This is a genomic window from Bifidobacterium pseudolongum subsp. pseudolongum DSM 20099 (genome assembly GCF_000771225.1).
Lineage (GTDB): Bacteria > Actinomycetota > Actinomycetes > Actinomycetales > Bifidobacteriaceae > Bifidobacterium > Bifidobacterium pseudolongum.
This window is the reverse complement of the sequence record NZ_JDTZ01000002.1, coordinates 346,029-403,699: the sequence shown is the minus strand read 5'-3', so window position 1 is coordinate 403,699 and position 57,671 is coordinate 346,029. Positions and strand designations below refer to the sequence as shown.

Below are 57,671 nucleotides of genomic sequence, written 5' to 3'. Positions count from 1 at the left end.
GGACCGCAAGAACAACCGTCGTGGCCAGCGTGGCGAAGGCCGCCGTGGCGAGCGTCGCAACCGTCGTGAGGAAAACCGCGGCGATGAGATGCTCGACCGTGTGGTGACCATCAACCGCGTGTCCAAGACCCACAAGGGCGGCCGTACGTTCAGCTTCGCGGCTCTCGTCGTGGTCGGTGACGGCAACGGCACCGTCGGCGTGGGCTATGGCAAGTCCCGTGAGGTCCCGGCGGCAATCGCCAAGGGCCAGCTGGACGCCAAGAAGCACCTGTTCAACGTTCCGCGCATCCGCGGCACCGTGACCCACCCGGTCATCGGCCACGACCACGCAGGCACCGTCCTGCTGCGCCCGGCCGCTCCCGGCACCGGCGTCATCGCCGGCGGTGCGGTCCGCGCCGTCATGGAATGCGCTGGCATTACCGACGTCCTGACCAAGTCGATGGGCTCCGCGACCGCCGTCAACGTGGTTCGCGCCACCGTCGATGCGCTCAAGCAGCTCGAGGACCCTGAGGAGATCGCGGCTCGCCGTGGCCTCTCCGTCCAGGAAGTCACCCCGGACGCCCTGCTGCGCGCACGCGCCGCAGGAATCGCCGAGGCCCGCAAGGCTCGCGAAGAGGCTCAGGCCAAGGCCGCCGCAAAGGATGGTGAGTGATGGCTAATCTGAAGATTACGCTTGTGCACGGCATGTGCCGTACCAATCAGAAGCAGCGCGCTACCGCGCAGTCGCTTGGCCTTCGCAAGATCGGCCAGACGGTTGAGCGTGAAGACAATTCAACGACCCGCGGCATGATCAATGTCGTGCGTCATCTGGTCAAGGTCGAGGAGGCTGAGTGATCATGGCAGAAGAAGAGACCACGATCCTGCAGATGCATGATCTCCGCCCGGCACCTGGCGCCAAGAAGGCCCGCACCCGCGTTGGCCGTGGTGAAGGTTCCAAGGGCAAGACCTCGGGCCGCGGCGACAAGGGCACCAAGAAGCGCTACCAGGTCCGCCCGGGCTTCGAAGGCGGTCAGCTCCCGCTGTACATGCGCCTTCCGAAGCTCCGTGGCTTCCGTAGCCCCTTCAAGAAGGAATACCAGGTCGTCAACATCGCGACCCTCGCCGAGCTGTTCCCGCAGGGCGGCGAAATCTCGGTCGCTGATCTGGTGGCCAAGGGCGCTGTGCGCGCCAACCGCCCGGTCAAGGTCCTCGGCGAAGGCGAGACCACCGTTGCGTTCACCCTCAAGGGTGTGAAGGCTTCGGCGTCCGCCAAGACGAAGATCGAAGCGGCCGGCGGCTCCATCAGCGAAGACTGATATGCAGTGAGGGCCGGAACACCGGCAGCTTGACCCCAAGCCGCCGTCGGCCCAACCAGACCCCCTCCGCCATGCAGTGTGGAGGGGGTCTTTTTTTTTATAGTTCCGCATCGATCGACTCACACCTCTGTGATGACTCGCGGAGAATGTGCGGAAATTCTATAGATTTCCATGCAACGGTGCGCATGGTAGATACGATGGGCTAAACTCAACGGTTAGAGTGTGTTTGTTATCCGTGTAATGCATGCGAATCAGTTAATTATGGGAGGGAACCCAAGGTGAGGACACTTATCCAGGCCTTTCGGACCAAGGAACTGAGGAACAAAATCCTCTTCGTCCTTGGCATGATCATCATTTACCGAATCGGCTCGTACATTCCGGCGCCAGGCGTCGACGAAACCGTCGTCAACAACTGCGTGACACAGATGAGCGGCAACTCCGAGAACTTCATCGGTCTGGTGAACCTGTTCTCCGGTGGCGCCATGCTGCAGCTGTCGATCTTCGCACTCGGTGTGATGCCGTACATCACCGCATCCATCGTGATCCAGCTGCTGCGTGTGGTGATTCCGCGCTTCGAGGCCCTGCACAAGGAAGGCCAGTCTGGCGAGGCGAAGCTCACCCAGTACACGCGTTACCTGACCATCGGCCTGGCCTTACTGCAGTCGTCCACGATCGTCGTGACCGCCAAGTCGGGCGCGCTGTTCAACTACCAGTGCTCGGGCATCATCCCGAACGACGACGTGTGGACCCTGATCGTCATGGTCCTCGTCATGACCGGCGGCACCGGCCTGATCATGTGGATGGCCGAGCTCATCACCGAAAAGGGCATTGGCCAGGGCATGTCAATCCTCATCTTCCTCTCCATCTGCTCCGGCTTCCTGCCGCAGCTATGGAACATCGGCTGGGGCACCAACGGCACCGACGGCAACTGGGCCAAGTTCGGCATCGTCACCGGCGTGCTGCTTGCGATCATGATCTTCGTCAACTATGTGGAACTCTCCCAGCGCCGTATCCCGGTGCAGTACACGCGCCGCATGATCGGCCGCAAGATGTACGGCGGATCCTCCACCTATCTGCCACTCAAGATCAATATGAGCGGCGTCATCCCGCCGATTTTCGCCTCGTCGATCCTGGCGATCCCCACGCTGATCTCGCAGTTCGGCAATGCCGAATCCGGCTGGGTGCAGTGGATCAACACGAATCTGGCCAATACCACCTCCGTGTGGTACATCTGCCTGTACGCCCTCATGATCGTGTTCTTCACGTTCTTCTACACCGAGATCACGTTCAACACCGATGAGACGGCGGACAACATGAAGCAGTATGGCGGTTTCATTCCCGGCATCCGCGCCGGCAACGCCACTGCCCGCTACCTGAAGTACGTCATCAACCGCTTGAACACCGTCGGCGCGGTCTACCTGCTCTTTGTGGCGCTGCTGCCGACTGTGCTCATCATGGCGCTCAACCTGAACGCGAATCTGCCGTTCGGTGGCACCACCATCCTGATCATCGCCGGCGTCGGCCTCGACACGCTGCGCCAGGCGAAGGCTCAAACCGAGCAGTACCAGTACGCTGGCTTCCTGTTCGACAACACGAGCCATATCGAAGGCAAGTGAGTATACCGTGGCCGGTGGTGCAAACCACCGGCCACGTATGCATATTCACCCAGCACCGGGCATCCGCGCCGGTATTGACCAAGTATGAAAGGACGATTCATGCGACTGCTGATCATGGGCCCCCAAGGTGTGGGCAAGGGTACGCAGGCTGCTCTGCTGAGCACGCACTACGACATTCCGGCCATCTCGACCGGCGACATCTTCCGCTTCAACATCAAGAACAAGACCCCGCTCGGCCTTGAGGCGCTCTCGTACACCGACAAGGGCGAACTCGTGCCCGACGAGCTGACGAACTCCATCGTCAAGGACCGCCTTGCGCAGGACGACGCCGCCAACGGCTGGATCCTCGATGGCTACCCGCGCAACGCTTCGCAGGTCGAGGCGCTCGACGCGATGCTCGAAGAGCTCGGTCAGCATCTCGACGCCGTGGTGGCGCTCGAAGCGAGCCGCGACGTGCTGCTCGAGCGCATGGAGAAGCGCGCCAAGGAGCAGGGCCGCTCCGACGACACGCCGGAAGTGATCGCCAAGCGTCTGGAGACCTATGAGAAGGAGACCGCCCCGCTGCTGGACATCTACAAGCAGCGCGGACTGCTCATCAGCGTGAACGGCGTGGGAGAGATCGACGAGATCAGCAACGCGATCATCGCCAAGCTCGACGCCAACGTGCAGGCGCGCTGACCTGCGCGACGGCAGCCTTTCCTCATTGTTGGGCCGGCGCGATCCCACAGGGCGCGCCGGCCCAACACATAAGGAATAGGGGTGCGCGCGGAGCGGTTATGCGTGGCGGGTGCGTATTACGACACGCCGAGTTTTGTTTGGCAGTGATTTCGTGTATTCTTGCAATTTGGTGTGTCTTCGGACACAGCAGTAATACAACCGAGGAACGGAACCAGAACCTATGGCAAAAGACGGTGTGATTGAAGTCGAAGGACGAGTAGTCGAGGCATTGCCAAACGCAATGTTCCGAGTCGAACTTGAGAACAAGCATATCGTGCTTGCCACCATTTCCGGCAAAATGCGCAAGAACTACATCCGTATCTTGCCGCAGGACCGCGTGGTGCTCGAGATGAGCCCGTACGATCTCAACCGTGGTCGTATTACGTACCGATACAAGTAAGGTACAACCAAAGTAAGGAACAACCATGAAGGTTAGCCCAAGTGTGAAGAGGATCTGCGAAAACTGCCGCGTGATCCGTCGCCACGGCCGCGTCATGGTGATTTGCACCAACCCGCGTCACAAGCAGCGTCAGGGCTGAGCAGATACCAGCGGCACAACAATCCAGGCACTAAGTCACAACCCCGCATGGGGCTGAACCCCGGGAACACAGGCCCGGGCCGGGAAACCGGGAGACTCGGTGCAAGACCTGTGTGAAACAGAAGGAATCGCAATGGCACGTCTTGCCGGAGTCGACATCCCCAATGACAAGCGCATCGAGATCGCGCTCACCTACATCTTCGGTGTAGGCCGCACTCGTGCGAAGGAAACCCTTGAAGCCACCGGCATCAACCCGGACACCCGCGTCAAGGACCTGACGGATGAGCAGCTCATCACGCTGCGTGATTACCTCGAGTCCAACTACAAGATCGAGGGCGACCTGCGTCGTGAGATCGACGCGGACATCCGTCGTAAGATTCAGATCAACTGCTACCAGGGCATGCGTCACCGTAAGGGACTCCCAGTGCGCGGACAGCGCACCAAGACCAACGCGCGTACCCGCAAGGGACCGAAGCGTACGGTCGCTGGAAAGAAGAAGGCCACCAAGTAATAGGTGAGTCCTCAGCTGCGGCCACGGCGACCACCATCGCCGCAGCAACAAACAAGAGTTCGTTACAAGGAAACGAGGGTCAATGGCAGCTCAAAAGCAGGCCGCGCGCAAGACTCGTCGCCGCGATCGCAAGTCGATCCCGGTCGGTCAGGCGCACATCAAGTCAACGTTTAACAACACCATCATTTCGATCACCGATCCTTCGGGCGCAGTCGTGTCCTGGGCTTCCGGTGGCGACGTCGGTTTCAAGGGCTCCCGCAAGTCCACGCCGTACGCTGCAGGCATGGCAGCTGAATCCGCGGCCCGCAAGGCCATGGAACACGGCGTCAAGAAGGTTGACGTCTTCGTCAAGGGCCCGGGTTCCGGCCGTGAGACCGCCATCCGTTCCCTGCAGTCCGCGGGCCTCGAAGTCGGTTCCATCACCGATGTGACCCCACAAGCGTTCAACGGCGTTCGTCCCCCGAAGCGTCGTCGCGTCTGAGCACTAGACAATCCCATCCATCCAAAGCCGCTTGAGACCGGTGAGTGCACCACCGGCCGAAGCTGAAAGGATAACCACAGTGCTTATCGCACAGCGTCCGACACTTACCGAGGAATCCCTGAACCCTCAGCGTTCCCGTTTCATCATCGAGCCTCTCGAACCTGGGTTCGGCTATACGCTTGGCAATTCGCTGCGCCGCACCCTCCTGAGCTCGATTCCGGGAGCGGCTGTGACTTCGGTGCGTATCTCCGGCGCCCTGCATGAGTTCACCACTCTGCCGGGTGTGGAAGAAGACGTCACTGAAATTCTGCTGAACATCAAGGGCATCGTGCTCACCAGCGAATACGATGAGCCGGTTGTCATGTATCTGCGCAAGAGCGGCAAGGGTGAGGCCACCGCGGGGGACATCACCCCGCCGGCCGGCGTGACCATCGCCAACCCGCAGATGCATATCGCAACGCTCGCCGATGACGGCGAACTCGAGATCGAGTTCACCGTTGAGCGCGGCCGCGGTTATGTGCCTGCCCAGATGAACAAGCAGGATGGCGATGAAATCGGCCGCATCCCGGTCGATTCCATCTATTCCCCAGTGCTCAAGGTGAGCTACAAGGTCGAAGCCACGCGCGTGGAACAGCGCACCGACTTCGATCGGCTCATCCTGGACGTGGAGACCAAGCCCGCCATCTCCCCGCGTGATGCCATGGCGTCCGCAGGATCGACGCTTGTCGAGCTCTTCGGCCTGTGCCGCGAGCTCAACACCCAGGCAGAGGGCGTCGAAGTCGGCCCGGCACCAGTTGTCGAAGAGGCCGATCCGGAGATGTCCGTTCCGATCGAGGACCTCAACCTCACGCAGCGCAGCTACAACTGCCTCAAGCGCGAGGGCATCCACACGGTCGGCGAGCTGGTCAACCACACGGAGCAGGATCTGCTCGACATCCGTAATTTCGGCATGAAGTCCATCGATGAGGTCAAAGAGAAGCTGCAGTCCCTCGGGCTTGCGCTCAAGGCCTCGCCGCTCGGCTTCGACGCCACCAATCTCGAAGGCGGCACGTTCTTCTCGCCAGAAGACGAGTAAACCACCTTCGACACAACCGCTTCGACGGTCTCGGATGTTCGGGCTCATGCCCACCTGAGCCGGCGGGGCAATCAAGGAGAAACCAATGCCAACACCTAAGAAAGGCCCACGTCTGGCTTCCAGCCCGGCACATGAGCGCCTGATGCTCGCGAATATGGCCACGAGCCTGTTCATGCACGGCCGCATCACCACTACGCTGCCGAAGGCCAAGCGCCTTCGCCCGCTGGCCGAGCGCCTGATCACCTTCGCCAAGCGCGGTGACCTGCACTCCCGCCGCCGCGTGATGCGCGTGATTCGCAACAAGTCCGTGGTGCACAAGCTGTTCACGCAGATCGCAGAGCAGATGGAGCAGCGCGAAGGCGGCTACACCCGCATCGTCAAGATCGCTCCGCGCAAGGGCGATTCGGCGCCTGCGGCGATCATCGAGCTCGTCACCGAGCCGGTGAGCCCCAAGAAGGCCGTCGTCAAGGAAGCAGAGGCAGCCACCAAGGTTGCCGCAGACCAGGCTCCGGTCGAGGCTGAAGCCAACGAAGCCGAACAGGCTGAGTGAGTCTGACCACAGACTGCGCAGGGCTGGAATCCGCAAGGGTTCCAGCCCTGTTCGTTTCTCCGCCGTGCGCCGCAGTAGCGCGCCGTTGCTAGACTCGTGCACCATGGTTCGTCTGCGTATAGATCTGGGTTACGACGGGTTCTCATTCAACGGCTGGGCCGCTCAGCCTGGCAAACGCACGGTGCAGGGGGAAGTCGAAGCCGCGTTGGAGCGCGTGCTATGCGGCATGCGGCCGGACGGTGCCGCGCAAGCGGACGGGCGCACGCCACTGCCTCATCTTGTGGTGGCCGGCCGTACCGATGCGGGCGTGCACGCCGCGCATCAGGTGTGCCATGTCGACGTGACCGAGGCGCAGCTCGCGCGCTGTGTCGGCCACATGCGCACCGAGCCGGTACGGGCGCTCGAATTGCGGCTGCAGCGCATGATGCCCGGCGATATCGCGATCCACCGCGTCTCCGTCGCGCCGGCAGGCTTTGACGCGCGCTTCTCCGCGCTCGAGCGCACGTACGTCTACCGCATCTGCGACGACCCCAGCGCATGGGACCCGCGCCAGCAGAGCTATGTGTGGCTCACTGACCAGCGGCTCGACGAATCCGCGATGAACGAGGCCGCCGCGTGCACGATCGGACTGCACGATTTCGGCTCGTTCGCCATTGCCAATCCCGGTGGCACCACAATCCGCGACGTCAAAACCGCGTATTGGAGCCGTGTGCCCACGCGCCCGCTCATCGCTGACCCGCGCGGGGAGCGCTACCGTACGCCGGCGATGGAATCCGGACTGCTCTGTTTTACGATCGTGGCCGACGCGTTCGCGCGCAACATGGTGCGTTCGCTCGTCAACGGCTGTGTACAGGTGGGACTCGGCAAGCGCACCGTCGGCTGGTTTGCCGATAAGATTGCCACGCCATTGCGCGAAGGCTCGACCGGACCGATCGCGCCGGAAGGCCTCACGCTCGAGCACATAGAGTACCCGGCAGAGGGTGAACTCGCTTCGCGCGCCGAGAAAATACGTGCACGCCGGACGCTTCCTGATCAGCCTGCCGTATGAGCCGGTGGATGGCTTGTGGCGCCTGTGCACATTCCCGGTGGATTGTGGACGGGCGGGTGAATCATTCCACATATCCACATGTGTGTATGTGGATGTGTGGTGATTGAGCCGTGGCACATGCTCCGCCCTGTATTGACCAATATCACACGTGCGATGCCAGATAAACCGGTCATATAGGCCGATGAACGGCAGGGGAGTCCGGAAAACAAAAAGGGTTTTTGGCACGAACCAAAAACCCTAGGGGCGGATGAGGCGAGATTCGAACTCGCGGAGGGGGTTGCCCTCACACGCTTTCGAGGCGTGCTCCTTAGACCGCTCGGACACTCATCCTTTGCTGCAATCAAGCAACTTATTCATTATGCCACAAGCTGCACCCACGTCAAATCCATGGGCATGTCGCGTGTTGTAACCACACCCAAGCCAGCCGCTCATCACTCATCATCATCCGCGGCGAACACCGCATAGTCACTGCTCGGATACCCCAGATCGAACGCGGTATAGGCGTGCGTGGCGGCGAGCAGCGAAAGCTGCAACAGCCCCTGCTGTGCCTGCTGCACGGCGTTCGCGTCATCCGGCAGCTCCATCGTGCGCGTGGACTGCGCGATCGCCTGCATCTCCTCACGCGCGCATGACATCTCCACAACGGCCACGGTGTTGGCGCGCAATCCGTTCACCGGGTCGGTCACGTTGGCGCTGTGCGCGAGCAGCTCGTCGGTGCCGTACAGCTTCTGCCGCAGGTCGCGCGCGCCGTTGGACAACTGCATCATCTGCGAGGCCGCTTGCTTGTGGTTCTCGCTCATCGCGAGCAGTGTGCCGTCTTCGGCGAGCGGTGTGGTCCGCGCGTCGCGCGCCACACCGCTCACGAACCGCCCCGCAAGCACTTCGGTGGCGAATCCCGCGCGGTCGTCGGCGAGCGCGGCCTGTGCCAGTGCATCGCCGCCGACCGACACGCTGGCCACACTATCGAGCCGCGTGACGGTCAGTGGTTGGCTGTTCGCTCCCAGCATACGCGCGAGCTGTTGCGTGCGGTACTGCATCTGCGCGCTGCGCATCGTGCCTTCGGCAAAGCGCAGCGGGCACTGCACCGCCACGTCGAGCCAGTCGTGCTGCGCCTGCTTCGCCGCCACATACCGCATCGTGATCGGCGAGTCCGCGCTCGTGGCGCGCTCGGTGCCAGCCGAAGCCGCCTCGACCGCGGATTCGCACGGGCTGAGCCGCTGCTCCGACTCCGCGCGCCCCGCAAGCCGCGGCGCGGCGCAGCCGGCGAGCATGCACACCGCAAGCAGACAGCTCAGAGCGGCCGCGAGTCGCGAATGGTGGGCGCGGTGTGCATACAACAGATATGGGCGTGTCGGCATGAATCACTACAGTAGTTATGGACTGTGACCACAGGGGCAGAGCGCTCGTGTATATAACTCAAAATAGGAGGTCTACATCATGGAACTGGACCTGAACGGCATTTACCAGCTCGCTCGCGAGCAGGAAATCGATACCGCAACCGTGGACGAGGCGCTGTCTGAAGCATTGCGTCTCGCGTATCTGAAAACACCTCATGCAGCGAAGCACGCGCGCGTCGAACTGGACCCGCGTGCCGGCACATTCACCATCTGGGCGCAGGACGAGATCCCGCAGGAGCCCACTGAAGACGATCCGCACCCCGCGCCAAAGCTCGGCGAGGAGTATGACGACACCCCGAACGACTTCGGGCGTCTGGCCGCGGCGACCGCGCGCCAGGTGATCCAGCAGCTGTTCCGCAAGGCCGAGGACGACAAGATCTTCGGCGCGTTCTCGGGCCAGCGCGGCAAGCTGATCACTGGCGTGGTGCAGCAGGACGCGAAGGACACCGCGAACGTGCACGTGGCCGTGGGCGACGTGGAGGCGATCCTGCCGCGGCGCGAACAGGTGCCGGGGGAGCGTTACCGCCATGGTGAGCGCATCCGCGTGTACGTGGTGAACGTCTCGCGCGGCCTCAAGGGCCCGGAGATCATCGTGTCGCGCTCGCACCCGGAACTGGTGCGCCGCCTGTTCGAACGCGAGGTGCCGGAACTCGTTTCGGGCGCCGTTTCGATTATGGCGATCGCGCGCGAGGCCGGCGCCCGCACCAAGATCGCCGTGCGCGCCAACACGCCGGGCGTCAATCCGAAGGGCGCGCTGATCGGACCTGGTGGTTCGCGTGTGCGCGCGGTGATGGAGAACCTGGGCCCGGAGAAGATCGACATCGTCGATTGGTCGAACGACCCAGCCACGTTCGTCGCGGCCGCGCTCTCGCCGGCCGTCGTCTCGGGCGTGCAGGTGATCAGCGAGAAGAACCAGACCGCGATCGCGTTCATCCACGATGACCAGCTCTCGCTCGCCATCGGCAAGGAAGGGCAGAACGCGCGTCTGGCGGCCAAGCTGACCGGTTGGAAGATCGGCATCGAATCCGAAGAGACGTTCGCAAAGAAACAGGCCGCGCTCAAGGCGCAGCAGGAAGCTGCGCAGAGCGGCGAAAACAGCGGGAACTAGGCATATTTCTCGCGCCGCAATACTCCCGCCGTGTATCCACCGGCGGGAGTATGCTGAACACGAAATCTGTACGTCGGGCGCTCTTGGAATGCCCGAAAAACAGAGCGAGGTAGAACAACCATGGTCACACGATGAGATACAGCATGCTCGCCGTGAAAAGATAAGCAGCTGCGCTGGTATGTACGCGCGGCTGGGAAATAGGAGAAATTGAGTGCCGAAAGCACGCGTATATGAACTCGCCAAGGAACTTGGCGTAGACAGCAAGACCGTCCTTGAAAAGCTCAAGGACATGGGCGAATTCGTCAAATCGGCGTCTTCGACAGTGGAGACCCCGGTCGCCCGCCGACTCAAGGAAGCGTTCCCCAAGGCGAACGCCGACTCCGCGGCAGCACCCGCCGCCAAGAACAACACCCACGCAGCCAAGCCGCAGCCCAAGAAGCCTGTGGCCCCCGCAACTCCCGCATCAGAGACTTCGGCCAAACCAGCGGCCCCCAAGCCGTCCGGCGCACGCCCCACAACGGCCAAGCCGGGCCAGCGTCCCGGCCCTCGCCACAACGCCCAGTCCGAGGCGCCACGTGGCGGCCAGCGTTCCGCTTCGCCGCGCGCGAACGGCGGCCCGCGCCCTGGCCAGCAGAGCACGAACCGCAACGAGCGTTCGAACGCACGTCCCAACGCGCCGACGCCTGGCCCCCGCACGCCCCGCGGCGGCCAGGGCAACGGCCAGCAGGGCGGCGGCGCCAAGCCGGGCGCACCGCAGCAGCATGCGCCACGTCCGGGCAACAACCCGTTCAGCCGCAAGCAGGGCATGCATACCCCCACGCCGGGTGACATTCCGCGCCCGCACCCGATGGCACGCCCGACCGTGAACGACAGTCGTCGTGGCGGCCGTCCCGGTGCTCGTGGCGGCGCCCGCAACGGACGCCCCGGTCCGGGCACAGGAGCACGTCCGGGCCAGTGGGGCCAGCACCGCCAGAATCAGGGCGGTGGCAACAACGGGCGCCCCGGTGGCAACCGCTTTGGCGGTGGCGGCAACTTCCAGAACAACAACGGTCCGAGCAACGGCCCGTCGCGTGGCGGCGGCCGCGGCCGCGGTGGCGCGGCCGGCGCGTTCGGCCGTCAGGGCGGCAAGTCCTCGAAGGCACGTAAGAACCGCTTGGCGAAGCGCCATGAATACGAGGAGATGAAAGCACCCGTCATCGGTGGCGTGCGCATCCCCAAGGGCAATGGCCAGACGATCAAACTGCGCCAGGGCTCGTCGCTCGCGGACCTTGCCGAGAAGATCAACGTCAATCCGGCGGCCCTCGTGACCGTGCTGTTCCACTTGGGCGAGATGGCCACGGCCACGCAGTCGCTCGATGAGGCGACGTTCCAGATCCTGGGCGACGAGATCGGCTGGAACATCAAGGTCGTGTCCGCGGAAGAGGAAGACAAGGAGCTGCTCCAGCAGTTCGACATCGACCTTGAGTCCGAGGAACTGCAGGAGGACGAGGACCTCAAGCCGCGTCCGCCGGTCGTGACCGTGATGGGCCACGTGGACCACGGCAAGACCCGACTGCTCGACACAATCCGCCAGACGAACGTCATCGCACGCGAGGCCGGCGGCATCACGCAGCGCATCGGCGCCTACCAGGTGACTGTGGACATGGATGGCGAAGAGCGCAAGATCACGTTCCTCGACACCCCGGGCCACGAGGCGTTCACCGCCATGCGTGCCCGCGGCGCCGAGCTGACCGACATCGCGATCCTGATCGTGGCGGCCGACGACGGCGTGATGCCACAGACCGTCGAGGCGATCAACCACGCGCAGTCCGCACGTGTGCCGATCGTGGTGGCCGTGAACAAGATCGACGTCGAGGGTGCGAACCCCGACAAGGTGCGCGGCCAGCTCACCGAATTCGGCCTTGTGCCCGAGGAGTACGGTGGCAACACGATGTTCGTCGACATCTCGGCGAAGTACGGCACGAACGTCGACAAGCTGCTCGAAGCGGTGCTGCTCACGGCCGACGCGGAGCTCGACCTGCGCGCGAACCCCGACATGGACGCCCGTGGCGCCACGATTGAGGCGCGCCTCGACAAGGGCCGCGGCGCCGTGGCGAGCGTGCTCGTCCAGTCCGGCACCCTGCACATCGGCGATTCGATTGTGGCGGGCACGTCGTACGGCCGTGTGCGCGCGATGCTCGACGAGAACGGCAAGAACATGGAAGCGGCGCTGCCGTCGACCCCGGTGCAGGTGCTTGGCCTGACCTCGGTGCCGACCGCAGGCGACCTGTTCCTGGTGGCGCCGGACGACCGCACCGCACGCCAGATCGCCGAGAAGCGGCAGGCCACCGAGCGCGCCGCCCAGCTGGCGAAGCGCCGCAAGGTCGTTTCGCTCGAGAGCCTCAAGGAACAGTTCGCGAAGTCCGAGATCGACATGCTCAACATCGTGATCAAGGGCGATTCGTCCGGTTCTGTGGAAGCGCTCGAGGATTCGCTCATGAAGATCGAGGTCTCCGACGAGGTCGGCATCCAGGTCATCCACCGCGGCGTCGGCGCGATCACGCAGAACGACGTGAACCTCGCCTCCGTGGACAAGGCCGTGATCATCGGCTTCAACGTGCGTCCGAACCGTCAGGTCGCCGATCTGGCGGAGCGCGAAGGCGTGGAGATCAAGTACTACTCGGTCATCTACAAGGCGATCGAAGACATCGAGGCCTCGCTCAAGGGCATGCTCAAGCCGGAATTCGAAGAGGTCACCACCTCGCACTCCGAAATCCGCGAGATCTTCCGCTCGTCCAAGTTCGGCAACATCGCCGGCGTCATGGTGCTCGACGGCGAAGTCAAGCGCGGCACCAAGGCGCGCATTCTGCGCGACGGCGTGGCCACGGTCAACGACCTGGAGATCAGCTCGCTGCGCCGTTTCAAGGACGACGTCAAGTCGGTCTCGGAAGGCTACGAGGCGGGCATCAACCTGGGCACGTTCAACGACATCGAGATCGGCGACATCATCGAGACCTTCGAGATGCGCGAGATCGAACGCAAGTAACCGCCGCGCGCGGTGAACGCGCAAAAAGGCGGGGCGGATCATTCCTGATCCGCCCCGCCTTTTTGCGCGCGCCCGGTTTTGCAACAGGCTGACACCCGCGCCGCAGGTTTTCGACTACGCTTAGTGAGCAGTACCAGACTGGAACACACGACCATACGAAAAGGAACATCATGCAGGGAACGAATCCTCGCGCCGCGCGCATCGCGGCGCTGATCCAACGCGTCATCGCTTCGAACATGGAATCCACGCTGCACGACAAGCGGCTCAAGAACGTCACAATCACCGACGTGAAGGTGACGAACGACCTGCAGCTCGCCAAAGTGTATTGGACCACGATCTCGCGCACAGGCAACGACGAGGGCGAGCGCAAGCGCGCACAGACCGCACTCAACCAGGCGCGCGGGCGCCTGCGCACGATGGTCGGCGCCAAGGCCGGCCTGCGCCTGACCCCGCAGCTGCAGTTCATCTTCGACGAGGTGCCGGGCGAGGCGCACGAGATCGACGACATCATCGTGGCCGCACGGCGCCGCGATGAGGAGCTCGCCCGCATGCGCGCGAACGCGCAATACGCGGGCGATGCCGACCCCTACAAGCATGACGACGAGTCCGAAGACGAGCTTGAGGACCGGGAGCACGAAGACAAAGACGAGTACAACGAGTACGGCGGCGACGTGGTGACCGTGGAGGAGCTCGAGGACTTCGACGACGACGAGGACTCGGCCGATGGCAGCGACGACGACCCGGTGGACCCCGCCGGGTCCGACCCGCAGTCCACGGTCGACCGCGTGCAGGACTGACCCGCATGGCCGGTACAACAGCCGGGGAATCCGGCCTGCTGATCATCGACAAACCGCAGGGTGTAACGAGCCACGACCTTGTGGCCGCCGCGCGCGGCGCGTTGCACATGCGCAAGGTGGGCCACGCCGGCACGCTCGACCCGATGGCCACCGGCGTGCTCGTGGTAGGCTTCGGCAATGCGACGCGCCTGCTCAACATCATTGTGGAACACACGAAAACATACAGCGCCACCGTGCGCTTTGGGCAGCGCACCACAACCGACGACGCCGACGGCGAGGTCGTTCCCGGTGCCATTGCCGGGCCGCTGCCGGACCTTGACGCCGTGCGCGAGGCCGTGGCGCAATCGTTCACCGGGCGCATCGAACAGGTGCCGAACGCGTATTCGGCGATCAAAATCAACGGCCGGCGCGCCTACGATCTGGCGCGTGCAGGCGCCGAAGTGGAACTCAAGGCGCGCACGGTGACGGTCAGCCGCTTCGACGTGCTTGGCACGCGCGCCGCAACGGCGGCAGACGGCACGCCGGTGCTTGACATGGACGTGGAGGTGGAGTGTTCCGCCGGCACCTATATCCGCGCGTTGGCGCGCGATCTGGGTGAACTGTTCGGCTGCGGCGCACATCTGACGCGGCTGCGGCGCGAAGCGGTCGGCGCATTCCGTGCCGACGACCCGCGCGTGGTGCATGCGCATGTGGAATCGCGCACGTACACGAACCGCGAAGGCGAACAGGTGACGCGCAACCGTGCGGTGTTCGACGAAACGGGCCCCGCGCTGCTCAGCCATGCACTGCCGATGTTCGACGCGGTGCGCGGCGCGCTGCCCATCGTGGACGTGGGCGAAGGCGAGGCGCGCGCCCTGCGCTTCGGCCGCCGCATCGCATGCCCGGCGCATGTGGAACCCGGAGTGCCATGCGCTGCCGTCGTACCGGAAACGTGCGACGTGGTGGCGATCGTGGAACGCGCCAACGCGCGCGAACTGCAGCCGCTGACCGTGTTCCCGCGCCGGCCAGCGCACACTGACAACCTTGAGCAATTGGCATACACAGAGGTGAGATGAATTGAACATCATTCGTTTGCAGCCGGACATCACTGGCACCGTGGCATGGCCCACACTGAGCGCGTCGAAGAAATCGGTCGTCACGGTGGGCGTGTTCGACGGTGTGCACCGCGGGCACCAGGCGGTGATCGAGGAGACCGTGCGCATCGCGCAACGTGAGCGGTGTTTCTCGGTGGTGATCATGTTCGACCCGCGCCCCGCGTTCGTGCACGCGTACGCCGCGAAGAACGGCGGCATGGAGCCGCGGTCCGACGTGCAGGACACGCAGAAGATCACCGGCGTGGACGAGCGCCTGCGCATGATGAACGCGCTGCACGTGGATTATGTGCTCATCGTGCGCTACGACCTGGAGTTCGCGGCGAAGTCGTTCCGCTTCTTCCTGGGCCAGCTTGTGGGCAAACTGGGCATGCGCACGCTCGTGTTGGGCGAGGACGCACGCATGGGCGCCAATCTGGAAGGCACGGTGGAATCGATCGGCCGGCTCGCCGAAGGCACCGGCGTATTCGAACTCGTGGTGGTGCCCGACCACGGAGGCCATGTGTTCGTGCCGCAGCAGGCCGCGCCGCGCATGCCCGAAGGCCGCGGTGAGCCGGCCGACCCGCTTGAGGGCCTGAGCAAAACCGAACAGCGCGCGTTGACGAAGCGGTTGAATTCGAAGAAAGTGCGCGTACTGAGCTCCACGAACGTGCGGTGGCTGCTGGGGCAGGGGCGCGTCATGGCGGCCAATGACGTGCTCGGGTACACGCACGGCGTGGAAGGCACCGTGGTGCACGGCGAGGAACGCGGCCGCACAATCGGATTCCCCACAGCGAACGTGGAGACGCCAATCGACGGCTATCTGCCCGTCGACGGCGTGTACGCCGGCTGGCTCATCGATCTGGGACCGGCGGACGACTACGACGAGTCACAGCGCGCGTACAGCGAAGCGCCCGAAGCCGACGCCGAACCGGTCTCGCAACAGTACACGTCGGGCGGTGTGGAACACCGGCTCGCCGAATACTCGCCGTACCGTTGGCCGGCGGCGATCTCGATTGGACGCAAACCCACGTTCAACGAACAGAGCGGGCATGACGAGCGCGTGCTCGAAGCCTACGCGCTCACCGACGACTGGCTCGAGCTGTATGGGCACCGTGTGCGCTGCGAATTCGTGGGATTCCTGCGCCCGCAGATCAAATTCGATTCCGCGGATGACCTGGTGGCCGAACTCAAGCGCAACGCCGAAGAGGCGAAGGAGCTCACTTCGCGCGCTTCGTGAGTCGCATCGCCTCAAGCGCGTCTTTGAGCGACTGCACCTGTACGACCGCCAAACCGTCGACGTGCACCGGTGTGCGCAACGGCGGCACAATGGCCGTGGTGAACCCCAAACGGGCCGCCTCGCGCAAGCGGTATTCCAGCCGCGGCACCGGGCGCACCTGGCCGGTGAGCGAGATCTCGCCGATCGCGCACGTGGTCTTGGCGATTGGCACATGCGTCGCGGCACTCGCCAATGCCGCGCAGATCGCCAGATCGCACGCCGGCTCCTTGGCCACACCGCCGGCGATCGTGGAGATGTACAGGTCGTTCGTCAGCAGCGCAAGGCCCCCATGCCGGTACAGCACAGCCACGAGCATCGCGATGCGGTTCGTATCCACACCGTTGGCGGCGCGGCGCGGCGTGGGCAACACCGATTTGGTCACAAGCGCCTGTACTTCGACCGGCAGCGAACGGTGGCCGTCGAGTGTGAACGTGACGCACGTGCCTTCGACAGGCGCGTCGGTGGCCGAGAGGAACAGGCCCGCCGGGTCGGTCACCTCCTCGATGCCGATGCCACTCATGTCGAAACAGCCCACTTCGTCGGTGGGGCCGAAGCGGTTCTTCACCGCGCGCAACATGCGCAACGCGGTCTGCGCATCGCCTTCGAACTGGCACACCACATCCACCAGATGCTCAAGCGTGCGTGGGCCGGCAATCGATCCGTCCTTGGTCACATGGCCCACAAGCAGCACCGGCACGTCGAGCGATTTGGCCGTGTCGATGAGCGCGCTCGCCACCTCGCGCACCTGTGTGGAGCCACCGGAAATGCCATCCACGTCCTGCGAGACGATCGTCTGCGCCGAATCGACAATCGCCAGCGCCGGCTTGTGCTGCTCGATCAGGCCGAGCGCGGTCGCCAGATCGGTCGTGGAGGCGAGCAGCAGATTCTCTTCGACCGCGCCGATGCGCGAGGCGCGCAACCGCACCTGCGCCTGCGACTCCTCACCGGAAATATAGAGCGCGGTATTGCGCTGCGCGGCGCCACTGCTCGCCTTGGCGACGTTGCCCGCCGTCTCGAGCAGCAGCGTCGATTTGCCGATGCCCGGCTCGCCGGCGATCAACACGACCGATCCGGGCACAATACCGCCGCCGAGCACACGGTCAAATTCGCCGAAGCCGGTGGGGATGCGTGTCACCGACGCCGTGCCGATCTGCGTGATTGGCTGCGCGGCGCTCGAAACGACGGCGCTCGCCGTGGTACGCGCGGTGCGGCCCGGAGCGGCCGTGCGCGTGGTGGCCGGATTCGGCTTTGCCTCACGGAACTCCTCAATCGTGCCCCATTGGCCGCATTCGGGGCAGCGGCCGTACCACTTCGACCCGGTCCAGCCGCATTCGGTGCACACGTAGCTCACATTGCTCTTTGCCATATTCGAAACGTAGCGCCTGCCCGCGTCATGCGCAAGAGGCGTCAGGCGGCTGTGCCAAGATGATGGCTATGGCAAAGACTTCGGGAACCCCTGCACGGCGCACGGCTGCACGGCCCACGGCGAAGACCACGGCGCAGCCGGCACCGCAGACGTCGGGGACCGCGCGTAGGGCGCGTGCGGTCGTGTGCGCCGCCGCGATCATTGTGGTGCTTGCGCTCGTCAGCGCGTTCGGGTGGCCCGGCTGGGCGGTGCGCACGCCGCCCGAGCCGGTCGAAGTGCCCGCGGCGGTCGCTTCGGCCACGCCGACGATCGCGGCGCAGCCATTGCCGACCGACGCGTCCGAACTCGTCAAGATCCTGCCGGAGCATGTGTCGAATTATGTGCGTGGCGCGGTTGAATCGAGCGATGAATGGCGGTCGGCGGCGCCGGTCGAAGCATATGCGGTCACGTACGGCAACGGCGACCAGTCCAAAGACGTGCGCGTGATGATGGGGCAGTGGGCAGACGCCGAAGAGGCCGAAACACAGTACGCGAAACTCGCCAAGGCACTGGACGGCAAGCAGCTGGCCGCGGGCAACATCAAGGTCTCGGGGCAGAACACCGGCAGTTATGTGGTGGTGGCCGGCAAGGGCTCGGACGGCAATGCCACAGCGTTGTGGCGCAATGACACCGTGGTGTTCCGCGCCACCGGGCCGCAGGCAAGCGTGGAGACGGTCTACAAGCTGTTCCCGGTCTAGTCGGGCGCAGTCGAAGCGCAAAGTCGGCTCAGCCGTGTAGAGTGTGTCAAGTTGCAAACTTTTCGAGTATATGGAACGGAGGCTTGAGATGGGCTCGGTCATCAAGAAGCGCCGCAAGCGGATGAGCAAGAAGAAGCACCGCAAACTGCTGCGTAAGACTCGCCACCAGCGCAAGTAGTCTTTACCAGCTGATGTAAGCGTATATGGCAGGAGGCCCCCAATGATTTGGGGGCCTCCTGCGTTGGCGGCGTTCAGTGCCTGAACCGGGTCACTTGTTCGGGTTGGTCAGCACGCGCGGGCCGTCCGGGCTGCCCACGATCACTTCGTTGACCATGTTGAGGAACAGGCCGTGCTCCACAACGCCCACGATGTTGATGAGGTCCTGGGCCAGCGCCTGCGGGTCGTCGATGCGCTCCAGATGCAGGTCGATCACGTAGTTGTTCTCGTCGGTGCGCACCGGTTCGCCTTCGGCGTCGAGGCGGAGCACCGGCTTGTAGCCGCGCTCGTCGAGACGCTTGAACACGTGCGACCAGCCGAACGGGATCACTTCGACCGGCAGCGGGAATTTGCCGATGACGTCCACGACCTTGGACTCGTCCACAATCCACACGATCTTGTTGGAATTGACGGCCACGATCTTCTCCCACAGGAGGGCCGCGCCGCCGCCCTTGATGCCGTTGAAGTTGGCATCCACTTCGTCGGCGCCGTCAATCGTGAGGTCGATGTGGTCCACGTCGTCGATGTTCACGATCTTGATGCCGTAGCCTTCGGCCTGCTCCTGCGTGCGGCGGGAAGTGGTCACGCCGGTGAAGTCGAGGCCCTCCTCCTGCACGCGGCGGCCGAGCTCGTCCACGAGGAACCGCACGGTCGAACCGGTGCCCAGACCCGCGATCATGCCGTCGGTGATGAGCTTCGCGGCTTCGATGCCGGCTTCCTTCTTCATCGCATCCTGCTGTGCCTTCTCCATAACGCTCCTTTATGCGAATCATGGCGCGGAACCGCCCCGCGCACTGCCTCCCATACTAACCGAGTCAACAGAACGCGCCGCCCTCCGTGTTTCACGGGCGGTTCCATACACGGATGAATCCCCGCGCACACCAGTCGTTCTGTTTCATTGGATGTGTTGAGACCGTTCTTGACGAAAGGGCAGATGAACGCGCGCTTCATTCGACATGCTGAGGCAATTGTCTCGGAATGTCGAATGAAGCACGCGTTCATGGAGCATCTCTGCGCGAATGGGCTCACAAAGTCGAATGAAGCCGGGTGATGCCGCTGGATGCCGGTCCGGTTGCTACGACTGGTAGACGAGGAACGGTGCGTCGTCGAGCGTCAACGTGCCGTCGCCATCGACGAGACCGTCGACCTCGATATAGCCGCGCACACGCCGCGGGCGGCCGTCGAAATGCGGGCTCGATTCGGGTGGGGGAGTGAAGCGCACCGCGCCGCCCACGTGCAGTCCGCTGTGCCGCAGCGCCGGTTGCGCGGCCACCGCGGTCTGTGTGGGCGCGGTGTCGCGTACAGGTGCGGTATTGTGTGCGGGTTCACCGGAAGCGGATTTCGCGTGCGCGGCTTCGCCGGGCCCGGATGCGCGCACGTCCGTATCATGCGGTTCCGCAGCGGCAGGCACGATGTTCTCCGCGCCCTCGGCCGACTCTTCCGGAGCGCCTCCCATGCACCGGCCGGCCACGTACTTGGCGCGGTCGAGCTCGCCGTCGAGCAGCAGTTGCGCGTCCATCGGCACGTCGGTGCCGCGCGCGTACGGCGAATCGAGCAGCGACTGCCAGCCTTCGCGCGGCAGGTAGCCGTCGCGCACGCCCGACCTGCAGTCCTCGGCGTACGTGCGCGCGAGCTCGTCGACTTTCTCGTTGCCGGCGTTGCCCGCATGCCCCTTGACCCACTGGAAGCGCACCGAGCCTTCGCGCGCGCGCAGTTCCGCATCGATCGCCTTGATCACGTCCGCGTTCTTCACCGGCTCTTTCTTCGAGTTCTTCCAGCCGTTCTTCTTCCACCCGTGCACCCACTTGGTGGAGCAGTTGATCGCGTACTGCGAGTCGGTTTCGATGATGAGCGGCTCGCTGCCGGGGTGCGCGCGCAACGCCATCAGCACCGCGCACAGTTCGCCGATCTGGTTCGTGCCGTTCGTCGCGCCGCCGGCGTCGCAATCGCCCGTATGCGCGTGCTCGCCTTGGCTCGAGTGGTCGGCCCATGCCCAGCCCATCGGCCCGTTGGGATTGCCGAGGGCGGATCCGTCAGTGGAAACAGTGATCGTCATATGTTCCACTGTACGTGCAGGCACTGCCCGTGGCGCAAAAAGCACCGCCCGCAAGAAGCTGCCGGTGGGAAAACCGGGCTCTTGCGGGCGGTGCCTGCAGATGTGGATTATGCCGGACGCGTCACTCGCCGAGGGCGTTGTCCACGACCTGCGTGGCTTCGTCAAGCACGGAGTCGAGCGTCTCGGGGGAGACGAACGACTCGGCGTAGACCTTGTAGATGTTCTCGGTGCCGGACGGGCGGGCCGCGAACCAGTTGTCCTCGGTCACGACCTTGATGCCGCCGATCGGCGCATCGTTGCCCGGCGCCTTGGTCAGGATCGCGGTGATATCTTCGCCGCCGAGCGTGGTGGCGGTCACATCGTCGGCGTTGAGGTTCGCGAACTTCTGCTTCTGCTCAAGGGTGGTGGGCGTGTCGATGCGGCTGTACCAGCTTTCACCGAAGCGCTCCACCTGCTCCTGGTGCAGCTGCGCCGGGTTCTTGCCGGTCTTGCCGGTGATCTCGGCGGCGAGCAGGTCGGGGATCAGGCCGTCCTTGTCGGTCGTCCACACGCGGCCGTTGAAGCGCAGGAAGCTCATGCCGGAGCTTTCCTCGCCACCGAACGCGACCTCACCGGTGAACAGCGGGTCGACGAACCACTTGAAGCCGACCGGCACCTCGACGACGTGCGCGTCAATCGCCGCGGCCACGCGGTCGATGAGCGAGGAGGAGACGAGCGTCTTGCCCACGCCTGCACCTGCCGGCCAGTCGGGGCGGTTGCCGCCGAACAGGTATTCGACGCACACGGCCAGGTAGTGGTTCGGGTTCATCACGCCCCAGTTCGGGCAGACGATGCCGTGGCGGTCGGCATCCGGGTCGGTGCCGCCCACCAGGTCGTACTTGTCCCATGCGCCGGCGTTGAGCTCGTCCACGAGGCCCTTCATCGCATACTGCGACGAGGGGTCCATGCGGATCTTGCCGTCATGGTCGATCGTCATGAAACGCCACGTCGGGTCGACTTCGGGGCGGATGACGCCGATGTTCAGGCCGTACTTCTCGTTGATGAGCGGCCAGTAGTTCACCGAGGCGCCGCCGAGCGGGTCGATGCCCAGACGCACGCCGGAGTTGCGGATCACGTCGAAGTCGATGACGTTCTTGAGGTCGTCCACATAGTGCTCGCGGAAGTCGAAGCGCTCCACGAGGTCGGACTTGATGGCCTGCTCGAACGGTACGCGCTTGACACTCTTGAAATCGCCGAGCAGTTCGTTCGCACGGTTGGCGATCGCGTTCGTCACCTCGGACGGCGCCGGGCCGCCGGTGACCGGATCGTACTTGAAACCGCCATCGGTGGGTGGGTTGTGCGAAGGCGTTACGACGATGCCGTCGGCCAGATCGGCGCCTTCGAAGCGCTGGGTGCCGTCCGCCGCGCGGTTGTGCGTCAGGATCGCCTGGGAGACGACGGGGGTGGGGGTGTAGTCGTCGCGGGAATCGACGCGCACGCGCACGCCGTTCGCCACGAGCACCTCGATCGCGGTCTTCCATGCCGGCAGGCTCAGTGCGTGGGTGTCGCGGCCGATGTAAAGCGGGCCGGTGACGCCGGCGGCCTTGCGGTATTCCGCGATGGCCTGCGTGATCGCCACGATGTGCGCCTCGTTGAACGAGGTCTTCAGCGACGAGCCGCGGTGGCCCGAAGTGCCGAAGATGACGCGCTGCTCGGGCACGGACGGGTCCGGCACCACGTCGTAGTACTTGCCGATGACTTCATCGACGTCAATAAGATCTGCTGGAGTGGCGGGCATACCCGCGTTCTGTGCAACCATACAACCTTCAATCAATCTGTAACGATGGACTGCTCCAGCCTACCGTGCGGAGACACGACAGGCGGCAGTATCAAAGTTTAGCCGATGGCGAAGAGATGAAATCGATTGCATTGGCCTCAGGGTTCACAAAAATCAACAAAATAATCAAAATGAGCACATGATGCCGCATACGGCTTGGCTTTTGGCGGAAGGCGTGAAAGCCGAAGCGAGTACACTGGAAACGATTCCACGAGGCTGGTTGCTGGGACGTCCGGTCCGATTCTCCATTACGGCACTGAGGCGTACTGTGCCATCTCGGATCGTCCGCCACGCGGCAATGGGGCTTCGTTGGCGACCACAATCACAAGAGGAAAGGATGAACGATGGCTGACTCGTTACCTTCGCAGATCATCTCTGCGATCGGTGGCCCAGATAACGTCAAAAGCCTGACGCACTGCGCCACTCGCCTTCGTTTCGAACTGGTTGATGCAGGAAAGGTCAACCAGAACGAGCTCCAGCACATGAAAGGTGTGCTGGGCGCGGTCCCGCAGAGCGGCGACCGCTACCAGGTGGTCATCGGCGGCGGTGTCGCCAATGTCTACAACGACATCATGAACCTGCCCGAGATGCAGCGTGTGGCATCCGGCGCCCCGGCCAAGGCCGCCGGCGGTTCCACGGAGGGCATGTCGAACGCCGACGTCAAGGCGGCCGCCCGCTCCAAGGCCCGCGGCAAGGTGGCATGGCTCGACTCGTTCTTCGAGTACCTGTCCGATTCATTCCGTCCGATCCTGGGCGTGCTGCTCGGCGCATCGCTCATCATCGCGATCATCAACGTGTGCATCGCATGCGGTTGGATCCAGAGCGAGACGCAGTCGCCGACATGGGTCTTTGTGCAGGCGCTGTACAAGGGCGTGTTCTACTTCCTGCCGATCATGATCGCCTACAACGCGTCCAAGAAGCTCAACGTTGACCCGTGGCTCGGCGGCGCGATCATGGCCGCCCTCATGACGCCGTCGTTCATGAGCCTCATGGACACCACATGGGCCGAGACCCACTGCTCGCAGAGCGTCGTCGGCACCCAGCAGTGCACCACCACCGTCTTCGGCATGCCGATGCAGCTCAGTGACTACAGCGGCAACGTGTTCGTGCCACTGCTGATGGCCGCCGTGCTCGCGCTCGTCTACCACGGGCTCAAGAAGATCATCCCGGATTCGGTGCAGCTCGTGTTCGTGCCGTTCCTGTGCATGGTCATCGTCGGCGCACTCACCGCGTTCCTCGTCGGCCCGCTTGGCGTATGGGTCGGCAACTGGCTCGGCGTGGGCCTCGCATGGCTCAACTCGCATGCGCCGTTCATCTTCGCGCTGCTGATCCCGATGATCTACCCGTTCCTGGTGCCGCTCGGCCTGCACTGGCCTCTCAACGCCCTCATGCTCATCAACATCGACACGATGGGCTACGACTTCATCCAAGGCCCGATGGGCACGTGGAACTTCGCCTGCTTCGGCGCCACCGCCGGTGTGCTGATCCTGGCGCTGCGTGACCGCGACACCGAAATGCGCCAGACCTCGATCGGCGCGCTCGCCGCAGGTCTGCTCGGTGGTGTCTCCGAGCCTTCGCTCTACGGCATCCACCTGCGCTTCAAGAAGATGTACAGCCGCATGCTCGTGGGCTGCGCCGCCGGCGGCATCTCCATCGCCGTGCTTGGCTGGCTCTTCCCGGCCACGCTGGAGAACGGCGAAGTCGTGCACGGTGTGACGACGACCGCATTCGCGTTCACGTCGCTGCTCACGATCCCGGTCTTCAACCAGATGTGGGTCTACGGCATCTCCATTGCGATCGCGTTCTTCGTCTCGATGTTCATGGTCGTCACGTTCGATTACCGCACACCTGAGGAAAAGGCCGAGGTGCTCGCCCGTGTGCAGGCCGTGCAGGCCGACGAGGCCACCGAGACCCCGGCGAACCGCGCTGCGGTGGAGCACGCCGAAACGCATGAGGACGACAATCTGCTGCCCGCCGACAAGACATCGGCCGCCGGCGCCGCCGCGGTCCGTGCGGATGCCCCGGCCCAGCCGACCGACCACGTCTATTCGCCGCTCGCCGGCCACGTGATCTCGCTCGACGATTGCGGGGACGCGGTGTTCGCATCGCGCGCGCTTGGCGAAGGTGTGGGCATCCAGCCCACCGGCAACGCCGTGTACGCGCCGCTCGCCGGTGTGCTCAGCACGGTGGCCGAGACCGGCCATGCGTTCGGCATCAAGACCGATGACGGCATCGAGGTGCTGGTGCATGTCGGCATCGACACCGTCAAGATGAACGGCGACGGCTTCACCGTCGCCGTCAAGCAGGGCCAGCGTGTGAACGTGGGCGACAAGCTCGTGGACGTGGACTTCAGCAAGGTCACGGCCGCCGGCTACAGCACCACCACACTCATGACCGTGCTCAACACCGCCGCGCTCACCCGCGTCACGCCCCATGTGGATCAGGACGTACAGCCGGGCGATGTCGTCATCGACATCGAGCACTGAGTGCGCTGAGCAAGACTGAGCTCAACCAATAGAGCGGCCGCCACAATCGTGGCGGCCGCTCTTGTCATGGGGCGGATGGCCGGCTGATTCAGGCACGCACAGCAGGCAGCTGCGCGGTCGCGCTCAGCTGCTCCGGGTCGGGCAACGGCACGCGCACGATCAACGCCTCACGCTCCACCGAGAACCGCAGATGCTGTGTGCTCGGCAGCATGTCGCCGTCGACCTGCGCGAGCACGGGCCGGTCGAGGCGCACCTCGGCGCTGTAGCCCTGCATCTGCTCGAGTTTCGAATGCATGGACAGCGGGCTCTGCTTCGCTTTCTTCGTGATCGTCTGGTGCACCACGTCGCCGAACAGATTCGCCCAGCCAAGCAAACCGCCGGTCGTGTCGATCACTTCGAAGTCGAGCAGGCCGTCGTTGAACGATGCGTCGGGCATGAGCGAAAACACGGGGATCTCACCGCAATTGCCCGCCATGAATGTGCGCAGTTCGAGCCCGCGGTCGGTGTGCACCGTGTGGTCGGCGGCTTCGATGCGCACGTCGGCACGGTATTTGGGGGCGAACAGGTGCTTCGCCCCGGAAAGGAAGTAGGCAAGCCAGCTGAAGTTGCGCTTAAGGTTGGGGTCGGTGTCGTCAATCATCACGGCGTCGAACCCAATGCCCGCAATGATCAGGAACGCGTGCCCATGGTCCTCGTTCGGGTCGTCGAGCAGATTGACACGGCCCAGGTCCACACGCCGCGACCCGTGCGAGACGGCGATCGTCAGCGCGGCCTCAATGTCGTCGAGCGGAATGCCCATGTTGCGCGCGAAGAGATTGCCGGTGCCGATCGGCACAATGCCCATCGCGTGCTCGGTGCCGGCGAGCGCGCTCGCCACCGTGCGCACGGTGCCGTCGCCGCCCACGGCGATCACCACGTCGGCGCCACCGTCGAGCGCCTCGCGCGCGCAGACGCGACCGTCTTTGTCGAGCATCGTCTCGATGAACACGACTTCGGTCAGCCCTTTCGCCTTGCAGTATGCCTCGATCTGCCGGCGTGTCTGTGCGGCGGCGGGTTTGGACGGGTTGATGATGAACGCGTAATGCACCTGGTCGTCGCGGCGCTGTTGCAGCAATGCCACGCGCCGGCGGTGCATGCGCATGCGCAGGAACGCGATGAGCGCGATGATTGCGGCGATGAGCACGAGCATGACAGTGAGCAGTATGATTGTCTGTTGGTTCATGGCTTCGTGTCCTTGCTCTCTCGCTGCGCCGGCGCGCCCGCTCAATCGATCAAAGCACAATCTTAGCAACCCATGGTGTGCGCAGGGTGGGATGTGCATGGCCGTGCGGTGTGCGCGCGTGGAAAAGCGGCGGAAAAACAGGCGGTGTTCTGTCTGCTAAGCGCATTACTCTGGTGCCCATGCTTGATATTCAATTCATTCGCGAACATCCCGAAGTCGTCAAGGAATCGCAGCGCAAGCGCGGCGAGTCCGTGGAACTGGTGGATGAGGTGCTGCGCTCCGACGAAGTGCGCCGCTCGTCGCTCAAGAAGTTTGAAGAGGCACGCGCCCAGCAGAAGGAGATCGGCAAGCAAGTCGCCAAGGCCCCGGCCGACGAGAAGGCCGCGCTCATCGCCAAGACGAAGGAGCTTTCCGAACAGGTCTCGGCGTATAAGGCGGACGCGGACAGTGCGAACGAGGAATACACCACCGCCATGTGGAAACTGTCGAACATCGTGGAGCCGGAGGCCCCCGAAGGTGGCGAAGATGACTATGTGGTGGTCAAGGAAGTCGGCACGATCCGTGATTTCGCAGCCGAGGGTTTTGAGCCGAAGGACCATTTGACGCTCGGCGAAGAGGTCGCGGGCATCGACATGAAGCGCGGCGTAAAGGTGAGCGGATCGCGCTTCTACTTCCTGCGCGGCGACATCGCGCGCCTGCAGATCGCCATGCTCACGATGGCCGTGGACCAGGCGCAGGAGCACGACTTCGTGCTCGCAATCACGCCGACGCTCGTGCGCCCCGAAGTGATGCGCGGCACCGGATTCCTCAACTCGCACGCCGATGAGATCTACCGTCTGCGCGAGCCCGATGAGGATTATCTCGTGGGCACGTCGGAGGTGGCGCTCGCCGGCATGCACGAAGACGAGATCCTCGATCTGAGCAACGGTCCGCTGCGCTATTGCGGCTGGAGCTCGTGCTACCGCCGCGAGGCAGGCGCCGCAGGCAAGGATACGAGCGGCATCATCCGCGTGCATCAATTCGACAAAGTGGAGATGTTCGTCTACTGCAGGCCCGAGGACTCCTATGAGCAGCACAAGCACCTGCTGGCGATGGAAGAGGAGATGCTCGGCAAGGTCGAGGTGCCGTACCGTGTGATCGACACGGCCGCCGGTGACCTTGGATCGTCCGCGGCGCGCAAGTTCGACTGCGAGGCATGGGTGCCTACGCAGGGCCGTTACCGCGAGCTGACGTCCACTTCGAACTGCACGCAGTACCAGGCGCGCCGCCTCAACATCCGCGAGCGTGTGGAGAACGGCACCGAGCCGGTCGCCACGCTCAACGGCACGCTGGCCACCACGCGTTGGCTTGTGGCGATCATGGAGAACCACCAGCAGAAGGACGGCTCGATTGTGATCCCGCGGGCCATGCGCCCGTACATGGGTGGCAAAGAGGTCATCGAACCCACCAAGTGGGAGGCTTGATCATTGGATTGTGTGTGGCGCCGGTGCCTGGTGGGACATGGACCGCATGCCGTGCTACACTGGAACACCGTGCGTCACGCATACTGGATAGGTGTCCGAGCGGTCTAAGGAGACGGTCTTGAAAACCGTTGATGGGCAACCATCCGCGAGTTCGAATCTCGCCCTATCCGCCTACAGGGTTTTGGACTTCGGTTCAAAACCCTTTTTTCATGCACATAGGAATCAACGTGGATTGGGCATATAGGCATTATGGTTGTTGCTGGATTCTGGCTTGTCTATATGTCTCAAATATCGCTGCCTGCAAGGGATTCCAGACAGTTGCAGAGGGCTAGCACGCCCGGTGGTACAGAAACTCATGGGCATACCCTGTGGGGGCATCGCTCACAGCGAACCAAATTCGCGAGGGCCGTTACGATATGTGGATGCTTTGCGAAGACGAGATGGTGGAAGGAGGAACCATACGATGCGCGACCAATGGGAGTCGACGTTTGCCGCCTTGGACAGGCTGATGGCTGAGACGGATGGCGAGGCGCAGGGCATCGTGCCCGAACAGAGGTAGACAGCCGGTAGATAACGCTGAATATCCAACATATGATGTGAAGTGCATATCGATGAGTGCGATTATCACCCTATAGCCGCATGGCCGCCATGGATAAGAGGCCCGCTGGAGCAATCCAGCGGGTTTTTCTTTTGCTCGTGTGCAACAGAGGCATCCGTAAGCCGGCATACAGCTGTTGCAAATGGCTGTCGGTGTCTAGCCCATAGATATGTGACGCCGTTCACCGCGCTTCAAACGGCAGCCCGTGTCTAGGGTGCAGCCATATACAGCTGTCTTGCTGCCCTTGAATGGCTGTCGATGCGTGGTGGGTAGCCATGGATGGATGTCTGTCTCACCTCAAAAGGCACGTTGTATCTAGTATGCGACCACAAACAGCTGTACAGGACATCCGACCGGGCGGTGGACATCTGGGCGGGGTGTAGCTGACCCATACGACTGTACATGGATTGCAGCCGATTGGATCGGAAGGAACGATGCAGGCGGTTTGCACACAGCCGTACGATGAAGGCCATGGAACACACCGCAATCACCACGCCCGCCATCCCGCACGTCACCGACGTCATCTTCGACTATTGCGGGGTGCTCGTCGACTGGCGTGCCCGCCGCACCATCAAAGGATTGTATCCGCCGGGCGTCGTCGACATGTTCTTCGATCCGGCCGATCCGCATGGCGTGGCGTATTACGACGATCTCGCCGACCAAGGGTGGGGCGAGGAACGCATCATCGCCGACTACGAGCGTGAACACGGGCCGGCCGTGGCGTGGATCATGCGCCTGTATTTCGAGTTCCAACGGCTCGGGTTCTACGACATGATCGACGGCATGCCCACGCTCATGCGCGACTTGCACGCGCGCGGCGTGCGCCTGTGGGGACTGACCAATTTCACCGTGCGCGGCGTGCGCGAGATGCACGGCAAATACCCTTGGCTCAACCTGCTCGGCGGCACGGTCATTTCAGCGCAGGAGGGCGTCGCCAAGCCGGATCCGCGCATCTACGACATCGCAATCGGCCGTTTCCATCTCGATCCCGCGCAGACGTTGTTCGTGGATGACAATGCGTGCAATGTGCTCGCCGCGCGCGCCGCGGGCCTGCAGGCCGTGCGTTTCGAGAGCGCGGCGCAGATCCGCGCACTTACGCTCGACTAGCGTTCAGCTGATGAGATTGAAGAACACACCGAGCGCGAGCGCCACAAGCACGCACAACGAAAGGCATGCGACGATCGCGCAATGACCGCGTGCCATGCGCGCCTCGGGCTCGGGATCATCGGCATCGAAGCGCCCCGGCCCGTAGAAGAAGAACATGCGCACCCACAGCCAGCACAGCAGCACGATGGAGACCGCCGCGCCGATGCGCAGACAGATCCAGCCCACGGCGAGTGCGGTGGCGCAATCGCGCAGGTTGAGCGCGGCGACCGCGGTGAACGCGAAGTACGCGAGGAATCCGATGGTGATGATCGGCGCGAGCACGATGTTCGCGACGATGAGTGTCTGTGTCTGTTTGGTGAAGCGGTGCATGAGCGTGCGCCCGTTGACATCGGTGGACACCGCCGCGCGCTTCTTGCGCCCCAGATGCGCCGCGATGCACAGCACAACCGTGACGAGCCACATCAGCACGATGAACACGAACATCGCCACGAGCATGTTGAACGATGTGATGAGGCCGGGGCGGATGTCGGTGGGCACCGCGAACTGCTGGAACGGCTGTGCTCCGGCGATTTTCGGCGTGGTCCAGTCATTGGCTGCGGCGCCGGCGGCCACCGCGTTGACCCACGATTCGATGTCGTGCGTGTACTGGTCGGGCAGGGGAAGTCCGGGCTTGGACAGCGACGAACCAAGCCGGATCTGGTGGTTGGTGGGGTAGTAGCGCACCATCGTGTTGGTGTTGCCCACGCTGTTCGCGTCCTGCAGCAGTTGTTGCGCGCCCTGTTCGACCGGCATCGACCGGTCGAGCGTGCCATACACTACGAGCAATGGCATGGTGAGCGTGTTTCGGTAATCGGCCGCATTGAACGACGCGTATTCCAGTCCAAGCATGCCCGGGTTCAGGCTGAGCATCTTCGGTACAATGCCTTCCACGCCTTCCGGTGCGCCGATGATGTGCAGGTATTCGGTGGCGCCGACGGCCATCTGCTGGCGTGCGGAGAACACAGGTGCCGAGACGAGCACGGTGAACGCGATCGAGGGGTCGCGCTTGGTAATCAACGCGGTGATCCACGTGCCTTCCGATTCCGCGTAGATGCCCACTTTGTTCGCGTCCACGTTCGGCAGGGACCGCAGTGTATCGATGCCGGTCAGGTAATCGGTTGCGGAGGCCTCGTAATCACGGTGCAGCGCCGAATAGTTGTCGAGCCGCTTGCTTTGCACAAGCGTTACAATGCCGGCCGAGGCGAGCGCATGCGCGATGTCGCTGTTTGTAGAGGAGTCGCCGGTTCCCGATCCGTGGATGAATTCGACGGCCGGCCGTTTGCCCGGGGCGTCGATGGGCTCGCGCACAATCGCGTCGACCTGTTTGCCGCCGCTCACCGTGAGCGTGCGGTGCGTCTCCTTGACCTGGTACGTGCCTTCGGTCTCGGCGCGTATGCCCTTGGCTTCAATCGCCGTGTTCGATGAGGCCACCGAAATGTGTTCGTTGAGCGGTTCCACCTTCCATGGAGGCGTCATCCATATGCTCAGTCCCATGAGCAAGGCGCACAATACCACCGACGCGCCAAAAGTCCACACGAATTGCTTCCAGAAATGCTGCACAACCCACCACTGTAATGCGCGCCGCGCCAACCGCCCGCCCCATCCTCATGCTTTCTGCGGCAGGCGTGCACGCTATGCGCGTATACTCCTCCCCACGCTTCGTCACTGCGCGCGTTCGGCGTCGTCGAGGCCGGGGAATCCCGCCAGCCGCACCGTCACACCGACGGTCTCTTCGGTGAGGTTGCGCCCCGCACGCGCCAGATCGTCCACAAAACGCCCATACCGTGCGAGCGTACGCGGGCTGTACGTGCTCAGTTCGCCGCGCAGGTAGGTCTCGAACGACGTCTGCTCCGGCGTGTCTTGCGCGGTGGTCAGCACGCGCATCGCCGCGCCGAGCTTGGGCCAGCGTTGCATGAATGCGCGCGCCCACGCCACCTGCTGTACGATGATCCGCTCCTGTTGCGCCGTGCGCGCGCCGCTGATCCTGGGCAGATACGGTGCGAGCTCACGGGCGTAGGTCTCCGGATCGGTCGACGCCATCATGCGCGCGTATTTTTCGGTCACGAGATTGCGGCCCTCGCGTTCGGCGTCCGCGAGGTCGGTGCGGTAACTGACGAGCAGGTCGTGGGGCCACGTGGCGAACTGGCTCAACCGCATCTGTTCGAACATCGGACGGTTGCCTTGGCATGCCGCGCGTCCGCCTTGGTTCGTGGTGCGCTGGAACTGGCCCCATTCCAGGTCGATGATCGCGGCGATGAGCCGCTGGCGTTCCCGCGCGTCGGCGTCGCCGCTCATTGATGCACTCATGCGCCCCATTGTAGGCGCTCCGTCACAGACTGTGCAGACACGCGGCGTCGCTTGTGATGTGCGCTTCGATGTATGGGCGCTGCCATTCGAGGAAGTCCTCGTCGCTCGTCGTCAGGCCGAGGTCCTGCAAGGTCTGCACGGTCTGTGCGCAGATATCGCCCACAATCCGCTGCACTTCGCGCACATTCGGCGCCGCCCCCGCGCCGCCCTCGCCGAATCCTGCGCCACCGAAACACGCCGCCGAGGCAAGGCGCAGCACCTGTTCGAGCTGCGCGCACACGTCCGTCAGCCGCATGCCGGCGCGTGCGCTCAACGCGCGCAGCGCCGCGAACCGCCATTTGTAGTACGGCGCATAGCCCACCGTCACGGGATTATTGATGAGGAAGACGAGCGACGAGACGGCGTCGGCGAATTCGCTCACGCACAGCCACGCGGCGGCGCCGTCGCCCCGCTGCAGCATGCGCGGCAGATTGTATTGTCCCGCCTGCGCGATCATGCCGAGGCGTTTGGAAATCAATGCCAGGCGCACGTCGTCGGGCATGAGTTTGAACGACTGGCGTGTTTTGGAGAACGCGCCGAGCGCATCGGCGAACACGCGGCCGTTCGTGGCGGCGGCGAGCGTAGCCTCGTCGAGCATCATCCACAGATGCGGCTCGTTTTCGCCTGGCGCGATGGGGTAGCCGGTAATCGATGTGAAGAACTCGCCTATTTCGAACACGCCGCTGCGCCGCCCCGCACCTTGCGCGCGTGGCGTGGCGGCGGTGCGCGCGAAACCGTTGCACTGTGCGGGCAGGGACTCGTAATCCGCCTGCAGCTGCTCGCCGATGCGCGCATAGTCGCTGGCGGTGAGCCACATGCACAAGCGCGGCCCGAAGTCGTGGTCGCGCGAAAGGGCGTCGTCGAAGCCGTAGCATTCCGACCCATGCCCGACGAGGCCCACCGCGATGCGCGGGGCGAACTCGGCATACCGCTCATCGAGCATCGGTTTGACGTAGGCGAGCCAATAGTCGCGCGCGAGCTGCAGGCCGCTCATCTGCGCGGGGTGCGCGGCCGGTTCCACATGCCGGTGCGGCGCGGACAGCTGTGCGGGCGAGGGCTGCGGCCCCTCGGGTGTTCTGGTGGAATCCAGCGTGCCCTGCGCAGCCAGCGCCGCACGCGCCTCGGCCAGGTTCTGCGCGGTCACCGCGTAATACTCGGTATGCTCGCCGTAGCATTCGGCGATGATCGCGAGCGCGCGCTCATAGTCCCTGACCGCGGCCACGGCATCGCCGGCGGCGAAGCTCACCTGCGCGGCGCCGGCGAGCGCGGACGCGAAATGCGCGCTGTGTTCGGCGTGCGCGTCGCGGTAGATCGCGAGCGCACGGTCCGCGAGTGTGCGCGCCTCGCTGAGCGCCTGCTCGCCGCCACTGCCGTTCTGCAGCGTGAGCAGCGCGAGGTTGGTGCATGTGGAGGCAATGTCGACGTCGTGCGTGGGGTCGGGGCTCGACGATTCGAGGATGTGCAGCGCCTCCTCGAGTTCGGCGCGCGCCTTGGCGGGGCGGTCGGTTTCGCTCAGGAGCATCGAATAGTTGTTGTGCAGGGCGGCGAGACGGCGGTCGGTGGGCGCGAGGGTGGTGCGCGCGGAGGCGAGCGCCTGCTCGTAGAGGTCTTCGGCCTGTTCCATGTTGCCGGCGGCGCGCTGTGACGTGGCGGCGTTGATGAGTGTGGTGGTCCACGCTTCGGTGCCTTCGAGGCCCAGTCGCAGGGCGAGTTCGATCGCGCGCTGGATGATCCACTGGTTGTCTTGGTGGCGGCCTTGCGACCGGTAGAATCCCATCGTCTCGTTGAGCACGGTGAGCAGGCCGGCGAAGTCGCCGGCGTTTTCGGCGTCGGTCATGGCGTCGAGCAGCAATGGCTCGGCTTTGGTGGCGGCGCTGTGGCTGGCGAACACGGCGTCGAGGCGGTTCAGAAACTCGTTGACGTCAAACGTGGAGGCATCGGAAGCGTCCGGGGTTGTGGAATCTTCGGTGGTGGTTGTGGCGGTCATGCGTCCACGATACCGCACCGCTTGGCGCACGTTCAGACGATATGCCGGTCGGAGGCCCACAGCGTCAGTTCGTTGCGGTTCGACAGCTGCAGTTTGCGCAAGACCGAACTGACGTGCGTCTCCACGGTCTTGATGGAGATGAACAGCTCGGATGCCACTTCTTTGTAGGTGTAGCCGCGCGCGATGAGGCGCATCACCTCCTGCTCGCGCGACGAAAGCCGGTCGAGCTCCTCGTCGTGCACCGGCTCGTCGGCGGCCGGCGCGTCCGGCGGCGCGCCCTGGAACGCGGAGAGCACGAAGCCGGCGAGTTTGGGCGAGAACACGGCATACCCCTCGCTCACCTGCTCGATTGAGTGAATCAGGTCGTGCCCGGTGATCGTCTTCGTCACATAGCCGCGCGCGCCGGCGCGGATGACCGCCCCCACGTCTTGCGCGGAATCGGAGACCGAAAGCGCCAGGAACGCGGTGCGCGGGGCGTGCGGGTGCGATTTGGCCAGGATCTCCGCACCGCCACCGCCCGCGCCGCCCGGCACATGCACGTCGAGCAGCACCACGTCGGGCTGCGTGGCCACGATCATGTCAATGGACGATTCGACATCCGCCGCCTGCCCAACAATGTCGAAATACGGTTGCAATGTGGCGATCACGCCCGCGCGGAACATCTCGTGGTCATCGACGACCGCGATGCGTGCCTGGGTGTGGGTGGTGTCTTCCATGCGTCCTCCATTGGTCCGTTGGGCTGCGCCTGGTCCATGCCATGCGCGTCCCCGTGCAGCATCATAGTGCGCCGCCGCCGGCCGCGCCATGGTCCTCCGCTCCGGCGGACGGTTTGGCCGGCGCGGCCGTCTGTGGCGCGGATGTGCCGGCCACGATCGGCATGTGCATGCGCACCTCGGTGCCCCAGTGCGGGCGCGACACGATCTCCACCGTGCCGCCACGCCTACGAACACGCCCCATGATCGATTCACGGATTCCCAGGCGGCCCTCGGGAATCGCGTCGACGTCGAACCCCTCGCCGTGGTCGCGCACAAACACCTCCACCTGGCGTTCGCCGGCCTCGCAATACACCGAGACCGGCTCGCCGCCGTGTGTCACGGCGTTGACCATCGCCTGCGCCGCCGCGTCGAGCAGCGCGTCGGTCTGCGCGCTCGGCCGCGCGTCGCCCACCGTCACCACGTCGATCGGCTTGCCATGCGTGTCTTCGACCTGTGCGGCGATCTCCTCAAGTCCCGCCTTGACCGAACGGTCGCTCGTGGTGCGCTCCTGATACAGCCAGCTGCGCAATTCGCGCTCCTGCGAACGGGCGAGCGCGAACACCTGCTGCGGCTCGGCCGCATGCAGCTGGATCAGCGCGAGCGTCTGCAATACGCCGTCATGCAGATGCGCCGCCATGTCGGCGCGCTCCTCTTCACGTTCCTTGAGCGCGCGCTCGCGGCCCGAGGTGCGCATCAGGGAGACGAGCTGCGGCACGAGCGCGCACAATACGCCTGCGAGCAACGCGAACCCGGCGCACAGGCTGTAGAGGAACGGCACGGAGCCGTCTTCAATCGCGGTCTGCGTGACGAGCAGCGCGTAGGCGGCAAAGACGAGCAACACGCCGACCACTGTGGTCCATGTCTGCCCCGTGCGCGCGTTGAAGCGCAGCCAAGGGAGGCCCACGCCGGCCGCGGCGAGCAACACCGGCAGCATCAGGCCATTGGCCGTCTGCAGTTGGTTGATGAGCAGGGCGATCGCGATCAGTACAACGCCTGCGCACGCGAACAGCGCGGGTTTGGAGGCTTCGTCGATCACCTGGCGCATGCTCTCCATGCTGACGGGACGGCCGCCTGCCTCTTCGTTCAGACCTGTGTAATCATAAGGATTGTCTGGCACCGGTTCGGGGCTTCGGGGTGCTCCGTAGGGCGTATTACCGCGCGACAGCGGCGCATTCGCGGCGCCGGCGGATTGCGCGAGCCGCACACGGCGGGCGGCCTCGGCCACCGGGTCGCCCGGTGGTACCAACACCCACAGCGCCACGTAGGCGATTGCGCCTGCGCCGTACGCGAAGCACGAGAGCGCGAACGCCAGTCGCACCCAGGCCACATGGACGCCCAAATGCATGCCGATGCCACGGGCCACGCCGGCGATCCAACGCCCGTGTTTGGGGCGCAGCAATGGCAGTTTGGCGGGGAACAGCGCTGGCGGCTGGGCTGCGGCCATGCCGTTCGCAGGGGGTGCAGGTGCGGAAGTCATGGTTCCATTGTGCCGTGGTTCAGGGAGAATGCCAGGGCCTCACGCCCAGATTCAGGGTGTGATTCAGGGTGTTCCCCGAGGCGTTTCACGCTGGCGGCCTGCTGTAATGGAGCCATGAGCAATCCACAGCACAATCCGGAGCCACAGGGGCAAGGTGGTCCGGCATACACACAGACCCCCGCTTCTTCCTCGCCACACCAGCCCACGCAGCCCACGGCCAAGCCCGAAGCCTCGTTCTTCCGCTGGATCCGCGAAAGCCGCGTGGAACGCACCAACGACCGCGTGATCGCCGGCGTGTGCGGTGCCATCGCCCGCGAACTGGGGTGGAACGTCACCCTCGTGCGCGTCCTCATGGTCGTCTCCGTGTTCTTCGGCGGCTTCGGCGGTCTGCTGTACGGCATCGCCTGGCTGCTGCTGCCCGACGAGCTCGACCACCGCATCCTGCTTGAGGAGATCATCGCGGGGCAATGGGATTGGGCGTTCGTGGGCGTGATCCTGGCGATTGTGATCGCCGGCGGCTTCGGCTTCGGGGTAGGCTTCGACTGGGACTACGGCTTCGGTCTGCACTGGGGCATCAACGTGATGCCGTTGCTGTTGGCGATGCTCGTGTTCTACCTGCTTGTCGACAATGGCCGCCGCAGGTTCCGCACGCCGGTCGCACCACCTGCGCCATCCGGCATGCCATACCCTCCGCAGCCGAACGCCTACACGAGCGGTGGCGCACCGGTGCACCCCATGCCACAGCCGAGCGCACCCGCACAGCCGGTTACACAGCAGCCGGTCATGCCGCAGCGGCCGGTACCGCCGCAGTCGATGGCGGCAGCCCCCAATCCGCAGCAGCAGGCGTGGTCGCAGGCATACCCGCAGACCGCCTCGTCGGCCGCCGTGCCGCCCGCGGCCCAGCCGTATGCGCAGTCCGCCATGCCGATGGGCGCGGCTCCGGCCGCCCAACAGACCCCTGCATACACCGCGCAGCCGGCCGCTGCCGCGGTGCCGATGCCCGCCACGCCGCGTGAACCGAGGCGTGCACGCCGCAAGGGCGCAGGCCCCATGGTCGTGCTGCTGTTCTTCGGCCTCATCCTCGCCTCCGCCGGCATTCTGGCAATCGTGCTCGACGACCGCACCACGTTCATCGGCGAGGTGCAGCCGCTGATCATCTACGTCGGTGCCATCGTGGCGGTGCTGGGCGCGATCATCGTGGTCCTCGGCTGTTGTGGGCGGCGCACCGGCGGCCTGCACCCCTTTGTGTGGACCCTCATGTTCCTGGCCGCGTGCTTCATGGCGGTCGGTGGCGCATGGTCGGTCATGGACCAATACAAAAACGCGGTGAGCCGCGACTACACCCGGATCGGCATCGGACCCGACAGCGTAGACACCTCGTTGACCGCGAAAGACATGGACGAGATCACCAAGGGCATCGCCGTGAGCGGCCAGGGCATGACGCGCAGCACGCTCGATATCGATCTGAGCGACTACGCGAAGACGAACGGCAAGCACACCATCGAACTGCGCGACGGCAAGACCAAGGAGACCACGTGCCCGGTCGGCACGATCCCGATGACCGTCGAGGACGCCCGCGTGGTCATCACAATCCCGGATGGCTGTTCGTGGGGATTCGATTCGTCGCTGCATGACGGCACGGTCGACTCGTTCGGCAACCGGTATTCGGCGATGACGAGCGGAGACCCCTTCGACGTGCTCGGTGGCAACGGGGACTGGTCCAACATCCGCGTGACCGTGGACGAGAACTCGACGCGGGTGCACATCCCCAGCATCGACGTGCGGGTCATGGACGATGGCGACCTCGACGAATCCATCGATGACCTGACGGACGGTGACGGCGACCGTGAGCCAGCGCACGTCTTCGTGACAAGCGAGAACTTCCGATCGCAGCGCATGGCACGACTGTGCGATGGCGTGAGTGTCGTCGACGGCAAGGTCGAATTCGAGTCCGGAGCCAACAGCCAGATGCGCCAGCTCGTCAAGGATGGATACTACTGGCCATGCGCCGTGCTGGCGGACGCCGCGCCGGTCACGCCCGAACTGGTGATCCAACCCAACGTGGTGATCGGTGGCAACATCACCGTGCGCTACGCCTCGCAACGCTGACCTCTACCAGATGAAACGGAACACGATCATGAACACCACCAACCCACAGTGGCCGGAACGCGATGACGACACCCAGGTCATCGGGACGGCCGAGATCACCGAACTGAACATGCCGATGAGCGAACGTTTCGCCGAATTCGACGAGGCGACGACCGAACTGTCCGCAGACGCACCCACGGACGAACCAGAATCCCCGGAGGCGGGCGCTGCCGCCGAGGAGGCCGATGCGCCCGGAGCGCCTCAGGGCCCAACCGGCACAGTGCCTCCCGCCAACGCGGTCCCGCTGTACAGCTCGCCCCAATCTGCGCCGCAACCCCCGCAACCCGTGCGCCCGAAAGGACCGAGCACAGGCACGATCGTGCTCGGCGTGGTCGTGCTGCTGTGCGGCGTGCTGACGATCGCCGTCGGCGTCTCCATGAGCTCGGCCACGTTCGTGTTCTTCCCGAACATGCAGCATTTCACCGCATACCTCTTCGCCGGCGTCGGCGGCCTGCTGTGTGTGCTCGCCGTGGTCTGGGCGATCGCCTCGGCCATCGGCAAGCGCCGCCGTGAACAGACTTCCCCCATCCACGAGTCGAAAGGAGCGCGTATCGACCGATAACTCCTTCTGACTCTTACTCGCGCGCCGCGTATGCACTGCTTTTCCTGCTACCGAATGTATACGCGGCGTTTTTCCATGCCTCGCCGCGGGCGAAGTGCCGCGCGGCACGCGCCGCCCGTTTGTACAGTGGCTGGTATGAGCCCGAATCCCACACCCCCAGCGCCACACTTGTTCGAAGCCACCCATGTCACCGCCGTCATGCCGCAGCAGGGCGGCGACCACACCGTCTTCCACGATCTGAGTTTCCATGTGGACGCCGGCGAGGTCGTCGACATCACCGGGCCGTCGGGCGCCGGCAAATCTACACTGCTCACCGCCTTCGCGCGCCTCAACGCGCACACGACCGGCATATTCACACTCGACGGCAAGGATTCGGACTCGTTCACACCGCAACAGTGGCGTGTGCGCGTGTCGTACCTGCCGCAGACCTCCACACTGATCGGAGAGACGGTGGCCGATGCAATCCGCCTGCCGTGGACACTCAAAATCCGTCAGGGCGAACGAAAACAGGACCCGGCGGGCATGCTCACAGACGAGCACATCCGCCAACTGCTCGACGACATGGGGTGCGCCGACATCGAATTGGGGCGCGACCCGCGCGAACTGTCCGGAGGCCAGTCCGCACGCATCGCCTTGGCGCGCACGATTCTCACCAAACCACAGCTGCTGCTCGCCGATGAGGTCGACGCGGGGCTCGATGAGGACAATGCGGACAAGGTCGCCGACCTGCTCAAACGCGCCGCCTCGCAGGGCGCCGGAGTGGTGCGCATCCGGCACCGCGCGCCTGATGGGCGGGCGAACCGCATCATGGTGCTCAAGGACGGCGTGTTGAGCGAGCAGGGGAAGGGACGGAACTGATGGCGCAACATACGTATTTCACCATTGACAACATCGGTCTGCTCATCGCGGCATGCATGGTCATGGCCGCCGCCGGCATCTCCGTGCTGATGAAGCTTGACGTCGCGAAATCGCTCGTCTGGTCCATGGCGCGCGCCCTCATCCAGCTGCTGGTCATGGGCATCATCCTGGAGTACGTGATCCGCCAGCACAACGTCTGGCTCGTCATTGCGCTTATCGGCGTGATGCTCGTCGCCGCCGTGCAGATCACCATGTCTCGCGCGAAAGGCGTACCGAAGGGACTCGTGCCCATTGTGCTGCTCAGCCTCGTCGTCACCATGCTCATCATGATCTCCGTGGTGGCCGAGCTGATCGTGCGCCCGCACCCATGGTATGCGCCGCAGGTCGTGGTGCCGCTCACCGGCATGATGCTCGGCAACACGGTGTCCGCGCTCGCATTGGCGATGTCGCGGTTCTTCGAATCGATGCGTGAGCGCTACGAGGAGATCGGCACGCTGCTCGCGCTCGGCGCCACTGCCTGGGAGGCGGCGCGCCCGTCGATCATCTCGTCGATTCGGCTCGGCATGCTGCCCACCATCGCCAATCTCGCGTCGGCGGGCATCGTGACCATCCCCGGCATGATGTCCGGGCAGATCATCGCCGGCGGCAACCCCGTGGACGCGGCGAAATACCAGTTCGTCATCCTCACATCGTTCGCGTCGCTCACACTGCTCGCCGGCACCATCATCCTCGGCCTCGTCTACCGGCGCTGCTTCATCTCGTACGACCGTTACCGGATGCCCGACCCGGCGCCGGCACCATCGATTCGCCATCTCATCGGCAAACGCGCATCCGCACGGCGCCGCGCGTCATGAGCACCCCATAACCAACGCGTATATCCACGGGCGCGTGTCGAGCCATCCATCTCTGTAGGTTCGTGGATCGTACGGCCGCGGGCAATGCATCCGCCGCCGGACGACCACGACATCCCAAGGAGGTGCATATGACGCAATTGAACACCCGACTCGTTCACGGGCTTCCCGTTGGCGACAACACGACCGGCGCGGTGAACCCGCCGATCTACAATTCATCCACATACGCTTTCGAAACGGTCGAGTCGATGCCCCGCTGGGATTACGCGCGCAGCGGCAACCCGACCCGCGAGTTCCTGGAGCGCCAGATCGCCCAGCTCGAACACGGCACGCGCGGCTTTGCGTTCGCCTCCGGACTCGCCGCGATCCACGCCGTGCTCTCGATCTTCGCGCCCAACGACCGCATCGTCGTCGGCTCGAACATCTACGGCGGCACGTATTCACTGTTCAACGAGCACTTCCAGCGCTGGGGACTACTCCGCACGCCAGTGGACACGCAGAGCGAATCCGCGCTCGAACAGGCCGTGCGCGGTGACGACCTGACGCCGCCCGCGCGCGCCGTGTACGTGGAGACGCTGACCAATCCGTTGCTGCAGGTCAACGACATCGCCGCGATCGCGCGCATCGCACACCGGTACGGCGCGATCGTAATCGTCGACAACACCTTCGTCACGCCATATCTGCAGCAGCCGCTCGACCTGGGCGCCGACATCGTGCTCCACTCCGCTACCAAATACCTGGCCGGGCATTCCGACGTGATCGCCGGGCTGGCCGTGGTACGCGACGATGCGCTCGGCGAACGCGTGTACTATGCGCAGAACCGCCTCGGCGGCGTGCTTGCGCCTGCCGAATGCGACACCGTGCGCCGTGGCATCCAGACGCTCGCGCTGCGGCTCGAACGCCAGCAGGAGAACGCGCTCGCCGTGGCGCAGCACCTGCTCGCGCATCCGTATGTGCGCGACGTGCACTACCCGGGCATCCATGGCGAGCCTGTGGCAGCGAAGGGATTGCGCGGCTGTGGCGGCGTGCTGAGCTTCGAGGTGGCGCCCGGCATCGACCCGGCGGACGTGCTCGACCACCTGCGCGTCTTCCGGCTGGCCGTCAGCCTGGGGGCGGTGGAAAGCCTCGCCGAGCTGCCTGCGCGCATGACGCATTTCGAGCTGCCGCGCAGCGAACGGCTCAAGGTGGGCATCACTGACGAGCTCATCCGCCTGTCGATCGGCATTGAGGACGTGCGCGATCTGATCGACGACCTGGACCAGGCCTTCGACGTGGCGCAGGAGCACGCGCGCCGACGCACGACCGACGACCTGCGCACGATCCTCGCCATCTGAGCGCCCGTACACCAAGGAGAGACCGATGTGTCATGTTGAGACGAACGCGATCCACGGCGTCTACACCGCGGCCGACCACGCGCACGCGGCCGTGCCGCCGATCTACCTGAGCGCGGCGTTCCACATGGAAAGCGCCGAACATGGCGACGCGCTGTCTGCCGGCACGCAGGACGGCTTTTCGTATTCGCGCGTGGCCAACCCCACCGTCGACGTGCTGGAACGCCGGCTCGCCGCGCTCGAAGGCGGGCGGTCTGCCGTGGCCGTGGCCTCGGGCATGGCCGCCGTCTCGTTCGCGCTGCTGTGTGCGGCGGAAGGCGGCGGGCGCATCATCGCGCCGAAGACGCTATACGGCGCGTCGGTGGATGCGATGGTGAGCTTTTTCCCCCAGTTCGGCGTGCACACCGATTTCGTGCGCGATATCAACGATCTGGCCGAGGTGGAGGCGCTCATCGGCCCGGACACGCGCGCGATCTTCGCCGAATCGGTGGCCAACCCGTCCACCGAGGTCACCGACGTGGCGTCGCTCGCCGAACTCGCGCACCGCCACGGCGTGCCGCTCATCATCGACAACACCGTTCCCACGCCGTACCTGTTCCAGCCAATCCGTTGGGGCGCCGACGTGGTGGTGCACTCCACGACCAAAGGCATCAGCGGACACGGCAACACACTCGGCGGCGTGATCATCGATGCGGGGAATTTCGACTGGGGGAGCCCTCGTTTCCCGCAATTCACCCAGCCGGAACTGGTGGTGAGCGACGAGCGCGCAGGCGCATGGCACAGCTTCGCGAGCCGCTTCGGCGCCGACGCCTACATCCGCCGCGTGCGCATCAAATATGTGCGCACGTTTGGCGCGGTGGAAAGCCCGTTCAACGCATACTTGCAACTGCTCGGGCTCGAGACGCTCGCGGTGCGCGTGCGCGAGCAGACGCGCTCGGCGCAGGCGATCGCGCGGCACCTACGTGGTGTGCCGCATGTGCGCCGCGTGCGTTACTCCGGGCTCGCGATTGGCGACGCGGCAGACGGCGGCGCACAGGGACGGCTCGTGCGTCGGCTGTTCTCGCAAGGCGTGGGGCCGGTGCTCTCCTTCGAACTCGACGGAGGCCGCGAACAGGTCAGCCGTGTGCTCGACGGCGTGCGCGTGTTCAGCTATGTGCCCAATATCGGCGACGCGCGTTCGCTCATCGTCGATCCGGCGCGCATCACGCACCGTGAAGTGCCAGCGGAGTTCCGTGGGGCGGCCGGTGTGAGCGACAATCTGATCCGCCTGTCGGTGGGCCTGGAGCATGTGAACGACCTGATCGCCGACCTCGACCAGGCGATTGCGCACGCCTACGAGTTGTGACCATCGCCCTTGGCTCTGCGCGCACCCACCGGCACGGACCTACGATGGTGGGGACGGCATATGCGCACAGTGCATATGCGCAGACAGATGGGAGCATATATGACGGAAACCATGCGAAGCGCGATGTTCGAATCCGCGGGCAACATGGCCATTGAGGACGTGCCGAAGCCGGTCGTCGAACAGCCCGACGATGCGATTGTGCGCGTGGTGCGCACCTGCGTGTGCGGATCGGATTTGTGGTCGTTCCGCGGCATCAACGCAAGCGACGACCATTCCACGAACCCGGGCCACGAGGCCATCGGCATCGTGGAGGAAGTGGGGGAGGCCGTCACCTCGGTCAAACCAGGCGATTTCGTGATTGCGCCGTTCACGCACGGCTGCGGCGAATGCCGCGCATGCCGTGCCGGCTACGACGGGTCATGCATGGCGCATATGGACAACTTCTCGATGGGCGCGCAAGGCCAGTACATCCGCTTCCAGCACGCGCAGTGGGCGCTCGTGAAGATCCCGGGCAAGCCCGGGGACTACAGCGAAGGCATGCTCAAGAGCCTGCTCACGCTTTCCGACGTGATGGCAACCGGCTACCATGCGGCGCGCACTGCACACGTGCAGGCGGGCGACACGGTGATCGTGCTCGGCGACGGCGCGGTGGGGCAGTGCGCCATCATCGCCGCGAAGATGATGGGCGCCAAGCACATCATCTCCACAAGCCGGCACGATGACCGCCGTGCGCTCGCACAGGAGTTCGGCGCGACCGACAACGTGGCCGAACGCGGCGACGAAGGCGTGGCGAAGCTCCTCGAGCTGAGCGATGGCGGAGCGGACGCCGTGCTCGAATGCGTCGGCACCGACGCCTCGTTCCAGGAAGCAGCCGCAGTGGCGCGTCCCGGTGCGCTGATCGGCCGCGTCGGCCTGCCGCACGGCCAGCAGATCAGCGGTGAAGGCACGTTCTACCGTAACGTCGGCTTGGCCGGAGGCCCGGCTTCCGTGACGACGTACGACAAGGAAGTGCTGTTGCGTGCAGTGCTCGACGCGCAGATCAACCCCGGCAAGGTGTTCACACAGACCTTCACCCTCGAGCAGATCCAACAGGCCTATGAAGCGATGGACCAGCGCAAGACAATCAAGTCGTATCTGATCGTGGAGGACTGAACCGGTTCGGTCTGACGCGGAAAAGCGAAAAACCCCACCAATGTGGTGGGGTTTTTCCTTGGGTCGGGCTGGCGAGATTTGAACTCGCGGCCTCTTCGTCCCGAACGAAGCGCGCTACCAAGCTGCGCCACAGCCCGTTTTTGACAACAGATGACAGTTTACGCACAAATCGCAAATACGCAAATTCGGCGTGTTGCGCATGGCTCCACCGATGCGCCCATGCGTTTGCGCTGTGCGCGGCAGAGCCATATACATAGGAATCAGCTGTAGTGGCTGGTGGTTACACTGGGGCGCTATGACTGAACCGATTGCAACCGAAGAAATCACCGTGGAAGAGGACGCCAACGGCGTGCCCACCATGACGACCGTGGAACGCGCTCAACTGCTGCTCGACCAGGACGCCGCGATCACGGCGCGCATCCAGGAAGGCGCCACGCTCGACGAGGCCGTGGACCCGTCGAACAAGGAATTCGGCCCGCAGGCGCACCCTGAACAGGTGCAGATGCGTGTGGCGAAGCGCGCGATGATGCTCAAGGAAGGCCTCAACCCGTATCCGGTCACGCTTGACGTGACCAGCACGATCGAAGCGGTGCGCGCCAAATACGACGGCGCACTCGAAGCAGGGCAGGAGACCGACGACGTGGTGGGTGTGGCCGGCCGTGTGCTGTTCATCCGCAACGCCGGCGGCCTGTGCTTCGTGCAGATCGCCGCGGGCGACGGCACGACGATCCAAGGCATGCTGTCGAAGAAACAGCTCGGCGCCGATTCGCTCAAGCAATTCAAGCAGCTCGTGGACCTTGGCGACCACCTGTTCCTCAAGGGCCGTGTGATTGCCTCGAAGACCGGCGAACTGTCGATCTTCGCCGACGAATGGGCCATCGCCGCCAAAGCGCTGCAGCCATTGCCCACCCTGCACAAGGAACTCAACGAAGACACACGCACGCGCAAACCGTACATCGGCATGATCGCCGACGAGAAGATCCGCAACATGGTGCGCAACCGCTCCAAGGCGGTCTCGTCGCTGCGCCGCACCTTCGACGACCACGACTTCCTCGAGGTGGAGACGCCGATGCTGCAGACCGTGCACGGTGGTGCGGCCGCACGCCCCTTCACCACGCACATGAACGCGTTCGACCTCGACCTCTACCTGCGTATCGCGCCCGAACTCTTCCTCAAGCGCTGCCTCGTGGGTGGCATCGACCGCGTGTTCGAAATCAACCGCGATTTCCGCAACGAGGGCGTCGACGGCACGCACGCGCCCGAATTCACGATGGTCGAGGCGTATGAGGCCTACGGCAATTACGACACGATCGCTGCGCTCGTCAAGGAGCTCGTGCAGAAGACCGCGAAAGACGTGTTCGGTTCGACGACCGTCACGCTGCTCGACGGCACGGAATACGATCTGGGCGGCGAGTGGAAGACAATGAGCATGTACGACTCGCTGTCCGAAGCGCTCGGCCAGGAGATCGTGCCGAACGGCGGCCCCGACCACCCCGGCACGTCCGTCGAAGAGCTTGGCCGTATCGCCGACAAACTCGGTGTGGAACGCGACGATGTGGAGAACCACGGCAAGCTCGTCGAGCACCTGTGGGAGCACTTCTACGAAGACAAGCTGTATGAGCCGACCTTCGTGCGCGACTTCCCGGTGGAGACCTCGCCGCTCGTCAAGGCGCACCGCAGCAAGCCGGGCGTCGTGGAGAAGTGGGACCTCTACGTGCGCGGCTTCGAACTGGCCACAGGCTACTCCGAGCTCAACGACCCGATCGTGCAGCGCGAACGCTTCGTGGCGCAGGCCAAGGACGCGCTTGCCGGCGACGAAGAGGCGTGCGACATTGACGAGGACTTCCTCGAAGCGCTCGGTGTCGGCATGCCACCGGCCGGCGGCATGGGCATGGGCATCGACCGCCTGCTCATCGCACTGACCGGGGCCACGATCCGCGAAACAATCACCTTCCCGCTTGTCAAGCCGCTCAACGGCTGAGACTTCAGGCGCCGCCGTCGGCAACCGCAGACGGCGGCGCCTGTGCATCTACGCACAACCAACCCAGAAAGGATTGGAACCATGAATCCAAACGAAACCCAGGGGCCGGGCCAGCCCCAGCACAACGAAACCCCATACGCGGCGCCGGCGTACACCCAGCCGCAGCAGGCCGCACCGCAGCAGCCCTTGCCGCCGTATGCCCAGCCGGCAGCACAGCAGGCCGCGCCGCAGGCACCGCATGTGCCGCCGCAGCAGCATGCGCCGCAGCAGACGGCCGCCGCCGCGCGCAAGGGCGCGAATCTGGCCGAATCGCTCGGCTCGCAGCATATCCAGATCGGCAACAAAAAGATCGATTACGCGGCGATCGTGACGCTCGTCGGCGCGGTGATCTCCATCATCGCCCTGTTCCTTCCGTTCGCGAGCGTGTCGATGTTCGGCGAGAAGGTCTCCAGCAGCCTGTTCCAGCAGGGCGCCGTCGGTTGGTACATGCTCGTCATGCTCCTGGCGATTGGCGCATGCGCGGTCCTAGAGAAGCGGTTCACCGCACTCGTGCTGACCGGCCTTGACACCTTGCTTGTGATCTTCGTGATCGCCGCTGGCGCCCAGCAGATGCAGCAGGGGTCCGCGCTTTCCAGTCTGGTCGAAGGCTACGTGGGACAGCAGGCCCTGCGTGTGCAGTACGGCCCGGGCATGTGGCTTGCGATCATCGGTGTGATCGTCATGCTCATCGGTACCATCGTGGCCTACTACAACCAGATGCAGGCGCACAAGCGCGCCACCCCGGCCGCTCCGTCAGGCCCCGACCCGTTCCAGAACAACGGCTGGCAGTTCGGCGTGCCCGCACCGCAGCAGCCGTCTTCGAACGACACGAGCGACTGGCAGTTCGGCACGCCCAACCCGCCGGCGCCGGCGGGTCCTGTTCCGCCGACGCCAGCGCAGATGCATGAGCCGTTTGCGCAGCCCGCGCAGGCGCCCACCATGCCGCCTGCGCCTTCCGCGCCGAATCCAAACCAACCCAATGCGTGAAACACGCTAGTGCGCTGGCGCCATGATGGCGCGCAAGTGGCCCCGGCCTTCCTTGTGGGAGCCGGCGCCACTTTTGTATGGCTGTGGACGGCGACGTATCGAGATATAGGTCATTTTGTATTGATTTTAAGCTTCTAGCTGGTGCTATTTGGGTGGTGGTTGAAATTTCCGGCATGTGGGAATCATGGTTGTTGCTGGATTCTGGTTTGCTGCCTCCGTCCCGCTTGCCGTCATGGAGCCGTGTTTGACCATCCCTTGCGCACCTGCCCTTTTCGTTACTCACAGCGAGAATACGGGGCCGTCAAAGATCCCGGGCATGACCGCCACGGGGGATAGTGGACGGTTGGTGTGCCCATGTATCTCAAATATCTCTGCCGGCAAGAGATTAGAGACACCATGCCTACGTGGAGTTCATCAGGCAATGAGACTGGGGGATTGGGCAAGATCAATCCGCGCGCCGTCTACTACGCCGAGGCATGGAGCGGCGCGCACTGACCGCGTGCGTTGGGTGGCGCCGGTGAGACAATGCGCGGTATGAATCTCTCTCAACTCATCTCCGGCGCACGCCCGCGCACGCTCGCGCTCGGCGTGGCGCCCGTCTGGATCGGCGCGGCCTCGGCATGGGGCGTTGCGCGCGGTCGTGCGCACGGCCTGTCGGCATGCGCATGGATCGCGGGCGGCGCCGACTGCGCCCCGTCGACCACCCGCATGATCACACTCATGCTGCTGAGCCTCGGCGTGGCGGTCTTTCTGCAGATCGCCGCGAACTTCGCGAACGACTACTCCGATGGCATCCGTGGCACCGACGCGCACCGCGTGGACATAGCCGTGGCCAACCGCGTGGAGTACGTGACGTGTGCCACGGAATCGGGCGAAGTCGAGCGCGAGGAGACGCTCGACTACGAGGAACTGCACGCGCCCACACGGCTCGTCGCATCCGGTGTGCCACCACGCGCCGTACTGACGGCGGCCGTGGTGAGCGCGGCGCTCGCATGCGCGTGCGGTGTCGCGGCCGTGGTGATCACGGGGTATTGGTGGCTCCTTGCGATGGGTGTGGTGTGCGTGCTCGCCGGCTGGTTCTACGTGGGCGGCGCGCACCCTTACGGCTACCGCGGATGGGGCGAGATCGCCGCGTTCGTCTTCTTCGGGCCGGTCGCCGCGCTCGGCACCATGGCAACCATGGTCGGCACGCTCACCTGGCCGGCCGTGTGCGGGTCGGTGCTCGTCGGGCTCGTGGCGCTCGCTGTGCTGTCGGTGAACAATCTGCGCGATATACGCACCGACGCCCAATCGGGCAAGCGCACATGGGCGGTGCGTCTCGGCGCGCGCGCCACAACCGTGTGCGTCATCGTGGTCATCGCGATCGTCATGCTCGCAGTGCTCGCCGCCGGTGTGTTCGTGGGCGTACACGGCGGTGAACTGGCGCATCTGACGGTGGGCTGGGGATTCTGCGCGGTGCTCGGCATGGTGTGCATGCTGCTCACCGGGTATTTCACGTGTTTTGAGGTCGCGCACGGCGAATATATGCGCGCCATGTGGTCGCTGTCACTGCTCGCGCTGTGGCTCGCGCTCGCGTTCACCGGATTCGTGCTGGCGCTGTGAGCTGTGCGCGCGCCGTATGCGGCGAAAATGACAGGGCGCAACGGTACACTGGCAAACATGACTTATAAATTGGTACTGCTCCGACATGGTCAGAGCGCATGGAACAAGACAAATCAGTTCACCGGCTGGGTTGACGTCCCGCTGACCGAGCAGGGTGAGGAAGAGGCCAAGAACGGTGGCCGCCTGCTCAAGGAGAAGGGTGTCCTGCCGGACATCGTCTTCACCTCGCTGCTGCGCCGCGCGATCAACACTGCGAACATCGCCCTCGACGAGGCCGACCGCCTGTGGATCCCGGTCAAGCGCGACTGGCGCCTCAACGAGCGTCACTACGGCGCGCTGCAGGGCAAGAACAAGACCCAGATCCGCGAAGAGTACGGCGACGAGAAGTTCATGCTGTGGCGCCGCTCCTACGGCACCCCGCCGCCCGAGATCGACCCGAACGACGAGTACGCGCAGAACAACGATCCACGCTACGCCGGCGACCCGGTGCCGGAAGCCGAGTGCCTCGCCGATGTCGTGGCCCGCGTCGAGCCGTATTGGGAGTCGGACATCATCCCCGAACTCAAGACCGGCAAGACCGTGCTGATCGCCGCGCACGGCAATTCGCTGCGCGCGATCGTCAAGATGCTCGACGGCCTGACCGAAGAGGAGATCGCCAAGGTCAACATCCCGACGGCCATGCCGCTCGTGTACGAGCTTGACGACGACTTCAAGCCGGTCAAGAAGGGCGGAGAATACCTCGATCCCGAGGCCGCCGCCGCCGGTGCCGCCGCCGTTGCCGCCCAGGGCCAGAAGTGATCTGAGTTCGGCCTTGCTCTGAGCGCACGCTCAATGAATGACAACAGTGGCCGCCACTATCCCGGTGATAGTGGCGGCCACTGTTGTCATATGTGTCGGGCTTCATTGGATATTCTGAGAGGATTGGTGACAAAATGTTCGATGAAGGATTGTTTTATTGGATATTCTGAGGCAATCGTCGCAAAAAGTTGAATGAAGTTTGGTTCATTGGTCTGCTCTGCGTGGATGGATACAGAACGTTCAACAAAGCCTCGCCCCACACCCTATATGTGGCTCTTTTCGCCGTTGCCGCCATCCATCCCTATACTTCACCAACCTGTATGCCAGCCGCAGACCCAAGCTCTTAGTGAAGTCCCGCACGGCCCACACAGATGTGGGCACACAATGGGCCCTAGGGCGCCGAAAGACGGCGCAAGCAGATCTTCGCGGGAACGAACCCGCGCAAGAGGAGGAGCCATGTATTATTCGGCAGGCAATTTCGAGGCCTTCGCACACCCCCGCAAACCGGAGGGCATCGAGAACAAGAGCGCGTACATCATCGGCACGGGGCTTGCGGCGCTCACGGCCGCGTTCTATCTGGTGCGCGACGCGCAGATGCCGGGCAAGAACATCCATGTGTTCGAAAAGGACGTGCTGCCGGGCGGCGCTCTTGACGGCGCGTTCATCAAGGGCGAAGGCTATGTGATGCGCGGTGGCCGCGAGATGGACAACCATTTCGAGGTCATGTGGGACGTCTACCGTGATGTGCCGAGCATCGAGGACGAGAACGTCTCCATGCTCGACTACTACTACTGGCTCAACAAGGAGGACCCGAACTATTCGAAGTGCCGCGCCACGAAGGGCCGTGGACAGGACGCGCACACGGACAAGAAGTTCGGCCTCTCCGACAAGGCCGTCATGGAGATCCTCAAGCTCTATCTGGCGACTGAGGAGGAGCTTGCGAACAAGAAGATTACCGACTACTTCGACGACGAAGTGCTCGATTCGAACTTCTGGCTGTACTGGCGCACGATGTTCGCGTTCGAGAACTGGCAGTCGGCGCTCGAGATGCACCGTTACATCCACCGCTTCATCCATCACATCGGCGGTCTGCCGGACTTCTCGGCGCTGCGCTTCACGCGCTACAACCAGTACGAGTCGATGATCCTGCCGCTCATGAACTACCTCAAGGCGCATGGCGTGCAGTTCCACATGCAGACTTCGGTCGACGACGTGACCTTCGACGTCAGCGAGACCGAGATGGGGCCGAAGCGCGAGTTCACGAACGTCGCGATGGACGAGATCCTGCGCGCGCAGACCGAGAACGGCGCCTTCCCGCGCAACCCGTACAGCACGCCGAACAAGAAGGTCGCGAAGACGCTCGTCGTCACCGACCTGAAGAACAACGAGACGAAGACGATCGAACTGGGCGAGGACGATTTCGTGTTCATCACGAACGGCGGCCTTGTCGAATCAGTGACCAAAGGCAACCAGAACACGCCGGCCGGCTTCAACCCCGCGCTCAAGAAGGGCAGCGGCTGGGACACCTGGAACCGCATCGCCGCCGTCGACCCGAGCTTCGGCCACCCGCAGAAGTTCATCTACGATCCGAACCTGACGAAGTGGATGAGCGCGACCGCGACAACGCTCGACGACGAGATTATCCCGTACATCGAGAAGATCACCGGACGCTCGCCGTTCGGCGGTCACACCGTGACCGGCGGCATCGTGAGCGTCAAGGATTCGAACTGGCTCATGAGCTGGACGATCAACCGCCAGCAGCAGTTCCGCGACCAGCCGGCCGACCAGATCAGCGTGTGGATCGACGCGCTGCTGCCGGACAACCCAGGCAACTACATCCGCAAGAAAATGCAGGATTGCACCGGTGAGGAGATCTGCGAGGAGTGGCTCTACCACATGGGCGTGCCGACCGACAAGATTCATGAGCTCGCCTCGAAGCACTGCAATACGATCCCGGTCATGATGCCGTACGTCGACGCGTTCTTCATGCCGCGCGAACTCGGCGACCGCCCGGACGTGGTGCCGGACGGCGCCGTCAACTTCGCGTTCATCGGCCAGTTCGCCGAAGAGCCGCGAGACACGATCTTCACGACCGAATACTCGATGCGCACCGGCATGGAGGCCGTGTACACGCTCTTCGACGTCGACCGTGGCGTGCCCGAGGTGTGGAACAGCGAATACGATGTGCGCGACATGCTCAACGCCGCCGTCAAGCTGCGCGACGGCGAACCGCTCACGACCTTCGGCCGCAATGGCATCGAACGCAAGGCGATCGCGATTGCGCTCAACCGCACGAAGGGCACTTACATCCACGAGATGCTCAAGACCTTCGGCGCCATTGACGATCCGGACCATCCGGCCGACATGAAGCCGGGCATGCGGTTCGACGCCTCGTTCAGCGAAGCCGATGAGCAGCGTCTCATGCAGCATGCGAAGGACGCCGAGGCCGCCGCGTTCCCCGACCAGCAGGCCGAAGCCGCGGCCGCTGCCGTCACACCGGCCGTGGCCAGTGTGGACGCCCGGCCCGCGGGCACCGACAAGCCCGAGGCCGAAGAACAGCTCGACACGCCGGAGGTCGCCCAGTGAAAGCCTATGTGATTCCCAACGCCGAGGCGCGTGGCCTGGACGCAATGGAACTGGCCGATGTGCCACGCCCGCAGGCTGCGCCCGGCCATGTGCTGATCCAAGTGCACGCCGCGGGGCTCAACCCGGTCGATTATAAACTCGCCGAAGGCGGCAACGCGAACTGGACCTATCCGCACATCCTCGGCCTTGACGTGGCCGGTGAAATCGTGGAGCTCGGCGAAGGCGTCGAAGACACGTGGAAGGTCGGCATGCGTGTCGCCGGACATGGCGACCTGCGCTTCGACGGCTGTTTCGCCGAATATGTGAGCGCGCCGACGTACGAGCTCGCGCTCATCCCCGACGATGTGGAGTACACCACGGCCGCGGGCATGCTGTGCAGCGCGCTTACCGCGTACCAGACGATCAACAGGAAACCGAACCTCAACCTCGTGCGCACCGCGCTCGTGCACGGCGGGTCCGGCGCGGTTGGCGGCGTCGCCGTGCAGCTCGCGAAGATGCACGGCATCACCGTGTTTACCACATGCTCGACGCGCAATGTGGACTATGTGCGCGAGCATGTGCGGCCTGACGCCGTGATTGACTACCGCACGCAGGACGTCGATGAGCGCGTGCGCGAACTGACCGACGGCCGCGGCGCCGACCTGATCGTCGACACGGTGAGTGGTGAGGAAGCCGAATGCGACCTCGGGCGCCTCGCCTACAACGGGCAGCTCGTCACGATTGTCGACGTGCCGCCGGTGTCAAGCGGCCAGATGTTCGGCGGTGCCCTGAGCATCGACGTTGTCAACCTCGGTGGCGCGCACGGCTCCGGCAACCCGATGGAGCAGCGCGACCTGGGCACGATGGCCTCGGACGTCCTGTCGATGGTCTCGCAAGGCCAGCTCGACCCGCTCATCACCGGTGTGCTGTCGTTCGGCGATCTTGTGGAAGGGCTGCGTTCGCTGGCCGACCATAAGGTCACGGGCAAGCTCGTCGTGGACGTGGATGCCTGAAAGGCTGGTTGAACCGGCGTATTGAGCGCGACATGGCCCCGGCACCTCATCAGGTGCCGGGGCCATGTCGCAGATCTGGATATAGCGGCCGTCAGTCGATGTCGGTGCCCTCATCGCGGTCCGGCTCCTTCGACGGATCGAAGCCGGAGACGATGAACACGACACGGCGCGCGGCGGAGACGGCGTGGTCGCCAAGCCGCTCCATGAAGCGGCCGATCAGCACCACGTTGATGAGCTGCTGGTTCGTGCCCGGGAAGTCTTCGGACTGGGCGAACTCGAGCGTCTTCTTGTGCAGGTCGTCGAGCACGTCGTCGTCATGGATGATCTGGTCGGCCACCTTCGTGTCGCGGTCGGCGAGCATCGTGACGAGGCGGTCGGCGGTCACATCGAGGAACTGCTGCATTTTCGTAAAGGTGCTCACGATATCCTGCGGCAACGGCGAATCGGGGTAGGTGCGGCGCGCGGATTCAGCGATGTGGCGCGCCAGATCGCCCATGCGCTCGAACGTAATCGCCAGACGCATGGTGGAGACCACGACGCGCAGATCGGTGGCCACCGGGTTCTGGCGGGCGAGCAGTTCCACGCACTGGTCGACGATGCTCGTCGAAAGCGCATCGGTTTCGGCGTCGTTGTCGATCACCGTCTGCGCGGCGTCGAGGTCGGTGTTGAGCAGCGCCTGCCCCGCGCCGTGAATGGCGTCGCGCACATTGCGTGCCATGTGGTCAAGGTCGTCGGCTACGGCTTTGAGTCCTTCGTTGAATATTACGCGCATTTGATTCCCTTCCATTGGGTCCATCGGGCGTGGCGGTTCGCGGTCCATGCCGCGCATTCCCGTCCCAGTGTAGAGGAAGCGCGCCGCCATGCCAATCGCATGCGGTTCACGTGTTGTTCACTTTGCGCGCGTTTTGCGGGCATCGCCACCGCGCACATCGCTCATCTATGCCACAATGGGCGGTATGCCGCACATCACCACCACGACCATCATCGCCGTTGCGTTCGTGCTGTTGGCCATGGGCGCCGTGATCGGCGTCGGCCTGCTCATCGCAGACATGGTCATGCCACTCGTGCAGTCCGCCACGCAGGGCGAATCGCTGCGCGACCGTTTCGCTGAACGGTTCGCGCGGCTGCGCAAACACCATGACGCCGACGATGACGCCGACGAGGATGCCGACGATCTGGAGGAATCCACGGCCGTGCTGCTGTCGATGCTGCCCGGAGCGCCGATCGTCGTCGACGAATCCGACGAAGTGGTGCGCGCGAATCCCGCCGCGTACCGGCTCGGCGTTGTCGACGACGATGTCATTGTGGAGCCGCGCATCGCGCAGGCGGTGCGCGACGTGCGTGCACAGGGCGGCAAAACCACGTTCGAACTGACCACGATGACCCCGCAGCGTTTCCTGCACATGGCAGACGCGGACGACGACGGCTGGGGCAACGCCGCGCCGGCGGGTGCACACGCCACCCCGGTCGCGGTGAGCCGGCCGAACTGGCTGCGCGTCACCGTGGGCCGCATCAGCGAGCGTTTTGTGATTGTGCTGCTCGATGATGTCAGCGAGCGCGTGCGTTTCGCCCAAGTGCGCGACGATTTCATTGCGAATGTCTCGGAACAGCTCGTCAAACCGAGCGACGAACTGCAGCGGCTCGCCGCTTCGCTCGAGCAGGCGGGGCTCAAGGACGAGCATATCGCGCAGGACGCGCGCAAGGTGCGCCGGACGATCGCGTACATCGACCACATGGTCAAGGATCTGCTGTTGCTGATCAAAGCGCAGGAGCAGGTCACGCCGACCGACGAGAACCGGCTCAATGTGCTCAGTGAGGCGCGTGCGGCGGCCGAGGTGGCGCAGCCGCTCGCGCAGGCGCACGCCCAGCGGATCGCGGTGAGTGGCAGCGATGGGCTTGTGGTGCATGGCGAGTCGGAGCAGATCCGCGCGGCGATCGACAAGCTGATTGAGAACGCGCTCGAGTATTCGCCGGATGGCGCGGTGGTGAGCGTGGATGTGAAGCCGGACCGCGATGGCCGGAATGCGGTTGTGCGGGTGATCGACCGCGGCACGGGCATTCCCCTTGACGAGCAGCAGCGCATCTTCGAGCGGTTCTACCGTGGCGCGCAGCAGAATGAGCGCACGTCGGAAGGCGTTGGCTTGGGGTTGGCGATCGTCAAGCATGTAGCGTTGACGCATCAAGGCAGTGTGCATGTGTGGAGCCGGCCGGGACAGGGCAGCACGTTCACGCTCGTGTTGCCGCTTGACCCCGCGCAGGCGGATTGAGCTTTATTTGCCCAAACGGCGGTAGTCGGAGCGGTCGAAGAACTCCCAGACGAGCAAGAGCAGGCCGATCACCACGCCGAACGCGCAGATGACCGTGGAAGTGCGGAACCACAGGTTGTGCCCGAACTGCCAGAAGCAGATGCAGACGATCAGTGCAATCGTCCACAGCACCGTGCCCAGGATGAACGCCTTGCGCAGGTCCACCTGCATGGGTTTGGGGGAGGGGCGGCGTGCATGGGGATCGACGATCGGGGCAATTTTCATGCCCTCCACCCTAACGCGAAGGGGCGGCAAACGCCGGTCATCGCGTACAATGGGGAGGTCCATTGCCCCATTGACGGCTTGTGCGAAAGGATTGCCCGTGTTCACGATTCGCCCTGTTCCCAAGCGCTACGCGTGGGGTTCCGGCGAACGCCTGCAATCCATGTTCCATCTGACGGGCGAGCAGTGGCGTTCGCCGCTTGCCGAAATGTGGTTCAGCGGGCACCCGCAGTCCCCGTCGCTGATCGAACAGCCTGGGGGCGCGCCGGTCGCGTTGACCGACGCGATCGCCGCGCGCCCCGAATACATGGTGGGCGCGCGCGGGTCCAGTGAATTCGGCCCGGTGCTGCCGTTCCTGTTCAAAGTGATCTCGGCGCGCGTGCCGCTGTCGCTGCAGGTGCACCCAGTCGATTTCCAGGCGCGCGCGGGATTCAATATGGAAAACCGTGAGGCGATCGCATTGGATGCGCCGGAACGCTCGTTCCACGACATGAACGCGAAAAGCGAAATGGTTGTGGCTCTCGAACCATTTCACGCGTCGGTCGGTTTTGCGCCGAAGTCGTTCGCGTTGCACAATCTCACCCTGCTCGAGTCGCCCGTCGCACAGACGATGGTGCGCGCGTTCTCGCGTTCGGCCGGCGATGGCGAGTTCGCGCAGGCCGACGCGCGCATGCCGATCGCGGCGAGCGTGTGGCCGGAGTCGCGCCGGCGCATGTTCCGCGCATTCCATGCAGCGATCACCGCGGCGCCGCTCAACGCGCAGGAATTGGAACGCGACCTGCTGCAGGCGCGCGCACGCTGCACTGCGGAACGCAACCGCATGGCCTTCGATCACGCGGTGCGTGCCACGCGCGCGTTCCCCGGCGACCCGAGCGTATTGGCGCTGCTGATGATGAACCCGGTGCGGCTCGAGGAGGGCGAATCGGTGTTCCTGCCCACCGGCTGCCCGCACGCCTATATATATGGTACCGGCGCGGAAATCATGACCAATTCAGACAACGTGCTGCGCGCCGGCATGACTGTCAAACACAAAGACATCGACAATCTGCTGCAGTGCCTGGATTGCCGCATATCCAGCCCGATCGACCCGTCCGACACGCGGTTGGGTACGCTGCTCATGCGCGACGTGGTGTTCTACAAGCCGCCCGTCAATGAATTCATGCTCTGCTATGGGCGTGTGGATGCGGCCCACGAGCCGTGGCCGGTGATGAACCGGCTCGCCGTGCGCTACGATGCGCTTGTGCAGCAGATGGGCGGCAAAGTGGTGGTGCCGCATCTGGGTCCACGCGTGGTATTGTGCACGCAGGGCGCCGTACGCTGCGTCACCGACCATGACGACCGCGTGCTGCGGCAGGGCGAGGCGGCATTCGTGCCGGCGGCGGATGGATGGGCCAGCATCGACCCGGTGGTGACGGGCGAAGCCGCACCGCAGGGCCAATATGTGATGGCCTCCACGCCGTTCTGAGCATGGAGGCCATCACGAGGTGAAACGCGTGAGTCACATATGTTCGACCACGTAATCGATGCACCCGAGCAGCGCCTCCACATCGGAAGGCTCCACCGAGGGGAATACGCCGATGCGCAGCTGGTTGCGGCCCAGCTTGCGGTAGCCGTTGACGTCGACGATGCCGTTGTCGCGCAACACCGCCGTCACATATGCCTGCGGCACCGAGTCGTCGAGATCGATCGTGACGACCGACCTCGATCGCGCGTCCACATCGGTCACGAACGGG

51 protein-coding genes and 3 tRNA genes (2 of these 54 cut by a window edge) are annotated in these 57,671 nt (G+C 64.3%); 38 read left to right on the top strand and 16 right to left on the bottom strand.

Features of this window, described 5'->3' with window-relative positions:
* From rpsE to OU02_RS01755, 12 genes are all read left to right on the top strand, one after another.
* Positions 1-652 carry the 3' portion of a 30S ribosomal protein S5 gene (rpsE, locus tag OU02_RS01805; protein ID WP_033488457.1) on the top strand. The gene continues 77 nt to the left of window position 1, outside the view, so only the last 652 of its 729 coding nucleotides appear in the window; its start codon lies off the left edge, out of view; its stop codon occupies positions 650-652.
* Positions 652-834: a 50S ribosomal protein L30 gene (rpmD, locus tag OU02_RS01800; RefSeq protein ID WP_022858230.1), complete on the top strand. Its 183-nt coding sequence runs from the start codon at positions 652-654 to the stop codon at positions 832-834. The genes rpsE and rpmD overlap by 1 nt, the downstream gene beginning before the upstream one ends.
* A gap of 2 nt (positions 835-836) precedes the next feature.
* Entirely contained in the window at positions 837-1,295 is a 459-nt protein-coding gene (gene rplO, locus OU02_RS01795) for a 50S ribosomal protein L15 (RefSeq protein ID WP_033488580.1), read from the top strand.
* Positions 1,296-1,573: 278 nt separating this feature from the next.
* Positions 1,574-2,911 carry a preprotein translocase subunit SecY gene (gene secY / locus OU02_RS01790; protein WP_033488456.1) on the top strand — a complete coding sequence of 446 codons (1,338 nt, stop codon included), beginning with the start codon at positions 1,574-1,576 and terminating at the stop codon, positions 2,909-2,911.
* A gap of 99 nt (positions 2,912-3,010) precedes the next feature.
* Positions 3,011-3,589: an adenylate kinase gene (locus OU02_RS01785; RefSeq protein WP_033488455.1), complete on the top strand. Its 579-nt coding sequence runs from the start codon at positions 3,011-3,013 to the stop codon at positions 3,587-3,589.
* A 220-nt stretch (positions 3,590-3,809) separates the two neighbouring features.
* The gene (gene infA / locus OU02_RS01780; protein WP_004268611.1) at positions 3,810-4,028 is read left to right on the top strand and encodes a translation initiation factor IF-1; all 219 of its coding nucleotides are present in this window, start codon (positions 3,810-3,812) and stop codon (positions 4,026-4,028) included.
* Positions 4,029-4,053: 25 nt separating this feature from the next.
* Positions 4,054-4,167, top strand: coding sequence for a 50S ribosomal protein L36 (rpmJ, locus tag OU02_RS08465; RefSeq protein ID WP_003814578.1), 114 nt, complete (start codon positions 4,054-4,056; stop codon positions 4,165-4,167).
* 132 nt (positions 4,168-4,299) lie between these two features.
* Entirely contained in the window at positions 4,300-4,677 is a 378-nt protein-coding gene (gene rpsM / locus OU02_RS01775; protein WP_022858234.1) for a 30S ribosomal protein S13, read from the top strand.
* An 82-nt stretch (positions 4,678-4,759) separates the two neighbouring features.
* Complete coding sequence (rpsK, locus tag OU02_RS01770) at positions 4,760-5,158, top strand: 30S ribosomal protein S11 (protein WP_004268616.1); 399 nt, start codon at positions 4,760-4,762, stop codon at positions 5,156-5,158.
* A 79-nt stretch (positions 5,159-5,237) separates the two neighbouring features.
* Complete coding sequence (locus OU02_RS01765; RefSeq protein WP_033488454.1) at positions 5,238-6,233, top strand: DNA-directed RNA polymerase subunit alpha; 996 nt, start codon at positions 5,238-5,240, stop codon at positions 6,231-6,233.
* Positions 6,234-6,318: 85 nt separating this feature from the next.
* Positions 6,319-6,783 (top strand): 50S ribosomal protein L17, encoded by a 465-nt coding sequence (gene rplQ / locus OU02_RS01760; RefSeq protein ID WP_033488453.1) that lies wholly within the window; start codon positions 6,319-6,321, stop codon positions 6,781-6,783.
* Positions 6,784-6,886: 103 nt separating this feature from the next.
* A complete protein-coding gene (locus tag OU02_RS01755) occupies positions 6,887-7,831 on the top strand; it encodes a tRNA pseudouridine synthase A (RefSeq protein WP_033488452.1) in 945 nt (314 codons plus the stop codon).
* 244 nt (positions 7,832-8,075) lie between these two features.
* Here the strand turns inward: OU02_RS01755 and OU02_RS01750 are convergent.
* Positions 8,076-8,161, bottom strand: a tRNA-Ser gene (locus tag OU02_RS01750).
* 101 nt (positions 8,162-8,262) lie between these two features.
* Positions 8,263-9,189: a hypothetical protein gene (locus OU02_RS01745; protein ID WP_152593124.1), complete on the bottom strand. Its 927-nt coding sequence runs from the start codon at positions 9,187-9,189 to the stop codon at positions 8,263-8,265.
* A 79-nt stretch (positions 9,190-9,268) separates the two neighbouring features.
* Between OU02_RS01745 and nusA the strand changes: the two genes are divergently transcribed.
* From nusA to ribF, 5 genes are all read left to right on the top strand, one after another.
* A complete protein-coding gene (gene nusA / locus OU02_RS01740) occupies positions 9,269-10,336 on the top strand; it encodes a transcription termination factor NusA (protein ID WP_033488450.1) in 1,068 nt (355 codons plus the stop codon).
* Positions 10,337-10,547: 211 nt separating this feature from the next.
* Positions 10,548-13,361: a translation initiation factor IF-2 gene (gene infB, locus OU02_RS01735; protein ID WP_033488449.1), complete on the top strand. Its 2,814-nt coding sequence runs from the start codon at positions 10,548-10,550 to the stop codon at positions 13,359-13,361.
* A 170-nt stretch (positions 13,362-13,531) separates the two neighbouring features.
* Positions 13,532-14,158 carry a 30S ribosome-binding factor RbfA gene (gene rbfA / locus OU02_RS01730; RefSeq protein WP_033488448.1) on the top strand — a complete coding sequence of 209 codons (627 nt, stop codon included), beginning with the start codon at positions 13,532-13,534 and terminating at the stop codon, positions 14,156-14,158.
* 5 nt (positions 14,159-14,163) lie between these two features.
* Complete coding sequence (gene truB, locus OU02_RS01725; RefSeq protein WP_033488447.1) at positions 14,164-15,213, top strand: tRNA pseudouridine(55) synthase TruB; 1,050 nt, start codon at positions 14,164-14,166, stop codon at positions 15,211-15,213.
* 1 nt (position 15,214) lies between these two features.
* The gene (gene ribF / locus OU02_RS01720; protein WP_033488446.1) at positions 15,215-16,468 is read left to right on the top strand and encodes a bifunctional riboflavin kinase/FMN adenylyltransferase; all 1,254 of its coding nucleotides are present in this window, start codon (positions 15,215-15,217) and stop codon (positions 16,466-16,468) included.
* Here ribF and radA read toward each other — a convergent pair.
* Positions 16,449-17,873, bottom strand: coding sequence for a DNA repair protein RadA (gene radA / locus OU02_RS01715; RefSeq protein ID WP_033488445.1), 1,425 nt, complete (start codon positions 17,871-17,873; stop codon positions 16,449-16,451). The two genes, ribF and radA, sit on opposite strands and share 20 nt — an antisense overlap.
* Positions 17,874-17,941: 68 nt before the next feature.
* On the opposite strand from radA, the gene OU02_RS01710 reads away from it, so the two are divergent.
* Positions 17,942-18,610 (top strand): hypothetical protein, encoded by a 669-nt coding sequence (locus tag OU02_RS01710; RefSeq protein WP_033488444.1) that lies wholly within the window; start codon positions 17,942-17,944, stop codon positions 18,608-18,610.
* A gap of 88 nt (positions 18,611-18,698) precedes the next feature.
* On the top strand, positions 18,699-18,788 hold the full coding sequence (locus OU02_RS08460; protein WP_004268639.1) for a 30S ribosomal protein bS22: 90 nt from the start codon (positions 18,699-18,701) through the stop codon (positions 18,786-18,788).
* A gap of 90 nt (positions 18,789-18,878) precedes the next feature.
* Here OU02_RS08460 and rpiA read toward each other — a convergent pair whose 3' ends face one another.
* The 3 genes from rpiA to pgm form a co-directional block, all read right to left on the bottom strand.
* Positions 18,879-19,577 (bottom strand): ribose-5-phosphate isomerase RpiA, encoded by a 699-nt coding sequence (gene rpiA, locus OU02_RS01705; protein WP_033488443.1) that lies wholly within the window; start codon positions 19,575-19,577, stop codon positions 18,879-18,881.
* Positions 19,578-19,901: 324 nt separating this feature from the next.
* Positions 19,902-20,882, bottom strand: a complete 981-nt coding sequence (locus tag OU02_RS01700; protein ID WP_033488442.1) for a ribonuclease H family protein — start codon at positions 20,880-20,882, stop codon at positions 19,902-19,904.
* 121 nt (positions 20,883-21,003) lie between these two features.
* Positions 21,004-22,680 (bottom strand): phosphoglucomutase (alpha-D-glucose-1,6-bisphosphate-dependent), encoded by a 1,677-nt coding sequence (pgm, locus tag OU02_RS01695; protein ID WP_022858249.1) that lies wholly within the window; start codon positions 22,678-22,680, stop codon positions 21,004-21,006.
* Positions 22,681-23,042: 362 nt separating this feature from the next.
* Here pgm and OU02_RS01690 point away from each other — a divergent pair, with 362 nt between their 5' ends.
* Positions 23,043-25,184, top strand: coding sequence for a glucose PTS transporter subunit IIA (locus OU02_RS01690; protein WP_033488441.1), 2,142 nt, complete (start codon positions 23,043-23,045; stop codon positions 25,182-25,184).
* 88 nt (positions 25,185-25,272) lie between these two features.
* Here OU02_RS01690 and OU02_RS01685 read toward each other — a convergent pair whose 3' ends face one another.
* Positions 25,273-26,406 (bottom strand): diacylglycerol/lipid kinase family protein, encoded by a 1,134-nt coding sequence (locus OU02_RS01685; RefSeq protein WP_033488440.1) that lies wholly within the window; start codon positions 26,404-26,406, stop codon positions 25,273-25,275.
* Positions 26,407-26,585: 179 nt separating this feature from the next.
* Here OU02_RS01685 and serS point away from each other — a divergent pair, with 179 nt between their 5' ends.
* The 3 genes from serS to OU02_RS01670 all read left to right on the top strand — a co-directional run bounded on the left by serS (position 26,586) and on the right by OU02_RS01670 (position 29,574).
* Complete coding sequence (gene serS / locus OU02_RS01680) at positions 26,586-27,869, top strand: serine--tRNA ligase (RefSeq protein WP_033488439.1); 1,284 nt, start codon at positions 26,586-26,588, stop codon at positions 27,867-27,869.
* 85 nt (positions 27,870-27,954) lie between these two features.
* A tRNA-Ser gene (locus tag OU02_RS01675) sits at positions 27,955-28,039 on the top strand.
* An 899-nt stretch (positions 28,040-28,938) separates the two neighbouring features.
* Positions 28,939-29,574, top strand: coding sequence for an HAD family hydrolase (locus OU02_RS01670; protein WP_051918254.1), 636 nt, complete (start codon positions 28,939-28,941; stop codon positions 29,572-29,574).
* 3 nt (positions 29,575-29,577) lie between these two features.
* Here the strand turns inward: OU02_RS01670 and OU02_RS01665 are convergent, their stop codons facing one another.
* The 5 genes from OU02_RS01665 to OU02_RS01645 form a co-directional block, all read right to left on the bottom strand.
* Complete coding sequence (locus tag OU02_RS01665) at positions 29,578-31,089, bottom strand: alpha/beta hydrolase family protein (protein ID WP_238551869.1); 1,512 nt, start codon at positions 31,087-31,089, stop codon at positions 29,578-29,580.
* A 186-nt stretch (positions 31,090-31,275) separates the two neighbouring features.
* The gene (locus OU02_RS01660; protein WP_051918256.1) at positions 31,276-31,920 is read right to left on the bottom strand and encodes a DUF4125 family protein; all 645 of its coding nucleotides are present in this window, start codon (positions 31,918-31,920) and stop codon (positions 31,276-31,278) included.
* A gap of 22 nt (positions 31,921-31,942) precedes the next feature.
* Positions 31,943-33,946 carry a DUF4037 domain-containing protein gene (locus OU02_RS01655; protein ID WP_051918152.1) on the bottom strand — a complete coding sequence of 668 codons (2,004 nt, stop codon included), beginning with the start codon at positions 33,944-33,946 and terminating at the stop codon, positions 31,943-31,945.
* 32 nt (positions 33,947-33,978) lie between these two features.
* A complete protein-coding gene (locus OU02_RS01650) occupies positions 33,979-34,662 on the bottom strand; it encodes a LuxR C-terminal-related transcriptional regulator (protein ID WP_033488437.1) in 684 nt (227 codons plus the stop codon).
* Between the two features lie 61 nt (positions 34,663-34,723).
* Positions 34,724-36,178 (bottom strand): ATP-binding protein, encoded by a 1,455-nt coding sequence (locus OU02_RS01645; RefSeq protein WP_165365683.1) that lies wholly within the window; start codon positions 36,176-36,178, stop codon positions 34,724-34,726.
* Positions 36,179-36,292: 114 nt separating this feature from the next.
* On the opposite strand from OU02_RS01645, the gene OU02_RS01640 reads away from it, so the two are divergent.
* From OU02_RS01640 to OU02_RS01610, 7 genes are all read left to right on the top strand, one after another.
* Positions 36,293-38,287, top strand: coding sequence for a PspC domain-containing protein (locus tag OU02_RS01640; RefSeq protein ID WP_033488436.1), 1,995 nt, complete (start codon positions 36,293-36,295; stop codon positions 38,285-38,287).
* Positions 38,288-38,315: 28 nt separating this feature from the next.
* Positions 38,316-38,888 (top strand): tetraspanin family protein, encoded by a 573-nt coding sequence (locus tag OU02_RS08245; protein ID WP_051918153.1) that lies wholly within the window; start codon positions 38,316-38,318, stop codon positions 38,886-38,888.
* Positions 38,889-39,023: 135 nt separating this feature from the next.
* Positions 39,024-39,746 (top strand): ABC transporter ATP-binding protein, encoded by a 723-nt coding sequence (locus OU02_RS01630; protein ID WP_033488435.1) that lies wholly within the window; start codon positions 39,024-39,026, stop codon positions 39,744-39,746.
* The gene (locus tag OU02_RS01625) at positions 39,746-40,600 is read left to right on the top strand and encodes an ABC transporter permease (protein WP_033488434.1); all 855 of its coding nucleotides are present in this window, start codon (positions 39,746-39,748) and stop codon (positions 40,598-40,600) included. The genes OU02_RS01630 and OU02_RS01625 overlap by 1 nt, the downstream gene beginning before the upstream one ends.
* 128 nt (positions 40,601-40,728) lie before the next feature.
* Complete coding sequence (locus tag OU02_RS01620) at positions 40,729-41,931, top strand: trans-sulfuration enzyme family protein (protein WP_033488433.1); 1,203 nt, start codon at positions 40,729-40,731, stop codon at positions 41,929-41,931.
* Positions 41,932-41,956: 25 nt separating this feature from the next.
* Entirely contained in the window at positions 41,957-43,273 is a 1,317-nt protein-coding gene (locus OU02_RS01615; protein ID WP_033488432.1) for an O-acetylhomoserine aminocarboxypropyltransferase/cysteine synthase family protein, read from the top strand.
* A 99-nt stretch (positions 43,274-43,372) separates the two neighbouring features.
* Complete coding sequence (locus tag OU02_RS01610) at positions 43,373-44,425, top strand: alcohol dehydrogenase catalytic domain-containing protein (protein ID WP_202962609.1); 1,053 nt, start codon at positions 43,373-43,375, stop codon at positions 44,423-44,425.
* 63 nt (positions 44,426-44,488) lie between these two features.
* On the opposite strand, the gene OU02_RS01605 is transcribed toward OU02_RS01610, so the two are convergent.
* Positions 44,489-44,562 (bottom strand) — tRNA-Pro (locus OU02_RS01605).
* A 158-nt stretch (positions 44,563-44,720) separates the two neighbouring features.
* On the opposite strand from OU02_RS01605, the gene lysS reads away from it, so the two are divergent.
* From lysS to OU02_RS01575, 6 genes are all read left to right on the top strand, one after another.
* A complete protein-coding gene (gene lysS / locus OU02_RS01600; RefSeq protein ID WP_033488431.1) occupies positions 44,721-46,406 on the top strand; it encodes a lysine--tRNA ligase in 1,686 nt (561 codons plus the stop codon).
* An 81-nt stretch (positions 46,407-46,487) separates the two neighbouring features.
* Positions 46,488-47,432: a hypothetical protein gene (locus OU02_RS01595; RefSeq protein ID WP_051918154.1), complete on the top strand. Its 945-nt coding sequence runs from the start codon at positions 46,488-46,490 to the stop codon at positions 47,430-47,432.
* Positions 47,433-47,966: 534 nt separating this feature from the next.
* Entirely contained in the window at positions 47,967-49,034 is a 1,068-nt protein-coding gene (menA, locus tag OU02_RS01590) for a 1,4-dihydroxy-2-naphthoate octaprenyltransferase (protein ID WP_033488430.1), read from the top strand.
* A 57-nt stretch (positions 49,035-49,091) separates the two neighbouring features.
* Complete coding sequence (locus OU02_RS01585; protein WP_033488429.1) at positions 49,092-49,832, top strand: phosphoglyceromutase; 741 nt, start codon at positions 49,092-49,094, stop codon at positions 49,830-49,832.
* 456 nt (positions 49,833-50,288) lie between these two features.
* Complete coding sequence (locus OU02_RS01580; protein WP_080720436.1) at positions 50,289-52,418, top strand: oleate hydratase; 2,130 nt, start codon at positions 50,289-50,291, stop codon at positions 52,416-52,418.
* A complete protein-coding gene (locus OU02_RS01575; RefSeq protein WP_033488428.1) occupies positions 52,415-53,410 on the top strand; it encodes an alcohol dehydrogenase catalytic domain-containing protein in 996 nt (331 codons plus the stop codon). The genes OU02_RS01580 and OU02_RS01575 overlap by 4 nt, the downstream gene beginning before the upstream one ends.
* A 91-nt stretch (positions 53,411-53,501) precedes the next feature.
* On the opposite strand, the gene phoU is transcribed toward OU02_RS01575, so the two are convergent.
* Positions 53,502-54,182: a phosphate signaling complex protein PhoU gene (gene phoU, locus OU02_RS01570; protein ID WP_033488427.1), complete on the bottom strand. Its 681-nt coding sequence runs from the start codon at positions 54,180-54,182 to the stop codon at positions 53,502-53,504.
* Positions 54,183-54,366: 184 nt separating this feature from the next.
* On the opposite strand from phoU, the gene OU02_RS01565 reads away from it, so the two are divergent.
* Complete coding sequence (locus tag OU02_RS01565) at positions 54,367-55,677, top strand: sensor histidine kinase (protein ID WP_033488426.1); 1,311 nt, start codon at positions 54,367-54,369, stop codon at positions 55,675-55,677.
* Positions 55,678-55,680: 3 nt separating this feature from the next.
* Here the strand turns inward: OU02_RS01565 and OU02_RS01560 are convergent, their stop codons facing one another.
* Complete coding sequence (locus OU02_RS01560; RefSeq protein WP_026643578.1) at positions 55,681-55,941, bottom strand: DUF2530 domain-containing protein; 261 nt, start codon at positions 55,939-55,941, stop codon at positions 55,681-55,683.
* 97 nt (positions 55,942-56,038) lie between these two features.
* Between OU02_RS01560 and manA the strand changes: the two genes are divergently transcribed.
* Positions 56,039-57,403, top strand: coding sequence for a mannose-6-phosphate isomerase, class I (manA, locus tag OU02_RS01555; protein WP_033488425.1), 1,365 nt, complete (start codon positions 56,039-56,041; stop codon positions 57,401-57,403).
* A 33-nt stretch (positions 57,404-57,436) separates the two neighbouring features.
* Here the strand turns inward: manA and serC are convergent, their stop codons facing one another.
* On the bottom strand, positions 57,437-57,671 hold the 3' portion of the coding sequence (gene serC, locus OU02_RS01550; RefSeq protein WP_033488571.1) for a phosphoserine transaminase. 905 nt of this gene lie beyond the right edge of the window; the window shows 235 of its 1,140 coding nt (coding positions 906-1,140); its start codon lies beyond the right edge, outside the window; its stop codon occupies positions 57,437-57,439.

Coding starts and splice junctions, on each gene's coding strand:
- rpmD (WP_022858230.1), top strand. CDS start 652: ATGGCTAATCTGAAGATTACGCTTGTGCACGGCATGTGCCGTACCAAT.
- rplO (WP_033488580.1), top strand. CDS start 837: ATGGCAGAAGAAGAGACCACGATCCTGCAGATGCATGATCTCCGCCCG.
- OU02_RS01785 (WP_033488455.1), top strand. CDS start 3,011: ATGCGACTGCTGATCATGGGCCCCCAAGGTGTGGGCAAGGGTACGCAG.
- infA (WP_004268611.1), top strand. CDS start 3,810: ATGGCAAAAGACGGTGTGATTGAAGTCGAAGGACGAGTAGTCGAGGCA.
- rpmJ (WP_003814578.1), top strand. CDS start 4,054: ATGAAGGTTAGCCCAAGTGTGAAGAGGATCTGCGAAAACTGCCGCGTG.
- rpsM (WP_022858234.1), top strand. CDS start 4,300: ATGGCACGTCTTGCCGGAGTCGACATCCCCAATGACAAGCGCATCGAG.
- rpsK (WP_004268616.1), top strand. CDS start 4,760: ATGGCAGCTCAAAAGCAGGCCGCGCGCAAGACTCGTCGCCGCGATCGC.
- rplQ (WP_033488453.1), top strand. CDS start 6,319: ATGCCAACACCTAAGAAAGGCCCACGTCTGGCTTCCAGCCCGGCACAT.
- OU02_RS01755 (WP_033488452.1), top strand. CDS start 6,887: ATGGTTCGTCTGCGTATAGATCTGGGTTACGACGGGTTCTCATTCAAC.
- OU02_RS01745 (WP_152593124.1), bottom strand. CDS start 9,189: ATGCCGACACGCCCATATCTGTTGTATGCACACCGCGCCCACCATTCG.
- nusA (WP_033488450.1), top strand. CDS start 9,269: ATGGAACTGGACCTGAACGGCATTTACCAGCTCGCTCGCGAGCAGGAA.
- rbfA (WP_033488448.1), top strand. CDS start 13,532: ATGCAGGGAACGAATCCTCGCGCCGCGCGCATCGCGGCGCTGATCCAA.
- truB (WP_033488447.1), top strand. CDS start 14,164: ATGGCCGGTACAACAGCCGGGGAATCCGGCCTGCTGATCATCGACAAA.
- radA (WP_033488445.1), bottom strand. CDS start 17,873: ATGGCAAAGAGCAATGTGAGCTACGTGTGCACCGAATGCGGCTGGACC.
- OU02_RS01710 (WP_033488444.1), top strand. CDS start 17,942: ATGGCAAAGACTTCGGGAACCCCTGCACGGCGCACGGCTGCACGGCCC.
- OU02_RS08460 (WP_004268639.1), top strand. CDS start 18,699: ATGGGCTCGGTCATCAAGAAGCGCCGCAAGCGGATGAGCAAGAAGAAG.
- rpiA (WP_033488443.1), bottom strand. CDS start 19,577: ATGGAGAAGGCACAGCAGGATGCGATGAAGAAGGAAGCCGGCATCGAA.
- OU02_RS01700 (WP_033488442.1), bottom strand. CDS start 20,882: ATGACGATCACTGTTTCCACTGACGGATCCGCCCTCGGCAATCCCAAC.
- pgm (WP_022858249.1), bottom strand. CDS start 22,680: ATGGTTGCACAGAACGCGGGTATGCCCGCCACTCCAGCAGATCTTATT.
- OU02_RS01690 (WP_033488441.1), top strand. CDS start 23,043: ATGGCTGACTCGTTACCTTCGCAGATCATCTCTGCGATCGGTGGCCCA.
- OU02_RS01685 (WP_033488440.1), bottom strand. CDS start 26,406: ATGAACCAACAGACAATCATACTGCTCACTGTCATGCTCGTGCTCATC.
- serS (WP_033488439.1), top strand. CDS start 26,586: ATGCTTGATATTCAATTCATTCGCGAACATCCCGAAGTCGTCAAGGAA.
- OU02_RS01670 (WP_051918254.1), top strand. CDS start 28,939: ATGGAACACACCGCAATCACCACGCCCGCCATCCCGCACGTCACCGAC.
- OU02_RS01665 (WP_238551869.1), bottom strand. CDS start 31,089: ATGACGCCTCCATGGAAGGTGGAACCGCTCAACGAACACATTTCGGTG.
- OU02_RS01660 (WP_051918256.1), bottom strand. CDS start 31,920: ATGAGTGCATCAATGAGCGGCGACGCCGACGCGCGGGAACGCCAGCGG.
- OU02_RS01655 (WP_051918152.1), bottom strand. CDS start 33,946: ATGACCGCCACAACCACCACCGAAGATTCCACAACCCCGGACGCTTCC.
- OU02_RS01650 (WP_033488437.1), bottom strand. CDS start 34,662: ATGGAAGACACCACCCACACCCAGGCACGCATCGCGGTCGTCGATGAC.
- OU02_RS01645 (WP_165365683.1), bottom strand. CDS start 36,178: ATGACTTCCGCACCTGCACCCCCTGCGAACGGCATGGCCGCAGCCCAG.
- OU02_RS01640 (WP_033488436.1), top strand. CDS start 36,293: ATGAGCAATCCACAGCACAATCCGGAGCCACAGGGGCAAGGTGGTCCG.
- OU02_RS08245 (WP_051918153.1), top strand. CDS start 38,316: ATGAACACCACCAACCCACAGTGGCCGGAACGCGATGACGACACCCAG.
- OU02_RS01630 (WP_033488435.1), top strand. CDS start 39,024: ATGAGCCCGAATCCCACACCCCCAGCGCCACACTTGTTCGAAGCCACC.
- OU02_RS01625 (WP_033488434.1), top strand. CDS start 39,746: ATGGCGCAACATACGTATTTCACCATTGACAACATCGGTCTGCTCATC.
- OU02_RS01620 (WP_033488433.1), top strand. CDS start 40,729: ATGACGCAATTGAACACCCGACTCGTTCACGGGCTTCCCGTTGGCGAC.
- OU02_RS01615 (WP_033488432.1), top strand. CDS start 41,957: ATGTGTCATGTTGAGACGAACGCGATCCACGGCGTCTACACCGCGGCC.
- OU02_RS01610 (WP_202962609.1), top strand. CDS start 43,373: ATGACGGAAACCATGCGAAGCGCGATGTTCGAATCCGCGGGCAACATG.
- lysS (WP_033488431.1), top strand. CDS start 44,721: ATGACTGAACCGATTGCAACCGAAGAAATCACCGTGGAAGAGGACGCC.
- OU02_RS01595 (WP_051918154.1), top strand. CDS start 46,488: ATGAATCCAAACGAAACCCAGGGGCCGGGCCAGCCCCAGCACAACGAA.
- menA (WP_033488430.1), top strand. CDS start 47,967: ATGAATCTCTCTCAACTCATCTCCGGCGCACGCCCGCGCACGCTCGCG.
- OU02_RS01585 (WP_033488429.1), top strand. CDS start 49,092: ATGACTTATAAATTGGTACTGCTCCGACATGGTCAGAGCGCATGGAAC.
- OU02_RS01580 (WP_080720436.1), top strand. CDS start 50,289: ATGTATTATTCGGCAGGCAATTTCGAGGCCTTCGCACACCCCCGCAAA.
- phoU (WP_033488427.1), bottom strand. CDS start 54,182: ATGCGCGTAATATTCAACGAAGGACTCAAAGCCGTAGCCGACGACCTT.
- OU02_RS01565 (WP_033488426.1), top strand. CDS start 54,367: ATGCCGCACATCACCACCACGACCATCATCGCCGTTGCGTTCGTGCTG.
- OU02_RS01560 (WP_026643578.1), bottom strand. CDS start 55,941: ATGAAAATTGCCCCGATCGTCGATCCCCATGCACGCCGCCCCTCCCCC.